Here is a 57671-nt window from a genome sequence, read left to right as displayed (position 1 = left end):
CGGACATGCGCGCCGGTTGCAGGACCCGATCAGCTTCCGGAGTGCGGCATCCATCGCAGGGGCTGCACTAAAAAGTTTGCAACAGGTGCAGCGTGCCGTTGAGCTCGAACTCTCTTCCAGCGATGACAACCCGGCCGTTGTGGCGGAAACAGACAGCATTATCCCGAACGGGAACTTTGACCCGACGCATGTGGCAGTTACGGTTGATGCCCTGCATCTGGCCTTTGCAAGAATGGCGGCTGCAACCGGGGAGCGGGTTATCAAAATGATGTCTCCCTCAGTGTCTGGTCTGCCACGCTTTCTGGCTGAAGCAGAGGGAGATGGTACAGGCTTTGCCCCAGTGCAAAAAACGGTTGCAGCATTGGTGGCAGAGATTGTGCATGATGCAATGCCCCTGTCGCCCGTGGTTATACCTGTGGCTGAGCGGGTGGAGGATTATGCCTCTCTGCTCTTTCCTGCCCTATGTCGTGGGCAGCGCCTGATTGCGCGTATGTATGAGTTAACTGCCATAGAAATCATGGTGGCAGCGCGGGCCATTGCCCTGCGCCCACCTGTGCGTCTGGGGCGCGGCACTCAGGCGTTAATGGACAGGCTGGCCCCCTTATGCCCCCGGTTGCCGCTGGAGCAGCCGGTGGCGGATAACATTGCCCTTCTTGTGCAGGCCATAGAACGCTCGGATTTTTTGGCAGACTTCAGCATTCTGGCTGATGAAGTCTAGGTAATTCTGCTTCCTGTTGGTGCAGGATGGCAAAGAGTTTTTCAGGAAAAGTAAAAACATGACCGATGTCCAGATCAACTATCTTAATGGCGCAGATGTCGCCCGTCTTTCCCTCACGGACCATGAGATCATGGAGGCGGTGTCTGGCGCTCTTGCCGCGCAGTCCCATGGGCAGACAGTGGTTGAACCACGTGTGCATCTTGTGCCCGAGAGTTCGGACAAAGGTCATTTTAATGTCCTGCGTGGTGTTATTCAGCCACTTGGTCTGGCGGGTGTTAAAATTGTTGGTGACTTTGTAGACAATTACAAACAGAATCTGCCGTCCGAGATGGCGGTGCTCAATCTGTTTGACCCTGTGACCGGTATGCTCAAGGCCATTATTGATGCAACACGGATTACAGATATGCGCACAGGAGCGATGACCGCACTGGGCGCGCGCTTTCTTGCTCCCAGAAATAGCCGCATACTTGGTCATATTGGTACACGTGGAACCGCGTATTGGAATATCAGACTCCTTGACCATCTCTTTGATTTTGAGGAAATCCGCGTACATTCCCGTAGGACAGAAAGTCGGCAGGCCTTTGCGCAGCGTCTGGAGCAGGATCTGGGTAAAAAGGTGACCATTACAACAACATGGGAGGCTTGTCTGGATGGGGCGGATATTCTGGTCGAGGCCAGTCGGTTGCCAGAGCCAACACCACTCCTGAAAACCGAATGGGTTCGTAAAGGTGCATTGATTATTCCATACGGCACCATGAGCGCGCTGGAACTCAGCCTAACAGATGTGGTCGATAAAGTGGTGGTGGATGATTGGGGGCAGTGTGGTCCGGGCCGTCCATATGGTGCTTTGCGTCAACACGTGGATCAGGGGAAAATCACGCGTGAAACTCTTTACGCAGAGTTGTGTGATATTGTTGGGGAGAAATTACCGGGGCGGGAAAATGATGACGAGACAATTCTGTTCTGGCACCGCGGGTTGAGTATTACTGATATTGCACTGGGTGCCGCTCTACTGGGCAAGGCAGACAGACTTGGTATTGGCCAGAAGCTGCAGTTTTGAAAACAATTTGAGGGACCTTCCAGATGAGGTAAATGATCTCCCTATCGCATCGATGTGCCATGATGGAGTTACCATGACACTAGGCTCAGGATTCATAACCAGAAGATGACGGTTGTTGCGAGGCAGATGGCCGAGAGGAAGACGGAGGGGCGCCTGTCATAGCGTGTTGCGACCCGTCTCCAGTCCTTGAGCCTGCCGAACATGATCTCGATACGGTTGCATTATTTCCGCTTGTCATATTTTATCAATTCTCCACGGGATTTCCGTTCTGGAATACAGGATTTGATCCTTTTCCTTCAGAGCATCTCTGAACCAGTCAGTATCATAGCCCCGGTCCGCCAGCATCCATTCGGCTGGTGGAAGACTGTCCAGAATGGCAGCTGCGCGGGTGTAATCACTGATCTGGCCTGGTGTCATGAAGAAGTCGAGGGGACGTCTGTTCCGGTCGGTGGCGGCATACCGCTTCGTATTTATCCCGCCTTTGGTGGTGCGTCCAATCAGACGGCCAAGCGTCCTTTTTTAACCGCAGGCTCGAAGGCCTTGCGATGTGCCTTGAGATAGGTCGCATCAATCATGATCATCTGAGGGTCTACCTTTCCGGCAGCGAGTCCATCCATCATGCGAATGAAGGCCCCCATAGTAATCCAGCCCTCCCAGCGGTTCTTGTGGGGGGGCGTTTTCCCGGAGGCATCACTCCAGTGCAGACCGTTCCGATTGACGAAGATGATGCCACTCAGCACGCGATGATCATCAAAGAGTGGCCTGCTGCGGCTTTTTGGGGAAAAAGGGACGCATCGGAAAAAATATGATCTCGTCAAACCCTGTTTAGAATAACGCTCCAATACCATTTTATGCCTTATAAAGATCGTGATGATCTTGAAAGAATTTTACAAAATGCGCCGTCATTGGGTTCTGCATAGTAGTTGCTGTGGTCATGGCTACGCTCCAGCGGGATGCAGGATGATGTATCGGATGTAGTGTTACCGTATCAGCAGGTAATGAGAAGCCATTCAGGCATGAGCGGTGAATGATGGCGCAGGCCAGACCGAGAAAGTCTGTTCTGGGTTCGAACTTGGTCGTGCCCTCATGAAGGAACTGTTCCCACGCCGCGATCACAAACTCAGCGGGGGCGCAGGACTTGGAAAATTGCCGGTTGCTCTTTATCGATAGGGGAAGATGGCTCGTAAAATTTCCGTCTTTCGTCAAAGTAACCAAGGCGTCGTCAAGTAACCACCCATCGACTCGGACTTGAAAATCGAGCCGTTCAACCATACCCAACCTGTCGGAAAGCGGTTCAGCGGCCAACATGTGGGCCAGTAGCCATGCAATGACCTGGTCTTCAAAAGTGAAGCCGCCCCCAGCAGTGTTTTTTGGAGCTGCTACGTTTTTTGCCATCGTTGTTTGAGTCCGCTGCTTTTGAGCCGTGCCCGCTGATTATTATTCTGAGGCGCGTAAGATGTCAGTGAGAGCAGGCAGGTGCCGCACTAGGCACGCGGTGTATAGAATGACACTTTCTGGCCACGTAGCGTAGGCGTTTTTCACTAACGTCTGCTATTCGAAATCCATTCAACCCTTACGACCGGTCAACATGGGCGCCTGGCGGTTCCAAGCACCATGCATGTGAATGGCAACTTCTTGCTTACCTGCTTCCGATAACCGACATTCCGCTTCCCCCCCCCATTGCGGTCAAAGCGCACTATTTTTGCAGCATCATTTCCGCCATTCCATCCAGCCTTGCCTTATGTCGTTCCCACTCTGGCATGACACGTTCCATAAGTCCCCAGAATGCCGGGCCATGATTGTGCTCCTTCAGGTGGCACAGTTCATGCAGGATGACGTAATCAATGCAGTCACGCGGAGCTTTGACCAGATGCGGGTTCAGCGTGACGGTGCCTCCCGGTGAGCAGTTGCCCCACTGGGTCCGCATGACCTGAAGCTTCAGGGCAGTGGGAATACTGACCCACAGCGTTGTGGGGAGAAGGGCAGACAGGCGGTTTCGAAATACCTCCTGTGCCCGCGTAAAATACCAGAGTTCCAGTAGCTTCTGAATCCGCAAGGCGTTGCGTTCCTGCGCGGAAACTTCCAGCCGCCCACGCAACATGCGCACGGTTTCTGGCGCATCAGGCTGATGATGTACTTTCAGCAGATGCCGCCGCCCCAGATAGAAGTGGCTTTCCCCGCTGACATAAGCACGCGGCGTGGCGTGTTCCTGCACCGCCCGGAAGTCCCGCAGCTTCTGCCAGATCCAGCGGGTTTTCTGGTGCAACGCCTTTTCCAGATCAGCCTCTGTTGTGCCATCTGGGACAGAAGCCTCCACACGTAGGTCCGGATGTACCTTGATCCGCAGAGTTGTGCCGGGGCGCGCTCGGGGGACCAGGTTTACGCGGATCTGCTCACCGCCATAGGTCAGAACGCGAGAAGGGGTTTCTTCCATGCTCAGCCACGCAACGGATCAGCAGGTCCGGCCCGCATGATCTGGATGACCTGCTCAATGATCTCCTGCGCCTTGTCCACGCCAAAGCCCGCTTTCTGGCCCGTGCTGAACAGGAGCGGCAGCATTTCTTTCCTGACCGACCTTTCCATATCGGGGCGGCTGAGCGAGTTCTCCCGCACGGCCTTGTCCACGATTTTGTCGATCTCGAACGCCAGATCAATCCAGCGCTGTGTCTCATCATCCGTCTGCTTATGGTTGAAGATGGCAGCAAGTGTTTTGAGGAACACGCCATAATAAGCCTGCGCATGCCGGTGCCCGTCAAAAACAGTCGGAATGTTCTCCAGCTTGCGGTTGGCCACCTGTTCCTCGAACTCCTGAAGCAGCATGAACTGCTTGAGCGGATGATCAAACAGGCTCTCTGCTTCCGCGATCACCTTGCGCAGCAGGGCCGAGAAGGCTTCCTTCGCATAGGGATCATCCTGCATCTCATGATCGATCATTTTCGTCACACGGGTGCGGATCAGATCCGTCTCGTTGCGGGTTTTTTCTTCGCTCCATGTCTCGGGCTCGTTGTATTCGGGTTTCTGCCCCATCTTGCCGACTGCATAGAACCCTTGGGAGTCATGCACCTTCACCCCGGCCACATGCCGGTCCAGCAGCTTCTTTACCTGCTCGGCATACTGGTCGAAATCCACCGTCTCCCCCGTATCCTGCAGCACCATCTGGCGCAGGCTGGTCAGTTGCTTCAGCGTCTCCTTGTAGGTGGCGCGGTCCTTTTCCGTGAAGCCGGTGCTGTCGCAGGCCAGCATGCCCTTGAGGTCCTTGTCGATGTTGTTGTCGAAATGCGTGGCCAGATCCATGGCAATCAGCCGGATGCGGTCATCTGCCTTGTAGACCTGATTGGCGCGGGCAAAACGCTTCTTGAGGTCCGTGACCTGCTCTTCCGTCAGCCCCTGCGTGATGCGTTCAAACCAGGCATCAATGGCCCGGTCGTTCACATCCAGATCGGGCTTGCGTTCCTCATAGAGCAAGGGTGTCACAGTCCCGTCGGAGACAGCCTGCTGCATGGTGTAGGAGTGGATGATCCTGCCAAAGCGGCTGGTGGTTTCACTGCCTTTGAGCAGCGGCGTGCCGGTAAAGGCGATGAAGGCGGCGTTGGGCAAAGCGTGCTTCATGCGGGCATGGTTCTCACCGCCCTGACTGCGATGCCCTTCATCCACCAGCACAATGATGTCCGTGCTGTCATTATGGCATTCCGCATAGCCGGTGGCGGTGTGGAACTTGTTGATGAGCGAGAAGATGATCCGCTCCTGCCCATGCCCGATCTGCTGCGCCAGACGGCGGCCAGAGGTGGCCAGCGCGTCTGCCTTGTCCTTCTTGTCCGCCAGTTCGCCGCCGGTGGAGAAGGTGGTGCTCAACTGGCGTTCCAGATCCTTGCGGTCTGTGACCACCAGAATGCGGCACTGCTTGAGGTCGTCATCCAGAATGAGTGCGCGACTGAGGAACACCATGGTGAAGGACTTGCCAGACCCCGTGGTGTGCCAGACCACGCCGCCTTCTCGCCCGCCGTCACTGCGGCGGGACTTGATGCGTTCCAACAGGCGCTTGATGCCGAAAACCTGCTGATACCGGGCGACGATCTTGCCCGCCTTGCGGTCGACCAGCGTGAAGTATCGGGTCATTTCCAGTAGGCGCTGGGGAGAGAGCAGGCCAATCAGCAGCCGATCCTGATCGGAGACATGCAGCGGGCGGGAGGCCCAGTCCTCGAACCACGCCTGGTCAGAGGGTTTCCGCTCGGCAAACAGCGCGTCTTTTTGCGCACCCGAAAGCGGCGTGTTCTTGAGCGTCTCCATCCGCCACGCCTCGGACCGCCGTTGCCTGGCGATCTTGGTGGGCCGTTGCTCAAGGCTGGCGTGGGTGCTCCCGGCATGGCGACACCGGCCGCACCCGCAGATCCGGAGAAGCAGCGCATCGTTCAGGAGCAGGAAGCGGCGCGGGTCAGCCATCTGTTCACCCAGACGCAGATGGGTCGGGATGTCGCCACGCCCGCGACACCCGGTACGACGGCAGCCCAGCCCAGCGGCGCGCCTGCCGATCGCAAGCAGGCATTCCTCGATGGCCCGGTTGACCACCGCACCGTCAGCGCTGAACGGCTTGCACCGTCCCCCAGCCCCTATGTGCTCCAGGCGGGTGCGATCATACCCGGTGCGCTGATCACCGGTATCCGTTCGGACCTGCCGGGCGAGGTTACAGCGCAGGTGACGGAGAATATCTATGACAGCCCGACCGGACAGATCCTGCTGATCCCGCAGGGGGCGAAACTGATCGGCCGCTATGATTCCCAGATTGCCTATGGCCAGACCCGCGTGCTGCTGGTCTGGACCCGGCTGCTGCGCGGGGCCGGGGATTCGATCGTGCTGGAGAACGAACCGGCCGCCGATACGGCGGGGTTCGCGGGCTTGCAGGACCAGACCGACAACCACTGGGGCGAGGTGTTCAAGGCCGCCCTGATCTCGACCGTCCTCAGTGTCGGCTCCGAAGCCGACATCAGCGGCGGCAATGGCATCGCCCAGGCCCTGCGCACCGGTGGGTCGCAGGGCTTCAACCAGATCGGCGCGCAGATTGTGGGGCGGTCGCTGAATATTCAGCCCACGAACATTATCCGGCCGGGCTTTCCGGTGCGGGTCATGGTGCATCGTGACCTGATACTTACCCCATACCAGCAGGAGGCATCCCGATGACTAAACTCCGGCTCGGGCTGATCGCGGACGACAAACCGGTTCGGCTCACTCTGGAACTTCCTGCCGCCGTGCATCGCGATCTGGTGGATTATGCGCGGCTGCTGGCGCGCGAAGGAGGTCAGTCCGAGGTCGTGCCAGCGAAGCTGATCCCGCCGATGCTTGCGCGCTTCATGGCCGGAGATCGGGCGTTCATCAAAGAAAAGCGTCTGAAGAAGGTTGGCTAATCTCGCCGAGTTAGGTCGCGGACGAAGGCGATAAAACGTCCCGTTAGGGCATCGAGGCACTCGCTATTCCAGCCAAGATGGACAGGCAAAAGTATTTTCCCGCCGCTGAGTTGGCGAAACGCGACACCAGGGAAGCCGCATTCGGCTTGACTCTGCGATGCCAGTGTCAAACCAAACCCTGCGCCGACGAGTGCAAATACAGATTGTTTTCCAGCGGGATGCTTCTCGATTCTCGTGTCGAATCCGAGGATTTTTAGATAATAGTCCTTGATGCTATTATCGTTACCCCAATCCTGAACGAGAAATGTCTCATTACGCAGGTCCTCGTGCGAAACATACGAGCGAGAGCATAATGTATGATTTTCCGGTAACGCCACCACCAGGTTCTCGTTATAGAACGGTAGACACTGAATCCCGTCGTCTTTATCACAAGGAATTGAAAAGACGGCGTCCACTCGACGCTGAAACAATGCCATGCGAAGGTCTTGCGACCCCATTTCATAAATGATTATTCTTATCCTTGGATGTCGCTTTTTCCACGTCGAAAGCGCCAGGCGAAACTTGCTACTGATTGGTGGTAGCAGACTTCCAATCCGAATCGCTTTTCGGTCGCCACTACCCAGACGTTTTCCCGACGTTCTGATATCGTCTACCTGACGAAGAAGTAAGAATATTTTCTCAGACAATATTTCACCGGCAGGTGTTAGACGAATACCATTTCGATTTCGTTCAAATAAAGTGACGCCGAGTTCGTCTTCAAGTTTGTCAACGGCGCGGGTTACGGTCGAGGCTTTTACGCCATGAATGCGCGCGGCATGTGTGAAGATTCCAGCTTCGACCGCAAGTTTGAAATATTTAAGATTGGCGGTTCGCATGATGCGAGCGGATGAAGGAAGATATCGTTGACACGCCAATGGCAGCGACGACCATCACGTAGAAAATGAACGAACCTGCCTTCTGAATTTGCTGGGTTACGAATTCCCTCATGTTGGCCATCCTTCACCTCATGCTTTGAATGACGTCACTACGTCACTACGTCACTACGTCACTACGTCACTACGGCGGCTGGCAGATTCGTGGGGCCGAAGACGCGAACGCTAGCAATCTCCCTCCATTGATGGGGGAAGGGGGCACGGTTGCTTCCCGAGAGTCATGATAACCGCGCCCACGTGCTTCGGACCTGTTCTCCGGCCGAGTCTCGCGGAGCAATCCAATCGTTGCTCCGCACTCTGCGTTGAGAGACGTTGTGGAAAGTCTCTTATGGACGAGTAATCTTCACCATCCCAGTTTGCTCTGTTCATCGACGAATATTCCGGTCGGACCCGCATCATCCAGCAGGGCATATTCGATGGCGACCTTTGCTGCCTGTTCAGGCTTCCGATCTCCGTAATGGTTGGTAGCATCCGTGGCGGTCAGGCCAGGGCAGATCGCGTTGACCTTGATATGTCGATCGGCGAGCAATTTTGCGTAGCTGAGGGTCAGGGCGTTCAGTGCAGCCTTGGAGGCCTGATAGGTCGGCATGGCGACATCTTCATAAATCCATCCTTCCTCACCCCGGCTGGTAAACGAGGCGAGGACGGAAGAGACGTTCACAATTCTGCCGTGCCGGGACTTTTCAAGCAGCGGGATCATGGCGTCGGTCAGCGCGGCGGTACCGACAACGTTCGTTTCAAGTGTTTTCGACAGCTTCTCTCGCACTGACAGGTCGGGATAGAAATCCAGACTGATGCCGGCATTGTTGACGAGAATATCCAGACGACCATATTTCTCACCGATCAGGGCGGCGAGCGCGTCGATAGTTGCCTGACTGGTCGTATCCAGTTCGACGGCTTCCACCTGCGCATCCGGCGTGCTGACCTGTGCTGCGACCTCCCGGCCAGCCTCTAAATTGCGGGCGCCGAGAAGAACTTTCACGCCCTTTTGGGCGAGACCCTGGGCGATCGCCCGGCCGATCCCGCGGGTCGCGCCACTGACGAGCGCAATCGGTTGAACCTGGTTCATGATGGATCTTTCTGATTGTTAGGATAGAACGTGGCGCGATGGCGGCTAAAATTCGAGGCCTGCTTCTGTTCCCAGGAGAGGTAAGCGGACAGGACCAGCAGGCTGAGAACAACAAGTGGCGCGATCGCGTGTGAATATTCGCCATAATAAAAAACGGTGGCAGTGGCTGAGGCCATGATGCCGATGGCAAGAAGGCTTCCCAACAGCCGGGTTGACTGCCTTGCCATGAGAAATGCTGACGTCAGTTCAAGACAGCCCGTCACAAAATGGAACCAGTCTGGATAGCCCCATCTGGCATATTCATCCGCGACGGGCTTTGGAGCGATGAGGTTACCGGTCCCGCCAACGACAAAGAAGGCCACCAGGACATAAGCCAGGATCTGCTTTGCACGTATTTTAGTCACGGTCGGCCTCCGGAGCGGCAGCGGCCAGGAAAAATTTGACGCCCATGGCGACTGTTTTCTTGTCCTGTGCTTCGGTCGTTATTGGCCCACCCGACAGCATCTGCATCTGTGTTTCCGCAGTCACTATATGGATGAAGGCATAAGAGAGGGCTGAGGCATCAAAGTCGCTTCGCAGCCTGCCGAGATCCTGCTGGCGCTGAATCCATGCCTCAAGGATCGACTTTGCATTATGATGACCCGCGGACCAGATGGCCCGCGACAGCGAGGGGAAGCGTTTGCCTTCGGAAATCATCAGCCGGTGCAATTCAAGTGTTCTCGGCTGTTTGATGATGTGCAGGATCTCCGTGCCAAACTTCTCCAGTGTCTGCCGGACGCAGGCATCGGATAGCACGAGCGCTTCAAGCGGGGCGGCGAGCTTTTTGCATTCTTCGGTAATAACCGCCGAGAAAAGTCCTTCTTTGCCGCCAAAGCGCTCGTAGATGTTGCGTCTCGATCCGCCCACTTTCTGAATGAGCATGTCCATTGAGGTGGCTTCATAGCCATGCTCAAGAAAAAGTTCTGTGGCAGACTGCGTGAGTTTTTTAAGCCGCTCGATCCCCTTGGGACGCAGCTCTTTTTCCTGTGGCACAGGAAAGTGAAGATCGGTGGTAATCATGAGCGAGAACAAGTCCTCCATGCTGCTTGGGTGTGGTAACATACCGTACCAAAAATGCAAGCGATTTGCCCATGAGCCAGACGAAAATAACCTCCTGTGCTGCATGGTCCTACTGAAGAGAGTTTTTGATCCTGGCTTTTAATTGCTCAGAGCCTGCTTTTGCCTGCTGACGCCAGTCTTCGATTTTTGCTTTCCACTCAGCCTTGTGCTGCTCGAAAAGAACCTTGCGCGCCGCATCGACCGCTGCGGCTTCTGCCTTCACCGTTGCGTCGACTTCGGCGGCGACGATCTCGGCAGGGCAGCGCAGGATAACGGCGTCAAGCGAGCGTGAGATTGCATCGACTGCATCCGGCGTGGCTTCGTCGATCGTCGCAACCACGGCCGTGATGCCCACGGGAATAAGGTGCGTCATGTGGTCCAGGAGGCTGCCTTGGTCCACCGCGTCATCAAGTGAGACGCTGCTGCCAATGAGGGCTCCGGTCGATGCGCCAAACAGCACGCCAAGTGGCCCGAGCAGCAGGCCGAGCAGGGAGCCGAGCAAGGTGCCTGTGAGAATGTGATCTCCCGAAGAGCCGTCGGCCCAACCATCACGCGATGTAATTTCGCCATTTGCGTTGCGCGCGAGAACGACCGCATTGACGAGCGAGAAAGCGCCATCGGCGGATTTCTGCTTCAGTTCGGAAAATGCTTGGAAAGCTTTACTTTCCTCGGCAAATGACAGAACCACGATATTTCTTGTCATGTGAGCACCTTGATGTTGGCCCATAATGGGCGATAGGCACGACGCGAGGCCATGCCCCGAGAGCCGCATCCCGTGAAGGACTGATGGCCGGATTAGGCGGGTGCTGGAGGCCAGCATGCTGGTCACACAGATCCCGCAAGATACATCCTCTTATTCCGGGCTTGGAGATGTCAATGATGAAAGATGGCGGATAATGCGTCAGTTTTGTTTCCGACAGTCTGCTTGGTCGAACTATTCCATCCGTCATTCTCGTCGGACCGGCCGGGGTGTGACCGCGCAAGAGCAGTTCCCGGTCGAATGTGTTGGGCGGATAGCAATGCCGATACGGTTCTGTTCGTCGGCGTTGGAACTACCGATTTATCTATCCATTGTGCCTGGCGAGCCTATTCTTTTTTCTGCTCAGCATTGTCGGCGATGCCGGGACTCTCGCCGACAATGGAATTCGGTTTCGGATTCCTGACCAGGCGCAGGAGTGCTTCGGGAACGGGTTCATCAAGCACGTTGCCAAACAGTTTGCGCAATCCACTCTTCAGCCAGAGATCGAACGCCTGATTTTCAAAAGGAGGGCGGCGGCCGATCTCCCGAGGGACTCGCCGGGTCAATGGACGGTACCGCTGGTGTTGCGGGATGCCTTCAGTGGCATATCAGCCTGGTTCCTGATCCGGGGCTGGCACCTGGCCTTGCCGATCGGACGTTTCTCCGGACATCGAATGACGTGACGCTGGGCCATCCCGAAAACCTCCCTGGCACAGTCCTGATGAGGGTTGCCACGACAGTGCGGCGGTTATCCTGGCTCTCTCGTCATCTTCCGTCCTTGCACGCCGGACAATCTTTTCCCAAAGCTCCCAACCGCTGCCTGATGTAGACGTTAGGCAGGGTGAGCGCCTCCGGCAGGCGGCAGCTTTTCCCGTGCGTTGGGGTAACAGAATCCATTTCAGCGGAGACTATTCCCACGCCATTTCTTTGGTCTGGTAACATACCGTACCTGATTTTGCAAGTCATGAACTGTGCCCCCGCTCCAGACATGGGATCGTCCCCCACCTGTGAAACGCCTCCGCTGAAACAGCAATGCGGCGAACGCAGCAGCCGTAAGCCTGTGCCACTATCGAGAATTCCATTTTACGAATGCTTGCTGACGACGTGCTGGCAAATGGCGTCCGTTTCCTCGGCGAAGAACGATAGGAGACTGACGAACTGAGGTAATTATATTATTTATATTGTCGAAAGCAGTGCATGTCGCAGATGTCCGTAACACGAGAAGGTGCTCTGAAGTCTATGATTTTGTTAGGAATGGGTATCCAGCCATCTGCTGATCGCATCGATCACCTTGTCCTCAATACGAAAATAACCATGCGGGGTCAGGGAGCCGCAGTTCTTTTTCGATCGCGTGGCGCCTCCCGAGACTGTCAGCACATGCACGTCTCCGCTGGCTGTCATGGCGGCAGCGATCTGTCGCGCTGACTGTGGCGGAGCAACATTGCACAGGTCATCGCGGTTGACGACGACAAGGACAGGAGCGCGCACCTGCTGAGGGGTGGCGCTGAAGACTGTCTCGCCGCTGCCACCCATGACGGATACCGATTCAGTGAGCACGACAGCGGCGATGCTACTGGGGAGGGCATGGGCTGCGGCATTCACGGCCGCGATCGATCCCTGGCTCGTGCCGAGCAGGAAAACAGGACCTGATTCCGGCTGGTGTGCGAATGCGGCAAGTTCCTCGACAAGGCGTGCGTAGGCCGACGAACTGCGGCGACCTCTGAGGTTGGTATGATTGATCGTATCGGGGATGAGGACCGCATAACCGTGCTTGTTCCACAGGTCGCGCGTCCGGACGACAAAATTGTCTCCTTGCCCGATGCGTCCATCCTGTTGAAGGCCGATATCGCCGGTACCCCCGGGCAGCATGATGATCGTTCCCCGAGGTCTGGTCGGAGTGGAAAACAACACCGTCAGACGCTTTCCATCGTTGAGGGGCAGGTTAAAAACCCGCTCGGCATGGGAATGATCGGCGATGAGTGTGGTTATTTCCTGCTGCTGGCGATCATCCGCGAAGGCCATTGTCGGCAGGAATACTAGGGAAAGCAGCGTGGCGATCGTATTCTGCATATCTTTCCTCATGCAGTTTACTGGCGGTGGTATGGGCCGGAAGGCATGGTGGTCGTTCTGAAAATCTCCACCAGCCAGTCGATGAAGACGCGCACGCGCGGAGACATCTGCCGGTTGTGCGGATAAAGGAGTGACACTGGCGAAGGGGCGGGGGGGAACGCGCTCATTACCTCGACCAGTGCTCCGGTCCGGAGATCCTGTTCCGCGTGATAACGCGGGATCTGGATGAGGCCCAGCCCTCCCCGTGCGGCTGAAATATAGCTCTCCGCCGCATTGACGGCCATATGGAGGGGTAGTGCGACGTGGCGAGGTTTCCCGTTGATAACGAACTCCAGTGGCAAGATCCTGCCCCGCAGGCTCGACTGGAAACCGATCATGACATGACCGCCGGATAGATCGTCCGGGTGTGTCGGAACGCCGTGGGCTTCCAGATAGGCTGGCGATGCAAGCGTCACTTCCTCCAGCGTCGCCAGGGGCCTGACCACCATCTCGCTGTCCCGCAATGTGCCCACCCGCAGCACGCAGTCTACGCCTTCACGCACCAGGTCGACCAGACGGTCGCCTTCGCTCATATGCAACTCGATATCGGGATAGGCGGCAAAGAAGGCGGGCAGGGCCGGCAGGATGAAATGACGGGCCAGGGTACCATGGACGTCGATCCGCAGGGTGCCTTTGGGCCGGAGGCTTCCGAAGGCCGTCTCCGCGTCCTCGATCTCCGCGACGATATGACGACAGCGGCGGTAATAGGTTTCACCTTCCGGTGTCGGACTGACCTGGCGCGTCGTACGATGCAGAAGGCGCACACTGAGCCGGGTCTCCAACGCCTTGATGACATCGGTGGCCGTCGAGCGCGGCAGGTTCATGTCTTCTGCGGCCTGGGTGAAACTTTCGCGTTCCACGATGCGCATGAACAGACGCATGACATCCAGCCGATCCATCAACTGTTCCCCTGTTTCGGATAATCTATCCGGATTATGCGGGATTATCGGGCGAGGAAAAAGGGGCACTGTCATCTCAGAGCCAGAACGGCTGAGAGCGATAAGGAAAAGCGGATATGACACAGAACAGGAAAGTCGCGATTGTCACCGGGTCATCGCGTGGGATTGGCGCGGCCATTGCCACGCGGCTGGCGACGGAAGGGCTGGCTGTCGTCGTCAATTACGCTGGCAATGCCGCGCAGGCCGAGGAACTCGCCACGAAGATCCGTCAGGCTGGAGGCGAAGCCCTCCCGGTGAAGGCCGATGTCTCGGACGCGGCGGCCGTGACCGCGCTGTTCGATGCGACGGAAAAGACCTTTGGCGGTGTCGATGTGCTGGTCAACAATGCCGGGATCATGACGCTGGGACGGATCGCCGATGTGGACGATGTGGCCTTCACGCGGCAGGTGGACATCAATTTGCGGGGCACTTTCAACACGCTGCGCGAGGCCGGGAAAAGGCTCCGGGAAGGCGGACGCATCGTCAATCTCTCGACCAGTGTCGTCGGGCTGAAGTTTGAGAATTACGGCGTGTACGCCGCGACCAAGGCGGCGGTGGAAACCCTGACCGCGATCCTGGCCAAGGAACTGCGCGGCCGGAACACGACCGTGAACGCGGTTGCCCCCGGCCCGACCGGGACGGAGCTGTTTCTCGACGGGAAAAGCCCTGAACTGATTGAAAAACTGTCGAAGATGAATCCGCTGGAACGTCTTGGGACGCCGGAAGACATCGCGGCGGCGGTTGCCTTCCTCGTCGGCCCGGATGGTGCGTGGATCAACGGCCAGACCCTGCGCGCCAATGGCGGCATGGTCTGAAAAAATCGTCCGGAAAGGGAGAGGATCATGGGCAGGCAGGTTATCCTGATCACGGGGGCGTCGAGCGGTTTTGGCGCCATGACGGCCCGGGGCCTCGCCACGGCCGGACACTGTGTCTATGCCGGTGTGCGGGACATCCACGGAAAAGGCGCGGCGGCCGTGGCGGATGCGGCCAGATTCGCGAAAGAGTGGAACGTCGATCTGCGTACCGTGGAACTCGATGTTCTCCAGCAGTCACAGGTGGACGCCGCCGTGGCCCGGATCATGGCGGAACAGGGCCAGATTGACGTGGTGATCCATAATGCCGGTCATATGTGTTTCGGACCGGCCGAGGCTTTTGCGCCGGAACAACTGGCGGCGCTGTATGATGTGAATGTCCTCTCCACCCAGCGCCTCAACCGCGCGGCGCTGCCGCATATGCGGGAAAGAGGCCAGGGGCTCGTCGTGTGGGTGTCGTCCTCCAGCACGCGCGGCGGAACGCCGCCTTTCCTCGGGCCCTATTTTGCGGCGAAGGCTGCGATGGATGCCCTGGCCATTTCCTACGCGGGTGAGCTGACACAGTGGGGGATCGAGACGACCATCGTCGTGCCGGGTGCCTTTACCAAGGGGACCAACCACTTTCGCGATGCCGGGGCTCCGGCGGATCAGAGCGTGGCACAGGCCTACATGGATGGCCCTTACAAGGGTGTGGAGGAGAAGGCGCTGGCGGGGTTGGCGTCCCTCGAACCGGCCGATGCCGACCCGGAAAGTGTGGCCAGGGCGATCGAGGCCGTCGTGGATGCGCCGCGTGGCAAGCGGCCGTTCCGGGTCCATGTGGATCCGTCACAGGACGGGGCAGAGGTCGTCAACGGCGTTGCGGACAGGATGAGAGCAGAACTCCTGCGGCGTATCGGCCTTGAGGACCTGCTGCATATTGCCACGCCATCATGATATTTATGGCAAAGGGCTGAAGAGTCCCTAAGCTCATCGGGCCGTAAAGCCCAGGTCATGGAGTGACAGAATTCAGATGACAGCCGACACGATCAGGACGACTTCTGACGATACCTGTCCTCCCTTTGTGCCGGAGACGTTCTGGAAACTGTTCCGCCATGATGCGGTCAGCGTCGGCGGTGTGAGGCTTCATTTTGTCGAAGGCGGCAGCGGCGCACCCGTGCTGCTGATCCCAGGCTGGCCACAAAGCTGGTACGCGTGGCGTTATGTCATGCCATTGCTGCGCGAAAGCGGGCGGCGGGTCATCGCGCTCGACCCGCGCGGCATGGGGGATTCGGACAGACCGGCCGCCGGTTGCGATCTTCGCGCTGTGGCGCGCGATATTCATGCTCTGGTGCAGGCGCTGCACCTGACGGCGGATGGGCCGATTGATGTTGTGGGGCACGATGTCGGGACGTGGATCAGTTATGCCTACGCCGCCGACTGGCCGGAAGACGTGCGGCGTCTCGCGGTATTCGACGCGGCGCTCCCCGGAATTACGAAGGTTCCGGCCATCGGTGTCCTGCCGGAAGCCGTCAATCTGAAGACATGGCATTTCGCGTTCAATCGCCTTGACGATCTTCCTGAGATTCTGCTTGAGGGACGCGAGCGTGAATTCCTGACCTGGCTGTTCCGGGTCAAGGCGAACAGACCGTGGACCATAACCTCCACCGATCTGGATGAGTATGTGCGTGTCAACGCGGCTCCCGGCGCTACAAGAGCCGCGCTGTCTTATTACCGGCACGCCTTCAGCCCGGAAGGCCTGAAAACCAACGAAGAGCGCGCAATCCGTCCGTTGTCGATTCCGGTGCTGGCTTTTGGCGCGGATAACGGTGCGGGAGCAAGCCTGATCGAAACCATGAAAAGTATCGCGACCACTGTATCAGGCGGCGTGTTCGGGGATTGTGGTCACTACATTCCCGAAGAGGCACCGCGCAGGGTCGCGGAAGAACTCCTGCGCTTTTGGTCTTCGACGAACTGATCCCGATAGTCGATCGGGATGCCGCTCCGGTTTGAGGGGTGACGTCAGGCCGGGAACGCCTCGTTCACCAGTTCCTCGCTTCGCGCCCAGAGGGCTTCCGCCCGTTCCGGGTCGATTGCGTAGGGTCTGACCCCTTCGCTGACCATGCTGACAGTCTGTGCCGTGACAACGGGGCTGACGTGGCAATCCTCGCAATAACGGCCGCCGATGTCATCGGCTGAGGCGACAATGCCGGCCCATACGGTCGTTGCCGCACCCTGCGGGATCGTTTTCCATGTATAGGGAGGCTTGCCCTGGGCAGCCAGTTCCGCGTTGATGGTGTCGATCATGCCCTGCAGGACGGCCGGGTTGGTGTAGCGGGCGAGTTCGGTCTGGATGCCGCCCGGATGTACGGCGGCGGCCCGCACGCCCCGGTTGCGATGACGGTGATCGAAGGCCACGGCGAACAGACTATCCGCCGTTTTCGAGCGACCATAGGCCATGAACGGATCGTAGGGCGTGTGTTCGAAATTCGGGTCCTCAAGATCGACATCAGCGAAACGATGTCCTGCCGACGACAGCGTAATCAGCCGCGCGCCCGGTCGCATGAGAGGGGCAAGACGGTTCACGAACACGAAATGGCCCAGATAATTCGTGCCGAAATGCAGTTCAAAGCCATCTTCCGTATGGCTCAGCGGCACCCCCATGATCCCGGCGTTCGCGACAATAAGATCGAACGGCTTGCCCGCGTCACTGATACGCTCCGCACAAGCGCGGACGCTGCGCAGGGATGCAAGGTCGAGTTCTTCCAATTCGAGGGCGGTCGTCCCGGCGGCTTCTGTCCGGATCAAAGCCGTTGCCGCTTCCGCCTTGGCGAGATCCCGGGCCGTACCAATGACCTGCGCTCCGTGGGCGAGCAGGGTGCGCGCCGTCTCGACGCCCAGACCTGCCGAAACACCCGTGACCAGCACACGCTTGCCGGTAAGATCGAAACCGTCCAGCACCTGATCTGTAGTGGAGGTCGCGTTGAAAGATTCTGTCATGACAGCATTTCCTTGAGAAAAGGCCAGTAGAGGTCCTGTTTTGCCATCCATTTTCACGCGCCTTGTTGCGGTCGCATGGGATGGTGACGTATAAAACGGAGGACTCCTCCTCTTTATACGGAGGATTCCTCCGTTTATCAAGGAGTTTTATGATCCATGTCTGCCGCTGCCCCTCGTAAACCCCGCGCCGATGCACAACGAAACCGGATGCATCTGCTAGCGGTGGCGAAGGCCGCTTTCGCCGGGAAGGGGCCGGATGTCAGTCTGGATGAGATCGCACGCATGGCCGGTGTCGGAATCGGGACGCTGTACCGGCATTTTCCCACGCGGGATGCGCTGGTCGAGGGGGTCTATCGCAACGAGATGCTCGGCCTTGCCGAGGCGGCGGACCGGCTGGCCCAGAGCGAGCCGCCCCTTGCCGCCCTGAGAGAATGGCTACTGCTGTTCGTCGAGCATATCGCCACAAAGCAGATTATGGCGACGGCGCTGAATAGTCTGGTCTGTGGGCCGTCCAGCCTTCAGGCCGCCTCAGCCGATCATATGACACGGGCTATCACGGGCCTGACCGACAGGGCCGTTGCCAGTGGGGACATACGGATGGATCTGGACCCGGTCGATCTTCTACGCGCCCTTGTCGGTGTGGCGACGGTCGCAGCCGGGCCAGAGTGGCAGAACAGTGCGCGCCAGCTTGTTGATATCCTGCTTGCAGGTGTCCGAGTTTCGTAGAACAGGCGTCTGCCAACGCCGTTCAGGAACCAATCGTGATGCTTACTTTGCCAAAGGGCCGTTCCGAGACGAAGTGTTCATAGGCGTCGGCGGCGTTTTCAAATGCAAAGCTCCTGTCGATGATCGGTCGGATGCGATTGATCTCGACAAAACGGACAAGATCCTCAAGCATAGTCCTGCTGCCGGCTGTGAGACCGTTCAGGCTTCGACCGCCACCAATCAACGTACCCGCTGACACGGCGATATCGCCGCCGCTCAGTCGGCCGACCACCACTACGCGCCCTCCGAAAGCCGTTGCTTTCAGGGAATGGGGAAGGGTTCGTTCGCCACCGACTTCGACCACAAGATCAACTCCGTTTCCGCTGGTGAGGCGTAGGACCTCATCGTGCCAGTCCGGATTCAGGTGATAATTGACGGTTTCATCGGCCCCCAGATCGCTGGCGCGCTGGAGCCGCCCGTCCTGTGACGATGTTATGATCACGAACAGTCCGGCGGCTTTTGCCAGAACGAGCGCCATAAGGGAGACATTCCCCGTACCGAGGAGCAGGACACGTGCTCCGGGTCGTGCGGCGCCCATGACGAAAAGCGCGTTCCATGCCGTCAGGCCTGCGCAGCAGAGCGTTGCCGCTTCAGAGGCATCGAGATGGGCGGGCGCGCGGACAAAAGCCTCTTCCAGCCCGAGCATCTCCGTTGTGAGTGTTCCGTCTACCTGTGCACCGAATGAGATGGCTGTCTTCTGCGCTGAGATCGTCCCGTCCGTCCAGTTGGGGTAATAGGCGGGAATAACGCGATCACCCGGCCGAAAACGGGAGACCTTTTTACCCGTTTCGACCACCTCGCCGCATCCATCGACCAGGGGTATGAGTGGATGGGACGGCAGGGCGTGAAACTGGCCGCACATGACACTCAGGTCGCGTGCGTTCAGGGACGCGGCGAGCATGCGGATGCGCAGTCCATGGGCGGGTAGGGGCACGGTAGGCCGACTGGTTTTCCGAAGGCCGGACAGACTTCCTCCCGGCATGATTTCGTAGGCGTCCATTATTGTCATCCTTTGAGGAGGCTCGGGAACTGGGCCTTTCACCGGGGATGGCCAGCAGGCATCTGGACGCGCTGGAAAAACGGCTGGGTGTACGTCTGTGTCATCGCAGTACGCGCAGACTCAGCCCGACGGAAGCCGGCCAGCAGTATCTGGAGATGTGCCTGCGCCTTCTTCCGGAACTGGATGAGGTCGAAGCCCGTATTGTCTCGCAGCGCGTTGAAGCATCTGGTGTCCTTCGCTTTAATGTCCCTCTGTCTTTCGGCATTCGCTATATCGCGCCGCTGATCCCGGCGTTTCACCGGAAGCATCCTGCGGTAACAGTTGATCTTGGCCTGAATGACAGGATCGTGGATTTGACAGGCGAAGGATGGGATCTGACCATTCGTATCGGGCGCCTCAGGGACAGCCGGCTCATGTCCCGCAGGCTTGCATCAAGTGAACTCATGGTCTGCGCCGCTCCGGATTATCTGTCCCGGTGCGGCAGGCCACAGTCGTGGACGGATCTGTCCCGGCACGACTGTCTGGGCTTCTCACTGTCCAGTATCGCAAAACCAGGAGAATGGTTCTATGGGCGCTCACGGGAGAGGCGGGTGGCCGTTCATGGCCCTGTGTGTGCGAATAACGGCGATGCTCTGGTTGCCTGTGCCAGCGCGGGGCTGGGCCTCATTTACGAACCCGATTTTATTGTAGCCGACGCTCTCCGCAACGGCGCCCTGGAGATCCTCACGCTTGATGAGCCGCCAGCGGAGCTTGGCGGCATTTACCTTCTGTATTCCCCTGACCGGGCACCGCCCGCGAAAGTGCGGGTCATGATCGACTTTCTCGTCCATGCGTTCGATGGCACGGCGCCATGGGCGACGTAGTAGAGATAATTGCGCGGATGGGGTATCACGGTGTCACTGTTCCACGCGACTGATGTTCCTTCAGGACGTTAATGAAGGCGCGTAATGCCGGCGGGACAAGCCGATGACCGGGGTAATAGAGCGCGTGCCCTGGAAATGTGGGTGTCCAGTCGTCCAGAATGGGCGTGAGCCGGCCCTGTGCAATGGCCTCCTGAGCGGTATCTTCCGAGACAAACGCGATGCCTTGTCCGTCCGCCGCCGCCTCGACCATCAGATCCATGTCGTCCAGCGTAAAGGCGCTGGAAACATCCACATCATGATCCTGGCCGTAACGTGTGAACTCCCATCGGTAAATTTTTCCACTGGGCATGCGAAAGCGGATACAGGCGTGACGGTGCAGGTCGTCCGGTGTTTGCGGCGTGCCACGAGCGGCCAGATAATTGGGAGAGGCAACGGCGACAAAGCGCCCATCCGCACCAAACCGGATGGCGATCATGTCCTGCGGAACGGCTTCGGCCAGCCTGACGCCGGCATCGAAACCCGTCGCCACGATATCGATGAAACGGCCGTTGGTCACCAGATCAAGATGTATGTCGGGGTAGCGGTTCCGAAACGGCAGAACGATGTGCCGGACCAGAAAGAGCGCTGCACTTTTGGAGGCGTTGATCCGAAGCGTGCCGGAAAGCCGCGTCTGCATCATGCCGACCGTGGCGAGTGTCTGGTCCAGGCTTGAGAGAATGGGGGCGAGGCTCGCAAAAAACTCTGTGCCGGCTTCTGTCGTGGCGACACTGCGCGTCGTCCTGTGAAAGAGGCGCAGGCCCAGCCCTTCTTCAAGAGCCCGGATCATATGGCTGAGTGTCGATGCCGACAGGCCGAGTTCATCCGCCGCCGCCCGAAAACTCTGGTGCCGTGCGACAGCCAGGAAGGCCGTCAGTTCCGTCAGGCTGGGTGTTTTATTCATGGTGTTTTTTCAATAGTCCATGCCGCTTTCTGTGCATAGACCCAGCTATCCAGACGATGCACAAGATCCCTGAAGCCTGCGAGGGTGCAGATCAGGAGCGTATGATGTCCAGGAACTGGTTTATCACGGGAACGTCCTCGGGGTTCGGTCGCATCATGACCGAATGTCTTCTGGAGCGCGGCGATACGGTTTTCGCAACTTTGCGCAAACCCGACATGCTCCATGATCTTCAGGCCGGGTCTCAGGGACGTCTGTATCTGGCGGCGCTGGATGTCACCGATACAGACATGGTCCGGCAGGTTGTCGATCAGGCTTTTGCAGTGCTGGGTCGCATCGACGTGATTGTGAGCAACGCCGGGTACGGCCTGTTCGGTGCGGCGGAAGAGGTTTCGGACGCACAGATCCGGCAGCAGCTTGACACCAACATTCTCGGCTCAATCACGGTTGTCCGCGCGGCTCTGCCTCATCTGCGGGCTCAGGGTGGGGGTCGTATCCTTCAGCTTTCGTCCATGGGCGGGCAGATAGCGTTCCCCGGTCTCGGTCTCTATCACGCCAGCAAATGGGCGATCGAAGGGTTTTTTGAAAGCCTCATTCAGGAGGTCGCGTCATTCGGTATCGAGGCGACACTGATTGAACCGGGTGCTGCGAGAACGCAGTTCGGCCGAGGCAGCGTGGTCATGGCTGAGCCGCTTGATGCGTATCAGACCGTGCCTTTCAGTGCGCGCCGCTCGGTTCTGGCGCAGGATTCCTACACGCCCGTCGGAGATCCGGAAAAGATGGTGCGGGAGATGATCGCCAGCGTGGATGTCTCGCCTGCTCCCCTGCGCCTGGCCCTCGGCAGCGATGCTTACCGACTGATTCATGAGGCGCTGACAGAACGACTTGAACAGCTTGAAGCCCAGAAAGCCATCGCACTTTCGACGGATGCCAGCCCGTAAGGGCGGTCCGAGACGGGCACATTTCAATCCTTTACTCATATATCGGCAAGGACAGGGTTCATGAGAAATTCTCTTCAAGGCAAGGTTGTGGCCATTACCGGAGCCAGCAGCGGGATCGGCGAGGCCACGGCCCGGCTGCTTGCGCGATCTGGCGCTTTCGTCGTGCTTGGGGCGCGTCGGATGGACCGGCTTTCCGCCATCGTGGCGGACATCCAGCGCGAGGGCGGCCAGGCCATTTCGTTCGAACTGGACGTTCAGCAGCAGGGACAGGTTCAGGCGTTTGTTGACGGGGCTGTCAAGGAGTTCGGACATCTGGATGTTCTCGTCAACAATGCGGGTGTCATGCTGGTTGCGCCGTTGAGCGACCTGAAGACCGATCAGTGGGACCGCATGATCGACGTCAATATCAAAGGCGTGCTTTACGGCATCGCGGCGGCCTTGCCGGTCATGCAGGCGCAAGGCTCGGGCCATGTCATCAATGTCTCATCAGTGGCCGGGCATAAGGTGGGGCTGGGTTTTGCCGTTTATTGCGGTACCAAGTTCGCCGTTCGTGCGATTTCCGAAGGATTCCGTCAGGAAGCTGGGCCAAACATCCGGAGCACGATCATTTCTCCGGGTGCGGTTGCGACCGAACTGCCGACCCATATCAGCGCAGGCCCATCTAAAGACGCCGTGGACGCCATGTACGCCACGGCGGAGATCAGCGCTGACGCGGTTGCCAGGGCTATCCAGTATGCGATCTCCCAGACGCCCGATGTCGATGTCAACGAGATCGTCATCCGACCCACGGCACAGGAGTTCTGAGCTTCCGGCAAGGATCGGTCGGTGCTCAATGCGCCGCCTGATCCGAAAAAGCGTGTCGTACGCAAATAGCTTCTCCCGATTTTATGGGCTATGGGAATGGACAACTGGCAGGTTCCGTATACGGGGATTGATGGCTGGCCGTATGCGAACTGCTGGTCTGCGCGACTCCAGATTACCTGACAAGGCGGGGTCGGCCCCGATCCTGGGCTGACCTGTCGGAACACGACTGTCTGGGGTTTTCGTTCTCCGGCATCGCAAAACCAGGGGAATGGCTTTATGGGCGATCACGGTATAGGCGCGTTAGCGTGCGTGGTCCCATGTGCGCGAGTAATGGTGATGCGCTGGTTGCCTGCGTCAGTGCTGGCCTCGGGATTATTTATGAGCCGGACTTTATTGTGGCCGATGCCGTCCGCGGGGGCCAGCTGGACGTGCTCACGCTTGACGCACCACCTGCCGAACTGGGCGATATTCACCTGTTGTATGCTCCGGACCGGACGCCGCCTGCGAAGGTGCGTGTCATGATCGATTTTCTGGTGCGCGCATTCGATGGCACGGCCCCGTGGACCATGAAGCCGGTATAGCCTAACAGGTCAGCGGCATTGATCGAATGCGCCCTGTTCCGCCTCCACTTGCTGGATGATATCCGTCACGAAATCCATGAAGGCGCGTGCCCGTGCACTGGTCAGGCGCCCGGCGGGCAGCAGCGCCCACAGATCGACCGCCGGGAGCGTCCAGTCCTGCAGGCACCGCACGACCGCCTGCGTGCGCAGTTCGGTCAGGAACATCCAGTCAGCAGATACCGTCAGCCCCAGATCCGCGAGCACGGCTGCCCGCACGCCTTCCGCCGCACTCAGGCGCAGGCGTGAGCCAGGTGTGACATCAACGCTTTCCGCCCCCCGGCGAAAGCTCTGCCTGAGGGTGCCGCCGCGTGTGTACAGAATGGCCTGATGATGCATCAGGTCTTTCGGGGTTCTGAGGGCGGGCCCTCGGGCGAGGTAACCCGGTGCGGCGATGACGGACCGCCGCCCGCGCGCCAGACGCCGTGCGACCACGGCACTTTCATTCAATGGCCCCACGCGAAGCGCCACGTCGATTCCTTCCGCCACAAGATCGACGCGCCGGTCATCGAGTTCGATATCCACTTCAAGGTGCGGATGGGCCGACAGGAATTGCCCGAGTCTGGGAATGATCTGCAGGCGGCCAAATGTCGTGGGGGCTGCCACCCGCAACCGGCCTCTGAGATCGGCAAGACTGTGACGCGCCAGCGCATCGGCCTCGTTCGCATCCGCGATGACGCGGGCAACCCGTTCAAAATAGCGCTGGCCGGTATCGGTCGGTGTCAGGCCGTGGGTCGAGCGCAGGAGAAGCTGGGTGCCCAACTGCTGCTCAAGCCCTGCCACGATCTTGGAAACCGCTGGCTGGCCCATCCCCATCTGGCGGGCAGCTGCGGTAAAGGAGCCGGTTTCGACAACACGCACGAACACGGTCATGGCCTGAAGGCGGTCCATGGTTATTCCCTTATGGAATGAACATTAGGTCAATACTGGGTCTGCCAGCGCAGGATGGGCATGTCTATCGTTCATTTCAGGGCAGGAAAGTGCCCATACAGTCCGTAAAACGAAAGACCGATTCATGACCGATCTGCTTTTCACCCCGAAATTTGTCGGGTCCATGCTGCTGAAGCACCGCGTTGTCATGGCCCCGCTGACCCGCATGCGCTCAAGCCCAGGCAACCAGCCCAACGGCCTGATGCTGACATACTACACCCAGCGCGCGACCTCCGGCGGGCTTCTGATCTCCGAGGCCTCGCCCGTTGCCCTGTCCGGTTACGGCTTCGAGCGGGCTGCCGGTATTTACGACGACGCGCAGATAGCGGGCTGGAAGCGCATTACCGATGGCGTGCATGCCAAAGGTGGTCGCATGATCCAGCAACTGTGGCATGTGGGGCGTCAGTCGGCCCGCATTCTCCAGCCCGGCGGTGCCGCCCCGCTTGCGCCTTCAGCCATCCGGGCAGATGGTGTGGCATGGACCCTGCAGGGCACCGTGCCCTTCGATACGCCCCGCGCCCTTGAGCGTGACGAGATACCGGTGCTGGTCGCAGCCTATCGCGCGGCTGCGGAACGTGCCCTGAAGGCCGGTTTCGACGGTGTGGAAATCCACGGCGCGAACGGTTACCTGCCCGACCAGTTCCTGCAGGACGGCGTCAACCGGCGGACGGACGATTACGGCGGCTCGATCATGAACCGCGCCCGTTTCCTGCGCGAGGTGACACAGGCGGCCATGGATGTCTGGGGGCCTGCGCGCGTGGGGGTGAGGCTGTCTCCCAGCGGTTCGTACGGGTCGATGTCCGACAGCGACCGTCACGCGACCTTTGGCTATGTGGCGCGCATGCTGGAGGAGATGGGGGCGGGATACCTGCATATCGTCCAGCCCCGCATCGGTCTGGATGCCGAGGAAAACCCCGTGGATGCCGTCGCACTCCGTCCCCTGTTTTCGCGCACGATCATTGCCGCTGGCGGGTTTGCGCATGACAGTGCGGACCGGCTGCTGGCATCGGGGAATGCGGACCTGATTGCCTTCGGGCGCGCATTCATTGCCAATCCGGACCTGGTGGCCCGTCTGAGGCATGACTGGCCGCTCAATGCCTATGATCGCGCGACATTTTATGGTGGTGATGCTCATGGCTATACCGATTATCCTTTTCATGATGTCACGGTGAAGGAAACGCAGGCATGACAGGCAAGATCATCAGAACAACTGCGAACGATACCTGTCCATCATTTGATGCAGGAGCGTTCTGGGCTGTGTTCCGGCATGAAACGATTCGGACGGACGGAACTGATCTTCATTATGTGGCAGGTGGGAACGGGCCACCCGTCCTGCTGGTGCCAGGCTGGCCACAGAGCTGGTACGCATGGCGGCATATCATGGACCTGCTGCGTCAGGCCGGACGGCGGGTCATTGCGCTTGACCCGCGAGGCATGGGCGACTCAGGCCGTCCCGCCAGCGGGTATGACCTCCAGACGGTTGCCGCCGATATTCACGGCCTGGTGCAGGCGTTGGGCCTTGCGGCAGATGGTCCTCTTGATGTGGTGGGGCATGACGTCGGAAGCTGGATCAGCTACGCCTATGCGGCGGATTGGCCGCAGGATGTCGGACGGCTTGCGGTCCTTGATGCGGCCCTGCCTGGCATCACGCAGGTGCCGACCGTTGATGTCCTACCGGATGCGGTCAACCTGAAAACATGGCATTTCGCCTTTAACCGCCTTGATGACCTGCCGGAAATCCTGCTGCAGGGGCGTGAACGTGAATTCCTGACATGGCTGTTCAGGGTCAAGGCAACCCGCCCATGGACCATTACGCCGACGGATCTTGACGAATATGTCCGGGTCAACGCGGCGCCGGGGGCAACACGGGCGGCGCTTTCCTATTACCGGCATGTCTTCAACCCCGATGGCCTGAACGCAAACCGGCACCGCGCCGCGCACCCGCTGTCCATTCCGGTGCTGGCATTGGGTGCGGATAACGGGGTGGGGACCGTCCTGTATGAAACCATGAAATCCGTTGCGGCGGACGTGCGGGGCGGCGTGTTCGAAAATTGCGGTCATTACATGCCCGAGGAAGCACCGCGCCGGATTGTCAGCGAACTTTTACAGTTCTGGGCAGAACGCGGTGAATAATCCGGCTCACGCATGAGATGGCGATGGTGGAGACGGGATGGCGGAGATGCTGCTGCGAGAATAGAGCTATAAGCTGGCCGACCAGAAGCAGACCCTGCTGCCAGTTTCCGCTGATAAACGATGCACCCATACCCCCCATGCGTGATGTCCGCGACATGAGCCTCATGAGCGAGACAACCCGCACCCGCTTCGCCCAAGCCCTGAGGACAGCACGTCTCATGAAAGACAGAAGCCCCGGCACGCCCTCCTGATCACAGGAGATCCCACACCGTAATGAAGATCGTTCAGAAAGAAAAACTGGCCGAGAAATTGGCCGTCGCACCAGACCCGACAAACAGCACCGTATCGGCATTGGACCAATACCGGGTATTGGTAACGTTATTGCCATTTGCCCGAAAAGTTACAGTCTGCCCGGATGGAAGCTGCAAACGGTAATTGGCACCAAGGCTGAGCGTTACATAATCCGGCACATAGGCACGCCCCAGACTGTCCGCAGAACGTCTGCCCACATAATAGACACCTGCATTCAGGCCCAGATCAGGCAGAAAATCCGGTCTGTATTCCGCAAAAGCAGACAAGGCATAATCCGGCACACCGATCACTGATTTCCCGTTCTGCGCGGCATTCCCGGTCTGCGCCTGCACGGCATGCGTCCATGTTCCTGAAACGGAAATGGAGAGTTCATGCGTGACACTCCCCTGTATGGACAATTCCACGCCCTTATGAATGGCTCGGCCGTTGACAACATAGACATTGTCCTGGTTGGCATAGGCAAGCCCACGATCAATATGGAAATAGGCTAGGGAAATCAGGGCCTCCTTGACCTTGTACCGCGCACCGAACTCATACTGGCTGCTCGTCACCGGCGATAGGATGGTCCCTGCGTTGACTGCGCTGTCAGGTGCGGTTCCGGCACTTTCCAGCCCCTGGATATAACTTCCATAAAGGCTGCTCTGCTTTGTGGGCCGAACAACCAGACTCCCGATCGGCGTCACTTTCTTGACGGTATAATCACTGTTGGTGTGCGGCGTATACGTCTCATAAGTTTCGTAACGTACGCCTCCGATCAGAGTAAAATATTTCAGGAATTCGGCCCGGTCCATCATGTAATAGCCGGTATCCGTATTGGTGCTTCCATAGGTTTCGGTAGACCCCGTCGCAGACAATGCGTCAAAATCCATATCGATGGGATTATAAATATTCTGCCTGAACGATTTGTAATTTGTACGGTTCTGATCATCCTGAACCTGTGCATTCCGGTTATAGCCAAAAAGCAGTTCATGCCGGATGAAACCGGTTTTGACAGACCCGGACAGTTCGGTACGAACATTCAGATTATAATAATCCTGGTCACCCGCATAGGTCGTCGTGTTTGTGCCCCATCCTGTCGCCAGATCAACATTGGAAACATTGGAAATGGCACGCTGACGCCGCGTCCGCGCTATTCCGCCCTCGACCCGAAACGCCCAATCTTTCCAGATCGCGTAATCCATGCGTCCGAGAACATTCGTCGCCCAGGCATTGTACGGCGCGTCCTTGGCAGCATACCGGTTATGAATTGACGGGATCCGGGGAAGCGTAATCCGCCCGTCAACAGCAGCCGGTACCGTAATACCGCCAGGTTCGTAAGTTTCTTCCTTGGAATGCTCAATATCCAGCTTGAAAGACAGTCGGTCGGTCGGTCGCCAGTCAAAAGCACCGCTCACAAGCCATCGATTGCCGGTAACACCATTAACAGTTGTGCCGACATTACTGGCATAACCGTTGATCCGTGCGCCAAACTGCTTCCGTGCACCAAACTCCCGCCCGAGATCAACGCCACCACCATAACTCCCCTGGCTGTCCCCCGTCAGACTAACCACCGTAACCGGTCGAGAGCCGGCCCGTTTCGTCACGAAATTCGCAATGGCCGACGGCGTGGTAAAACCATAATACAGAGCGGAAACACCCTTGAGGACTTCAGCACGTTCCTTGTTTTCCAGCATGATCGGCGAAAGCGCGATAATCGGAAGCGTTCCATTGAGCCTGTAATTCGTGCGCGCCTGGATCTGGACACCTCTGGCCATGAAATTCGGGGCAGTAATCGGGCTCGTACTGGATGAAATAACCCCGGCAACATCACGCATCGCATCGGTAACGGTCTGGGCACCCTGAGCATCCAGCAACGCACGGGTCAGGACCGTCACCGTCATGGGCGTGTCCATGATCGACTGGTTCCGGAAAGTACCGATCTGCACGATATCGGCATTGAATTTTCTGCTCGATCCTTTGACCTCAATGGATTCATCAAGCTGCCGTTCGGAAGCACTGGGCACGGAATACTCACTCTTCGCCTGGACCTTGTCCTTCTTTTTATGCACCTGATGTAAGTCGATCCTGTTTCTCTCCGAAACAGGGAGTTCTGCCGCCCGCGCCTGCGAAATAGCAAATGCGCCGAAGACAATGCAAAGCGTAGTTCTCTGAAATCTCAGACAAAAATCCTGGCGCACGGATGGGTATGTCCCTTGAAGCTGATATAGTCGAGCACACATAGTGATAATAATAGTGATTCGCAATATCGTATTTTAACACAATGTTACGCTCTGCATCCCTTAGAACTGACAATTGTGCCAATAGAGGCATAAACCCCTGAAAAACCACGAAAACACGGCACCCGCCTTGCCGAGATCCTGACGGCAAACCCCACCGGAGGAGTTCCGGGTAAGCAACAGATAGCCGCCATCGACTACGAGGTTTTCGCCCTTCACCATCGCTGCAGCATCACTGATAAGGTAGGTGATGGCACAGGCGATCTCATATGACTGAGCAAAGCGACCCGTTAGGATCTGTTCACGGAAGGCATCACCAACGGAGCCGGCCCAGACCTGTTTGCCGAGTTCATGAATGATGCGTCAGAAAGTCGAGCAGGCCATCACATGCTACATCAATGATTTTTATAATCCGAAAAGGCTGCATTCCGCACTCCAATGGAAAAACCCTCTGGATCATGAGCGCAACGCTGCTTAACAGATAACCCAGCCACCGGAATGCATCACGCCCTGCTGGCGTCCGGCCTTCCACCACTCCCGCAGCAGGGGTAGAAGGTCTGCCGGAAGCATGGCGTTACGATATCGTCCCCCTTTGCCCCGTTCGACCCTGAGCAGCATGCGCTCGCTGTCGATATCGCTGATCTTGAGAGCTGCGACCTCGGCCCCCCGCAGGCCTGCCCCATAGGCGATCGACAGGGCCGCCTGATGCGCGGCAAGCGGGCGGCCTGCCTTGGGCCTTGGGGGCATGGCGTCATCTGTTGCCGCTGTTTGGTGCCATCCCGGACGAAGGGCGCGTGTTCACCGGCGGCGGTGTGACGGCGGGCATTCATTCTGCGTTGACCGTGGATTTTGCGTTGACCGTGCTGGTCGAGATCTCGGGCGAGAATGTGGCGCAGACGCTCCAGCTCGGTCTCGAATATGCCCCCGAACCCCCATTCATCGCTGGGAGGCCGGAGACTGCGCCGCCAAACATTCTGGCGGGTTACCGCGATCAGATCGCGCCACTTCTGGCTCAACGCGAGGCACAGGCGCGGGAAGCAGCAGTCCGTCTTTCCTCAATCTGCTGAACCGGAGTCTTGCCATGACCTGTCCGCCATTGCCGCCCTTCGACGCCGAGACCGCCGCGATCAAGACACGTCTGGCTGAAAATGCCTGGAATAGCCGTGATCCGGACAAGGTCGCGCTTGAGTATACCCCCGGCAGCCAGTGGCGTAATCGGGAGACATTTGTGCGGGGGAGAGAAGAGATCGTCGATTTTCTGACCCGCAAATGGGCCCGTGAGCACGAGTATCGGCTGATCAAAGAGGTCTGGGCATTCCGGGAGAACAGGATCTCGGTGGGTTTTGCCTATGAGTGGCATGACGAGGAGGGGCAGTGGTTCCGGTCTTACGGCAACGAGAACTGGGAGTTTGACGAAAACGGCCTGATGCGACGTCGCATCGCTTCGATCAGTGCCTTGCGCATCGATATCGGTGCCCGGCTTTTTGATTGGCCGCAGGGGAGGCGACCGGACCACCATCCGGGCCTTTCGGATCTGGGGTTGTGAAGGGGCACATTGCAGTCGACCAAAAAAGCTTTCCATTTTTCAGTCGTTTGGCTACGCTGCCAGACGTTCAACGAACCCGCTGACAAGCAGCAGTTTTCTTTGGTTGCAGGCCCCCGCAACCAGAAACATCCCAAAAACCCCGCTAAGTCCCTGACTTGGCGGGGTTTTTTGTTGCAACCAACACCACGCGCCTATTAAATTCCCTATCATTTCAAGGGTTTAACGCCGGTAGGTTCAAATCGGGGTGCCTGACACCCGCAACCAACTGCTCCGTACGCGGGCGTAGATGGGCGGGACGCGGCGTACCGGGGCGTAAGCGGGCGCAGGAAAAAGAGCGGGGGAGGGGACACTGCCCTCGGGCATGCAGAAACTCCTGAGACAATGCTCTGTCGGGATGACGGCAATGGGGGGAAAGGAGACTGTCCAGTTTCGGTGGAAAAATTAAAGAAGTGGACGATATACAAGCATTGACCGGTCCGAAGTTGAGAGGATTGACATAACCCCATGTATCCATAAACAAGGATATATGGATACAGAATCCGCCCTCGCTGCCCTGAGCGCCCTGTCGCAGTCCACACGGCTGGAAATCTTCCGCCTGCTGGTGCGCCACGAACCGGACGGCCTGCCTGCGGGCGAGGTCGCGCGGCATCTCGATGTCCCGCAAAACACGATCTCGGCTCATCTCGCCACCCTGACCCGCGCCGGCCTGCTGACCTCGCAGCGCCATAGCCGGCTGGTCGTCTATCGCGCCTGTCTACCGCGCCTGCGGGACCTGATGCTTTTCCTCGTCAGGGACTGCTGTGCGGGCAGCCCGGAACTCTGCGCGCCCCTGGTCGCGACTTTGTCCTCCTGCTGTCCGTCCCCGGAATCCTGCTCATGACCATCACGATCTACCACAATCCGGCCTGCGGCACGTCGCGCAACGTGCTGGCACTGATCCGCAACAGCGGCGAGGAGCCCCGGGTCATCGAATATCTGAAAACCCCACCCAGGCGTGCGGAACTGGTCGATCTGATCGCCCGAATGGGCGTTCCGGTGCGCTCGGTCCTGCGGGAAAAGGGCACGCCCTTTCACGAACTCGGTCTCGATAATCCGGCGCTGACGAACGATGTGCTGATCGACGCCATGATCGCACACCCGATCCTGATCAACCGGCCCATCGTCGCAACGCCGCTTGGTATCGCGCTTTGCCGTCCATCCGAGAGAGTTCTGGACCTGCTTCCTGCACCGCAGCGTGGCGCGTTCACCAAGGAAGGCGGTGAGAAGATCGAGGATGAGACGGGAAAGCGGACCGTCTGATGCTGGCTCTTGCCATTTTCGTTGTCACGCTGGTTTTTGTCATCTGGCAGCCTCGGGGGCTGGGCATCGGCTGGAGCGCCATGGCGGGTGCCGCCGTGGCCCTGGTGGCTGGAGTAATTCACTGGCACGACATTCCTGTCGTCTGGCACATCGTCTGGGACGCGACCTTCACCTTTATCGCGCTGATCGTCATCTCGCTGTTGCTGGATGAGGCCGGGTTCTTCCATTGGGCCGCCCTGCATGTCGTGCGCTGGGGCAAAGGACGAGGCCGGACGCTATTCCCGCTGATCGTGGTGCTGGGAGCGGCCATTGCAGCGGTTTTCGCCAATGACGGCGCGGCCCTGCTGCTCACGCCCATCGTCATCGCCATCCTCACTCAACTCCGCCTGAGCCATACCGCAGCCCTGGCCTTCATCATTGCGACCGGCTTCGTCGCAGACACCACAAGCCTGCCGCTGGTGATTTCCAATCTGGTGAACATCGTCAGCGCCAATTTCTTCGGCATTGCGTTCGATCGCTATGCCGCGATCATGGTCCCTGTCGATCTGGTAGCACTTGGTGCAACGCTTGCCGTCCTGTGGCTATGGTATCGGCGGCAGGTGCCTGCGACCTATCTTGTCGCCGAACTGCATGCACCCGCCACGGCCATTCGTGACCACCAGGTATTCCGGGCGGCATTTCCGCTGCTGGCCCTGGTTCTGGCGGCCTATTTCCTGACAGCGCCGTTTCATATCCCGGTCTGTGTCGTAGCCTGCCTGGCCGCCGGAATCCTCTTGCTCGTCGCCGGATATGGTCGGGTCATCCCTGTTCGCAAGGCGCTGCGAGGTGCCCCATGGCAGATCGTGATCTTCTCGCTGGGCATGTATCTGGTGGTCTATGGGCTGCGCAATGCCGGGTTGACCGACTACCTTGCAACCGCGCTGGTCTGGCTTGGCCATCAGGGGCCGTTCATCGCCACCATCGGCACAGGCTTTCTGGCGGCTGTTCTGTCGTCCATCCTGAACAATATGCCGAGTGTGCTGGTCGGGGCGCTGGCGATCCAGCAGGCGCACGACATCACGCCGCTGACCCGTGAACTGATGGTCTATGCCAACGTCATCGGCTGCGACCTCGGGCCGAAATTCACGCCGATTGGTAGTCTTGCGACACTGCTGTGGCTGCATGTGCTGGCATCCAGGAACCATCGGGTCACATGGGGGCAGTATATGAAGGTCGGACTGGCGATCACCCCGCCCGTCCTGCTGGCAACACTCGCGGCGCTGGCGCTGTGGCTGCCCTGGATCAGCCACCCGTAATGCACGAATGGACCAATATCACAATGACCGAACCTGAGCTGCCGGCCCTCCACCCCGAATATCTCGAACGGGTCGATCTCGCGCGGCTGGAACCGCGACCGCGTGTGGACCATCCGCCGCGTATCCTTCTGCTCTACGGTTCTTTGCGTCCCCGCTCGTTCAGCCGTCTGTTGGTTCTTGAGGCGGAACGCATCCTGAAGGTGTTGGGCGCCGAGACACGGGTGTTCGACCCGACCGACCTGCCGGTAGCGGATTCCGTGCCCGCGACCCATCCGAAAGTGCAGGAACTGCGGGAACTCTCGATCTGGTCGGAAGGCCAGGTCTGGTGCAGCCCCGAACGGCACGGCAACATCACTGCCGTGTTCAAGAACCAGATCGACTGGCTGCCATTGTCCGAAGGCTCGATCCGCCCGACGCAAGGCCGCACGCTGGCGGTCATGCAGGTCTCGGGCGGATCGCAGAGCTTCAATTCCGTCAATGCTCTGCGGGTTCTGGGCCGGTGGATGCGGATGTTCACCATCCCCAACCAGTCCAGCGTGCCAATGGCCTATACGCAGTTCGGTGACGATGACCGCATGAAGCCATCCCCCCTTTATGACCGGATGGTGGATGTCATGGAGGAACTGATGAAGTTCACATGGCTGCTACGCGACCCGGCCGACTACCTCGTGGACCGCTACAGCGAACGGAAGACGGAATGTCGTCTACCGGAAAGCATGTGATACGACGCGTCCTCTTCCCCCTGCTGGGGGCGGGACGTGTCGCGCGATCCATGGTCCGGCAACGGACGGACCGGCTCGCATCGTCAGCACAAGACGTCCGTTCAAACAGACCATCTTCCACTCAATAGAAAACGCAATAATAACCAACAAGAACTTGCCGGTATGAATGGGTTGGCGCACGAAGATTAAGCCGGACTGAGCTTCTCTTCGCGAGTGTAAGGACGGCAGCCATCGTGTTGGAGAAAAGACGACCCGCTTCATAGGTCAAATATCATAGCGTGCATCTAACGCAGCACAATTCCTCCCATTGCGCTGATACCGACCACCACTAGCGGGGGCGTCCGCCAGACCGTCAGCAGAACGAAACCGACGAGCACGATTCCAAAATCCCCCACCGATCTGACAGCGCTCGTCCAGACAGGCGTGTAAAGCGCAGCCCCCAAAAGACCGACAACACTCGCGTTGACACCGGACATAATAGCCTGCACCGTAGGTCGCCTGCGGCACGCGTCCCAGAAAGGCAATGCACCAATCAAAATCAGAATACCCGGCAGAAAGATACCGAACAAACCCACGATGGCACCAGGCACGCCATTGGGCGACTGTTTGACGATCGCGCCGAGATAGGCCGCAAACGTGAAGAGTGGCCCTGGAACTGCCTGTGCCGCGCCATAACCAGCCAGAAAGGAATCGTCGCTCACCCAACCCGGGGTCACAAAGGCCTCATGCAGCAATGGCAGCACCACGTGGCCACCGCCGAATACAAACGCACCCGACTGGTAGTCCGACAAGATCCGCATAGGCGTGCTCATTGAGCCATCGACGTCGGACGACAAATTCGTCACGGAAATATCCGATATGCGCGACAGGCCCACCGAAGCAGGTGACACCCAGCCTGAGGAAAACAAGAAAAACTTCGCGGGGCGAGCCTGTGCGCTGTTCTTCTGGCGCCAGGCCGCGTGGCACGATGGTCATCGGGTAGAGCTCCTTATCTTCCGGGCACGCGCACGACGCCCATCATGCGTGGTCGAACAGTGCCATGAACCCGAAATCCATATGAAGCTGCTGATGGTAATGAAAGGGCATCGTCCCTTGTTGCTGGCGATCCGGCATCACGCTGTTGCCCGGTCACGCAAAAGAGTGAGTCTCCGCCAGCCTCACGAGCGGCACGAGAAAGCCCACGGCAGCATGCGTCCCAGAACTTTGTCCTGAAGGACAAACTGGTGAAAAAGAGCTGCTACGCCATGACCTGTCGCCAGGCCGACAATCAGCCAGGCGTTCCAGTGATGCAGCGCCTGAATCCAGGCGAGCACTGGTGTCGGAAAATGGCCGAACGGGGCAGAAATCAGGAGGCCGAAAAAACTCATCGTCTGTCCGGCGCCCCAACGCCAGAGATAGCCCAGTACGATTTCAGCCATCAGTATTGCGTAAAGCGTATATTCCACGCTGAGGGCGAATATCCGGTCCGCAGGCTGGAGGAGGTCTGACAGGTGCCTGCCTTTCGTGAGGCGCCAGACGATACGGAACGCCATGATTGCGGTCAGCAGGATACCGGCGGTCAGATGCGCCACGACCATAAGATGATGGACGGGCTTTGCCGGCCAGTTCCAGGTCTCGCCAAGCGCGAACTGAAACAGCACCAGAAAGGCGGTCGTCCAGTGAAGGATGATTGTCGGTCTGTCGTAGCGCAGGGTAGCGGAGATGTCCGATGCTGGATAAGGCATGTGGATTCCGGAAAAAATGAAGCCTGACTCCCCTTCATATCATGCTTTCCTGACAGGAAACTGAACAGAACAGATTTTTCGAAAATGCAAATAATATTGAAAATAACTCGCAATATCAGAATAAAATTCCTGTTGTCGCGATGCGCATTACTGCCTAATTCAGAACTGTATTTATAAGGAGCACAGCCGTCTTATGTCGCGTCTTCACCCTCAGTCCGAACGCCATGCCGTCGAGAAACTGGGATGGCTGCGTGCGGCTGTTCTCGGGGCCAATGACGGAACCCTGTCGACCGGAAGCCTTATTGTCGGGGTCGCCAGTTCCAATGCGGCGCATAGTAGCATTCTCATCGCGGGTCTGTCGGCGCTTGTTGCCGGTGCCCTGTCGATGGCGGCCGGCGAATATGTTTCGGTCAGTTCCCAGGCGGATTCAGAACATGCCGATATCGCCCGCGAAAAACAGGAACTGGCTACGGACTGGGACGGGGAAGTCACCGAACTGGCCGGGATCTATCAGAAAAAAGGTCTGGATGAAGACCTCTCGCGCAAGGTCGCCGTCTCTCTCATGAAGCATGATGCACTAGGCGCGCATGCACGAGATGAACTGGGCCTTTCAGAGGCCACCGCCGCACGCCCTGTACAGGCGGCGTTCGCCTCGGCAACAGCGTTTTCGTCAGGCGCTATGTTGCCCGTCATGGCTGCTGTTCTGGCACCTGCGACCTGGGTTTCATGGAGCGTCTCTCTCACCTCCGTCGTCACTCTCGCCATTCTGGGTGCTGTCGGCGCCGCGGCTGGCGGCGCACGGCCCTTGCGTCCCGCATTGCGGGTAACGTTCTGGGGCGTCATCGCCATGATCGTTACGAGCGGGGTCGGTCATCTGTTCGGTGTGTGATCCAGCCCCAGACACTTCGATGTTCAATCAGTTCAGTCTGGGACAGAAAAATCTGTCAGTGGTCGGTTGGAGGCAAGGAGTAAAATAATTTTATTGTATAAAATATCTGTGAATATCGTATATTTTCAAAGGGTATTTCTTCTGAAGGCTATTGCAGGTCACATGAGTGATCCCCGCTGAGGTTGCGACATTCATTAACACGCGGCACCGCCAGCGCCGGTGGGAAATGCAGCTTAATTCACTTCACCAGGCATTCCAGTCTCACTCAGAATATAGAGTCTGACGTCAGTCCGGTATGGCGTTCAGGAACCTGTCAGCTTCGTCTGGTATGCTGAAAATCCTGCAGCGGTTCTTCAATGCAACAATACAGAAAGCCGACAGAATTTCATGTGTGCTCGTCATGTTGATTATCTGGTTGTGGCTTGTAATTCGGAATGGGAAATTATTCACTTCCCTGAAATCCGCTCTTTCTATGCCGTTCTTATCCTGATTTTCATCTGCTTTTCTTCGGGAATTATTTCAAAGGCTAAAGCTCAGAGCATCTCATTCTCTCAGGGAATTGAGGCGGCCTGGTCCATTGATCCGGGCCGGACTGAACTGAATACAAACTATCGTTCGGCGACGGCACGGGCCGACGCCGCCGGGTCCTGGTTCGCTGGCGGTCCGACTGTGTCCGGGCAGTATTTCGACGATCATGCCATAGGCAGCAATGAAGGTTACACAACCTACGAAGGCAGCGTTTCCGTTCCGCTCTGGTTGCCCGGACAGGGGAGCGCCACCTCGAAAGTCGCGAGAGCCGAAGCACTGACCGTACAGCAAAAGCTGCATGTCGAACGGATGGTAGTCGCCATGAAGGTCCTAGATACTTCTGCCAGTGTGCTGCTGGCCCGACGGCGTCTCGGTATTGCTCGCGCACAGCAGGAGACGCTGGAAAAAATCAAATCGTCTGTTCACCAGGGAGTTCGGTCTGGTGAGATGACGCTGGTTGATGAGCAGGCCATTTCAGCCGAACTGGCGAATGCATCCAGTGAATATTCCCAGGCGACCGAACAGATTGAAACGGCGACATCGGCGCTTGGTATCGTGCTGGGTCGTCCCGGGATCCCGGAAATCCTTTCCTATGATGAGCCGACTGTAGCGCGTGCAAGGCTGACTTCCGCCCGAGCTCTCGAAGACAACGATCCGCGTGTGAAGGCTGCACAGCAGGCTGTTCGCACGGCGGAAGAGGGCAGTGGCCGGGATCTTCTGCGCGAGATCCGATGCGATCATTCCTCGCTGGCGATTCTGATCACGACAGCTCAGGATCAGGTCAGCGACAGGATCGCTGGGCTATCAGATGGTGCGGACGATTATATCGTCAAACCCTATGATCTGGACGAACTCGTGGCCCGTATCGAGGCCGTTGCCCGACGTTATGTGGCGTTACCCGACAATGTCGTGACGATCGGTCATATCGAAATCGATCTTTCCCGACGACAGCTCAGACGCGATGGACAGGATGTCGATCTTTCCGCACGGGAATGGGCTATCGTCGAGCTTCTCGCCCGTCGTCCGGGCGCGCTCTGCAGCCGTGAGCAGATCGAAGACGCTCTTTATGGCCTCAGCGACGATGTGGAAAGCAACGCCATCGAGGTTTTCATCAGCAGAATACGCAAAAAAACGGAAGCCGGTCTGATCGTGACTGTCCGCGGCAGGGGCTACAGCCTCGCAGGAACGGCGTCCCGATGAAACGCTGGAGTCTGGCGTCCCGCATCGTATCCGGGACTCTGATCATTGTGCTTGGAGCGCTGATGCTCCTCAGTGTCCTCGTCGCGGCCTTTACCCGTTACGAAGTCACGGAGCGTCTCGATAATTCCTTGCAGGAGGTGGCCGAGCGTCTGGAATTTGTCATTGGTGAACTAGATAAACACGGCGAGGGAGCCACTCCGCCGGGCGGACAGGCGGCTCGCCTGCCCGGTGTAAACCGACGCACTCTGGCTTATCAGATCGCCTCGACGGACGGTCGGCTTGAAGTCCGGTCGCAGAATGCGCCGGAGACACTGTTTGTTCCGCATCTGGCAACGGGATTTTATAATATTCCGGAATTTCGGGTGTATATCGTGCCTTCCGTCTCCGGTCATCATTACATTCTGGTGGGTGAGCCGACTTTTCACAGAAACGAAGCGGTCAGGCGGGCCATACTGATCTCGGTACTGCCTATGGTGATTTTCTTCCCGGCGATCTGGATTCTGGTCCGGTGGCGCGTGCGTCGCGCCATGCAGCCTCTCACAAGTCTTCAGCAGGAAATCAGAAGCCGAGGCGGGGCAAATCTGGCTCCAATCCCGCCGCTGGACCTGCCCGAAGAACTTGTTGCGATTCATTCCGCCGTCAACCTTCTGCTGGAACGCCTGAAAATGGCGCTCTCGACCGAGCGTGCGTTCGCAGCCAACGCCGCCCATGAACTTCGGAATCCGATTGGAGCTCTTCTGGCGCAGGTGCAGATTCTGAGAGGTTTCCTTCAGCACTCGGAACATGAAGAGCGAGCAACGACCATTATGCATCAGGCCCGCAGGATTGGCCGGATGATGGAAAAACTGCTTCAACTGTCACGCGTAACGTCGGGGATCGCCCTTACAGAAGAACGATTTGATCTGGTGCCTGTCATCCGGTTTCTGGCGCAGGAACTTGAGCGGGAAAAAGATCAGATTATCAAACTTTCAGGAGCGTCTCATCTCACGATTCGGGGGGACATGGACATCGCTGGAATCCTGTTTCGCAATCTTCTGGAAAATGCGGTTCTTCATGGCTCTTCACTACAGCCGGTGCGTCTGCTTGTCACAGACGACTCAAGGATTCTGATCTCCAATGACTGCGATCCACTCACGCCGGAAATTTTGCAGGATATGGAAAAGCCTTTCGTGAGAGGAAAAACAGACGCCGAGGGGAGTGGTCTCGGGCTCGCGATAGTTCGACAGGTCTCTCCTCAACTTCAGGCTGACATCACGATAACCTCCCCTGTTCCGGGAAAAACAAGGGGTATTGTCATTACAGTTCATTTCCCGCCCAGCGATACCGACGCCGACGCAAGATCTGATGAAAACAAAGCAATATGATCCACCGCCTGTTCATGGATCCGTGTTGAGGAACACCAGGCCGTCACCGAATTGCACCCTCAGGCTACTGAATTATGATTTCCGGTGAAGCTGTACATCGGGACTTCTGCCGGGAACGGGGCGGGTTGCGCGATCCATAATCCACGAACTGGCGCGCTGGTATACCTCGCCTCACCGGACTGTCTGCTTGTGGAAAGCTTGAAACCATCATTCTGTGACCGCGATGAGGGCGAAACCGGTAAGTCCGCTTAGCGCGTGACAAGCAGACATGCTGCTTTCGCCTCATGTGAGACGCCAGAGGCGCATGTGGACACTTCAGAAAGCAGACATTAATCCGTTACAATCGCGGGTAGATCATAAACTGCGTTCCTGCGTGCTCAGAACCACGCATGTATGAGGCCACCGATATCTTCCGTGGCTCCAGACGCTCCTATTGGGCGGCCCACACCAGAAATTTCAGTCTTGGCTGGTTCAACGTCATGACGGCCATTGAAATGCCGCACCACTGTGACGAGCGGTCACACCGAGACCCGCGATGGCTGCGAGCACTGGAGGATCGCCTATAATCCTACCCGAGGCTATCAAAAATCCTGGCATGCACCTGCCTGAGCCCGCGGGCAGTCGTCTGCAGTGGGTATCGCTGGCATATCTACTGCAAACATATGCAAAATAGATTATATTTAGCCACTTTACCCTTCAGGTGCATATTATAAATTGACTTACCCAAAAAAACCATCAAGTGTGTATCTAGGGCCGCAGGAGAGAAACTCGGTCGCCTTTGGAGTCTATGAGAACGGAGTGGCCTAAGTGACCGCATTTGAATCCTACGACCTCGCCAGGATGCGAGCCGACGCCAAGATATCCCAGGAAGGAATGGCGACTCATCTCGGCATCTCTCAGAGCCAAGTTTCCCGCTATGAGCAAGATCCGGACAACACCCCCCTTGGTGTCGTGAAAGCCTGGGTGAAGTATTGCGGCGACATTTCCACGAAGCAGGGTCTGGAATACGGTGCCCCCTACCGGGACATCGCCACCCAGATCAAGCTGATGAGCGACTACGCCGAGACGGCCCCTGCTCCTCTGGATGACGCACTGTTCAAGGGCGCTCCGACCGCCGCCAGTTTCATGCGTGAGGTCCGCAATCTGGGTCGCAAGCCTCGGGTGGCTGCCTGCGGACGTTTCGACCAAGGCAAGAGCCGGTTGGCTAACACCCTGATGGGCAGCGATGCCCTGCCGACCGCCTTCCAGCCCGCTACGGCAATCATCAGCCTGGTTCGCCATGTCAGCGACCGCCCTTCCTGGATCAAGGAGGACGTCTGGATCATGCGCAAGGGCTTCGACATGAATCATGCCAGCGACGAGCAGTACTGCAACGACTATAAGATCGTGGCCGGTTCGTTCGACACCCTGAAGAAGTATGGCACCCACAACGACAATCAGCCCGCCGACGCCGATCAATGCTTCGCCGCCCTAGTGTATGTGGACTCTCCATTCCTGCTCGGCTGCGACCTCTTGGACCTGCCCGGCTATGGCCACTCCCACGACGACCACACTAAAGCCGAACTGGCGCACAGTCTGGCCGACGTCCTTATCTATGCATCGGCGGCTCAGGGGTTCATGGATCAGCAGGATCTGCAGTTCGCCAACGCACTGCTGAAACAATTGCCGACCATTGAAACCAATGACGACACCCTTCCAGTTCTGCGGAACGTCTATTTTGTGGCGACCATGGCCCGCCAAGATCATGCCGACCTCGAGGACATCATCACCAAGGCGTCCTCGCGTGCCTACGCGCACTTGCTCGAAGGTCTCCAGGCTCGTGGTGAACTGATCGGCCGACCTATTTCCCAGACCGACTTCCGCGCCCGCTTCTTCACCTACCTCGTTGACGACCCGAGCCGTCGGAAGGCATTCGAAGAGGATCTCGCCGATCTGCTGAGTAAGGTCTGCCCGGTTCAAGTGCGTGGCCGTCTGGATGGTTGGGTCGTCGAGCTGAAGAACTCCACCAAGGCGTATTGTGATGGATGGACTGCCCGCCTCGTCGAATTACTGGAGAGTCGGGACCGTGCTCAGGGCTCGCTGGAGATGCTGGAGCGTGCTGAACCGCTGCGTCATCGCCGGATCGGCAGCAAGACCGAGCGTATCCTGAGCACCATCGCGGTGAACAAGTCGGCGTCCACCGAATACGTCAAGGCCGACCTGAGCAACCTAGTCACGCTGGATTATGTCGAGAAGCGCATCCGCGAGCGTTACGAGGACAAGAAGGACGCCCAACAGCTCGCTGGCTCATACCTGATAGACCACGTCCAGAACACGCTGAACAGCTTCCTAGCCGAACGTGCGCAGGAGTTGGTGCCCGACATCAACGACATCTTGGCCGACTATCAGGCCGCGGGGACGTCAGTGGGTGACGTGGAGCTTGGCACCATCTTCAATGTGAAAGGGGTGTTCCTCGGAGCGCTGGCTGCGACAGGAGCGGGTGGAGCCATGGCTGCCTGGGCTGCGGCGACTGCCGCCAGCGAAGAAGTCGGTCCCGCCATGCTGTTGCCAGGTGTGGCTAGCTATCTGGCGGGCATCGGCGCAACCGCGGGCATGGTGAGTGCGACCAGCCTGATCGCCGCTCTTGCCGGTCCCATTGCGCTCGCAATCGGATTGGCGGCGCTTCTCGGCGTGGCCACTTACTCCCTGTTCGGCCCGTCCTGGCAGAGCAGGCTGGCGAAGAAGATCTGCGAAGCCCTGAAGGAACAGCACTTCCTCGAAACGCTTACCAAGTACTCCGAGAAATACTGGGACGACACCCGCCACAGCTTCCAGAAGGGCCTAGCTGCGACCGAAGCCGCCTTCCAGGAAAACCTGACCAATCTCCGCAAGCTGGTGAATGCCACCAGCCATGAGGAAATGACCGCCATGATCTCCAAAGTGGAAGCCACTCGGGATTTTTTCGGCGGCATTCCGTGGAGACAGAGGAATTAATGTACGCCACTTGGAACTAGGTTCGCTGCCGCCGTCGAATGGTGGCACCTCCTAGCACCTCAACAAAAGACGATTTCAATATTACAGCCGTCGGGAGCCTGCGCAAACATTGGAGCGCGGAATGCCGGACGTGCGCCTTGATTAAGGGGAGTAACGAAGATGTTCAACAGTGCGATGAAAGAAGAAGCCATCACAGCCCTGAAGGCAGCCCAAGCCAAGCATGAATCCGCCGCAAATGTTGTCGGTGAAGCCTCGGCCAGACTGTTCGAACTGCGCCGGTCCAGCAGTGAGCAGATCATCACCAGGGTTGAAAACTACATTAACACCCTAGCCAATAGCCCCAAGGAATTCGACAAGACGTTCTCCGAATACCGGGCCGAGTTCAAGACCTTCAACGAGATCATCGCCGCCATCGAGGCGGAGGCCGCCAAGGTCAACACCCGGGCTGGCACCGGCGCGGCGGCGGGTGTTGCCACCGGCGTCGGCGTCGCAGCTTTCGCTCCGAGCGCGGCCATGGCCATCGCCACCACGTTCGGCACTGCCAGCACCGGCACCGCGATCTCCACCCTGTCAGGCGCCGCTGCGACCAATGCTGCGCTGGCTTGGTTGGGCGGCGGGGCCTTGGCGACGGGTGGCGGTGGCGTGGCCGCCGGTGAAGCATTCCTGGCGTTGGCTGGCCCCGTCGGTTGGGCCATCGGCGGCACTGCCCTGGTGGCGGCCGGATTGTTCGTCCGCAGCCGCAACCGGTCGATTGCCGAAGATGCCGCCACTGAGACCAAGAAGATTCAGACGCATATCGCTGAGCTCACCGCGGCCAAGCTGGAAATCAATCGCCTGTTCAATCTGACCGAACGCCACGTGGACGGTGTCACCGTACTGCTGGCTCAGCTCAAGGAACGGGCCCCGGGGAATTACCTCGAGTTCAGCACCATCCAGAAGGAATGGCTGGGCGCACTCATCAACCACGTCCACTCCCTATCCGGACTCCTGAACAAGAAGGTGCAAGCATGACCATAGAAACCTCCGAAACCCGCGGTCGCCGCCTCTTTCAGGATCAGGCCGCCGGTGTCGTCGTCCAGACTATCAACGAGTTCCGGTTTCACGACGAAATCAGCAAGTTGGCTGCGCAGGAGGCTGCGCTCGAGACCGCGATGGACCAGATCGATAAGGTGCGCGACTTCCTATCCCGCCCCCAAAATATCCTGGGCAGTGAGTTGACGAAGCACGGCGAGATCGCCGAACAGGTCGAGGTCGGTATCCGCAACGCCCGCCAAGCCCTGGCCCAGGAAACCATGACAGCGACCTTCGATAATGTTCATCGTACTGGTCCGGTCGACTATGTAATTAACGGAACCGGAGTTCAGTCCAAGTTCATCAACGGTATCTCCGCAAATCTGAACCATGTCCTGAACCACCTCAACACCTACTCGGGCTTCACTGCGGACGGCTCCTATTACATCATCCCCAAGGATACCTACGACGCCATCCAGGTCCTGCTGAACGGGGGGCATATCGAGGGTCTGAAGGCATCGACCGAGGAAGCCATCAAGGCGCTTGTGAAGCAGATTGAGGCGCAGACGGGCAAGCCCTTCTCCGAGGCAGTCCAGTCATCGGTCGTGAATTATCACGACGTCCAAGTATACAAGGCGCCCACGACGCTGGACAACGAGCAGCAGGACCTCGCCAACAAGAATGAGGAACTGAAGGACAAGATTGTCGACGACCACAAGCCATCGCTCCAAGGGGGTGCCCAAGCCGCTCTCGTGGGTGGGGCTGTCGGCGGCACTCTCTCCCTGGCGACGGGCCTCTACGCCAAGTACAAGGCGGGCAAGAACGTCTTCAAAGGCGACTTCACCGCAGCTGACTGGCAGGAGGTCGGCCTCGACACGGCTAAGGGCGCGGCCGGGGGGGCTGTGGCCGCCGGGTCCATCTACCTGATGACCAACTATGCGGGGATGGCCGCCCCGTTCGCTGCCTCCGTCGTAAGCGCGGCCAAGGGCATGGCCTCGCTGGTCGAGGATTATCGCAAGGGCGACATCAGCTTCGATGAATTCTTCGACTTGGGCATGATCGTCTGTGCGGAATCCGCCATCGTCGGCGTGTCCACGGCTGTCGGCCAAGCACTGATCCCGATCCCCATTCTGGGTGCCGTCATCGGCAGCCTGGCGGGCAAGATGGTGGCTGAGTTCACCACCGGCCAGAACGACAAGGTCGCCCAGCGCCTGCGGGACGACATGAAAGCGTTCAAGTCCAAGCTGGACGGCAAGATGAAGGAAGTCCTCGCCACCATCACGGCCGAGTTCGACCGCCTGAACAAGTTGACCGATGCCGCTTTCGACTTCCGCCTGAATACAAACCTGATCGACCGTAGCGTGGATTTGGCGGTGGCCTACGGTGTGAAGGCGGACAAAATCATCATCAATGAAGCCGCCTTAGACACGTTTATGTTGGAGTAAAGTGGTCAATCCCGGTGCGTTCGAAGATCGCGATCTCATCAGGTTGTTGCAAACCCATGAATCACAGCCTTCTGAAATCACTCAACTCATTTTGGTTCAGACAGTAAGTTGACCCCCTGTCACAGCGGCAGTCGGTCCTGGCGTCAGTTGCTTTCAAACGTCGCGAACGCGTCTTTTTCAGACAGCACAGCGTTGGCCGGACGGTTCCAGAAGATTGCCTGCAACTCGCCGTATTCCTTTATCCTGATCACCATCGCCGCGTCTCGTAATCCCTGCCGTTATTATACTGAATTGCCCCGGGATTGGCGGAGGTGTCCGCTTCCAAGAGTTTGTGCTGCAAAGCCGACATACCGTTCGCCCCCCAAAGCGGACCATGATTTTTATATGCGACTCAGGCAGAATTTCTCCCACTCTTTCATCATCTCCTGCCGTTTATTGAGCAGATCGCCCCGTCGATAGGCTGCTTCGACCTTGTCTCCAATGGCGTGGGCCAACGCCATTTCTGCGACTTCACGCGGGAAGTCCGTTTCCTCTGCCGCCCAGTCACGAAAGCTGGAGCGCAATCCATGGATGGTCACGTCTTTAGTGCCAGCGGCACGATGGAGTGCCTTGGAGACCGCAACGTCACTGAGTGGTGATCCGATTTTACCGCCCGGGAAAATCAGACCATCTGGGGAGGGGAGGGCGCGCAGTATTTCCATTCGTCGAAGCACGTTTATGGCGCTGGTCGTCAAGGGTACGCGATGTTCTCGCTTCGCTTTCATGCGTTCGGCTGGAATTACCCAGATTTGCTTTTCAAGGTTAATTTCAGACCACCTTGCGTGACGTACTTCACCAGAACGCGCAGCCGTTAGGCAGAGGAAGCGGGCGGCAAGAGCAGCAGAGCCATCTTGTCGACCAAGTTGGGCAAAAACAGGAGGAAGGTCACGATAAGGAATGGCCGCATGGTGGGAGACCTTCGCTACGGCTGTTGGCTTAGGAAGAATGTTGGCAAGATGGCCGCGCCATCGTGCCGGGTTGTCGCCTTCCCGCCAATGATGACTATGCGCATAGTCAAGAATACGTTCAATCCGTCCGCGCAGGCGGCTGGCTGTCTCTGTGGTAGTTTCCCAGATCGGACGTAGTAAGGCCAGAACATCCTCAGTCTGGACCCGGTCAATTGGAAGATTTCCTATGAGGGCATAAGCATGCCGAGCGAGAGAACTACGCCACATGGGCGCGGAACGCGGATCTTTCCAAGCTGGTGTCTGTTCCTTGATATAGTGTTCGGCAACCTCCTTGAAGGTCCGCTTCTTGGTAGCACTCTGCTTTCTTTTGGCCTGTTCTTCCAGAGGGTCACGTCCCTCCAACAAAAGACGGCGAGCCTCGGCAGCCTTGCTGCGGGCTTCAGAGAGGGACACATCACGGGCAGGACCCAGTCCCATTTCCCGGCGCTTGCCGGTCAGAGGGCTTTTATAACGAAAGGTCCAGGCGCGAGTCTCACCCCGAATCGTGATCCATAAATTTCCGCCATCGCCATAGACGCCATCTTTCAGGCTGGCGATCTTGCGGACGGTCAACTGGTTCGGCGGAAGCTTGCTCATGGATTTACAGTCCCATCTTCAATCCCACCTTACATCATACGGTTCGACGCGTCTATCTGCGGCGTCAGGTGGCGACAGTGTGAGTTAATGGACTGTTTTCAAATAGAAAATATATCTTCAGGCGTCGTGTGGTCTCTTCGTGTTGGCGGACACCCCTTCCGCCATCAGTAAAATCCCCCAAATTGCCAAATAGTCCCAAAAAGTGCAGAAAACTGCTGTTTGAAGCGGTTTTGATTGTGCCACAAAGTGCCACCTCATACCGCTAAATCGCAGGTGTGTTGGGGGTATATGTCGGGGTATAATTTTCGGGGTCGGGGTATCGTATGCTGACCGATAGGTAGATCAAAAGACAGCTTCCCATCCGGAAACCTTACAAAGCGTCCGATTCCGGAGGTCTGTATTTTCAGGTCTTCCCACCGGCTTCAGGCTTTGGTGTCTGGCTTGTGAAGCGATGCCATGAAAGCGGCAGTATTTCCTGAAAATTTCTCTGCATGCATGAACGGGTGGGGCATCCTTTAGTGGCGTGGCCCCCATGATTTATCCGTCTAAATAAATGGAAAAAACGGACGCTTGTTGTCAGGTTTCATTTTGAAAAAGCCTGAAAAGATCGTGCTGAATTCTCAGTCAAAGCCTCACGAAGCAGATTTGGGAATAAGGGATATATCAAATCTTTATAAGCGGTTAATGTTTGTTAATAACTAATGTTTTTCTTGCGCTAACTTTTTTAGAGACCTAACTGTTTTTTAGTTACTAACAAACCCGTTGAGAGTGTCGTGCGGGTTTATTTGAAAAATCGAGAGAGGCTTCCATGGTCGCATCTGTACATCTTACAAACAACGACACCGGCGATGATATTCTGCTGAAGGCGAATAGTGACGGAATAATCGAAATCACCGCAGATTATGACGGCTGGACCATTGATGGCGCCACTGCAAGCGGTGGTTCAACAACCGGGGCGAGCGTCATTATCGATGAAGGCGTGTCCGTAGATGGCGATGGCTGGCGTATTGGTACGGCCACCTCTCCTTCAACCGTGACGGTTAAAGGGTCCCTGACGCTCCGTAACTCTGACATTATTAATAACGGCTCTAAAGTCATTGTCGGGGATGGCGGCACTCTGGTGCTGGGTGGTTACGCTACCACGACGTCTGATCTGATTGAGTTCTCCGGATCTGCCAATACACCTGCTGGTGGCGGTGGGACCATTGAAATTGCTGCTGGTACTACCCCCAGCATCATCGGCTATATTACCAACATTACAGACAACGATACCATCATTATTGATGGTATGACTGCTGATAATTATACCTATTCTGATGGTGTTTATACGCTAACCAGCAATGGGACGCCTATTAACGGAACGTCTTCTTTCCAGTTGCCTGCGGCAAATGAAGGAACGAAGTTCACGGTTACAACGAAAGACGGTAAAACTTACCTGAACGCTGTCGATGTTGTTTGCTTCCTTGCAGGTAGCATGATCCGTACAGTCGACGGTGACGTTGCTGTTGAAAATATCCAGATCGGTGATGAAGTTGTCACGTTTGACTGGAAAACGGGTGTGGAAAACGTTCGTCCGGTTGTCTGGGCTGGCACTGCACGTGCGACCGTTCACGCCAATCTGCAGGATGATGAGGCTGGTTACCCCGTCCGCATTCTGAAGGATGCTGTTGCTGACGGTGTGCCTTACCAGGATCTGCTGGTTACATCAGAACATTGCCTGTTCTTTGATGGCAAGTTTGTTCCTGTGCGTATGCTGGTCAATGGATCTTCCATCTTCTACGACAAATCCATCACCGCTTATGATTACTACCATATCGAAACGGCAGAGCACTCTGTTGTTGCGGCTAACGGTATGCTGACGGAAAGCTATCTGGATACAGGTAACCGTCGTTCTTTCCGTCAGGAAGGTAAGGTTGCGAGCATTGGTGGCCGTGCCAAGACATGGGAAGCTGATGCCGGTGCAGAGCTGTGTGTTGACCGCGCATTTGTGGAACCGCTGTTCCGCAAGCTGGAAGCCCGCAAAAGCTGCATTACGGAAGGTCTGCGTCATGCTGAGACCGTAGCGCTGACGGATGATGCAAATCTGCATCTGGTTACGGAAACGGGAGCAGTTATCCGCCCGGTCCGTCGTGATGGCCAGCGTTACAACTTTATGCTTCCTGCCAATGTGGCATCTGTGCGCATTGTCTCTCGCGCCAGCCGCCCGGCTGATGTGATTGGCCCGTTTGTTGATGACCGTCGTCAGATGGGTGTTGCCGTGGGCAACGTTACGTTTGTAACGGCTGCACGTCAGGAAAACATTGTGGCGCATCTGGCAGAAACCAAGCCGAAAGGCTGGCATGCTGACATGAGCCGCGCTGATGTTGCCTGGACCACCGGCAATGCAGTTCTGCCTCTGGCAGGCCTTACGGAAGGGAACATGGGGCTGCTGAGCCTGAATATCCTGTCCGCAGGTCCGTATGTTGAAGAAGTCCAGAAGGAAGATGCTCAGGTACTGAGCGCCTAATCTCTCCTTCACTTTGAAGACCATGATGCAGGCCCTGTTCCGAAAGGAACAGGGCCTGTTTTTATTTGGATGCTATGGATTGACAGCGTTTGGTGCTCAATTCCGAATGGGGGATTTTTGTCCGTAATCGCCGTTACTGCTGAGATGGTGTAGATGAAATTTCCAGAGGCAAATTCATCAGCGGATGAGCCTTGATGCGATACAGCGAGCCGTCTACTTCAATGTATGGGGCCTTGCGACACTCGAAACTTTCGTGTCGATAAACTGGATTTGTTCTGTATTTTTTTATTGGCGTCTACGCTTTCTGGTGGGGAAGGGTATGTAAGAGCCCCTATTTATGGAAGGCTGAGAATGAAACGCATCGCAGTAATTGGCGCTGGGGCCTGGGGTACGGCGCTGGCGCTGCATGCGGCCCGAACGGGGGCGGAGGTTCATCTCTGGGCGCGTAATCCAGGTGCGCAGCTTGCGAATGGTGCCATGCCGCGTCTGAGCGCATTTCCGCTGCCGGCAACCATAAAAGTGACAGACGAATTTTTGCCGCAGGCAGACATGACGCTTGTGGCCGTGCCTATGAAGCATCTGGTTTCCGTGTTGGCGCAGTTGGAAACGACGTCTCCTCTCGTTCTGTGCTGCAAAGGGGTTGAGCCGGACAGTCTGCATTTTCCGCTGGATATTCTGGCTGCCATCAAACCGGGGCATAGGGGTGCCGTTCTTTCTGGGCCTAACTTTGCCCATGAAGTGGCCGCCGGGCTGCCAGCCGCCGCCGTTATTGCGGCCCAAGAGGACGGGTTAGCCCGCTCTCTGGCCGATATGCTCGGGACACCAGCTTTTCGGCTTTATGACAGCACGGACACCATCGGGGTGCAGCTTGGTGGCGCGGCCAAGAATGTCATCGCCATTGCTGCGGGCGTGACGATTGGTGCAGGGCTCGGAGAAAATGCGCGGGCCGCTCTGGTAACGCGGGGGCTGGCGGAAATCAGTCGCCTTGCGTTGGCGCTTGGGGGCGAGGCGGCCACTGTCTCTGGCCTGTCCGGGATGGGCGACCTTCTTTTAACATGCACCGGCACGTCCTCGCGCAATTTTCGCGTGGGGCGGGCGTTGGGTGAAGGTTTGTCACCCGCGGAAGCGGAAGCCGCTGCGGGGGGCGTGGCAGAAGGTATGGCGACATCACAGGCGCTGACTGAACTGGCGCGGCGCTCTCAGGTGAGTGTGCCTATCATGGATGCTGTGGCCGCAATCGTGACAGGGCGTGCGCTTTTAAAAGATGTCATTGAGCAACTTCTGGCGCGGCCTTTGGGGCCGGAAATTAAAGTGCCAGAAGCTTTTTCTCGTTAGTATGAATTTTTAAAAATTACTGGAAGGAAAAGCATTTTTAATGACGTGTCATGAGCTTGATTGCGCCAGCATAAACCGCCATGCGGGTATGCTGGTGTGAGGCTGACGCCCTGCGGTCAAAGCGTCAGCGTTCCGTTTATTTTGAGATCTGCACGTCAGCCAGCGCTGTGTTGAGCAGATAAGCCAGACGGACGCCTGCCTTCATCAACTGCTGTGTGACAACGGTCTGTGCAGCGGCATCATAACCGGCAGGGAGTTCAACCGGAGCGCTGTCCGGATCGCAACCCGCTTTTACGGTCGTCAGGTGGTAGGCGTAGTCCCGGGCCAGACCGAAGCTTTCCTGTGCCCAGTCAGACGGTGTGCCTTGTTGCCATGCCTGCTTGTCATCGTAGGTAATGTGCATGAACAGCGTGTCGGACAGGCTTTTGGGATTGGGGTCGATTTCAGAGACCACAGCCGTATCCCAATAGGAATGGAGGTTAGTTGTGCGGGGGCCGCCCAGTGCAAGCCGCACGCAGTTGCCGCCTTTGTCATGGTTGTCCGCAGCATGGAGCGGCTGATGCAGATCCCCGACAAAATGCACCAGATATTTCAGAGCCAGAACGCGCTCAGCCGGGGTCGTGTCCGGTGCGCCCAGTTCCTTTGCAAATTGAGGAATTTTGTTAACAGCACAGTCTTTTGCCGGTCCTGCACTTGCAGGCCCGTTCTGCGCGGGGAAGTTGTAACAGGCCTGAGGAAGGTCGGGGTGATCCAGTTCAATATCAACAAAGTGCCACTCGCCCGTTTCTTTGTGCCCGGCACTACGCCAGGTATCTGCCCAGGTGGAACGAGAGAGAAAATCAGGCTGCGTCAGCGTGTCTTTGTCCTGCTTTAAAAGGAGGTCGACCTTCTGCCGTACGTCTGGCGTCAGATAATCCCACGCCAGAGCGGCCACAACCTGATGCCCTTCACGCCCCCATGCCAGAGCCTGTGAACTTGTAGTGGCTAAACCGAGCACCATGCAGCCAGCGGCAGCGAAAATATTAAAACGTGATCTCATGAAGAATACTCTCAAAAAGTCTCATTGTTTTTGAGATTATAGTTTTTTCAGAAAAATATATCTATTCGGGATTGTAATATTTTTTTACTGTGCTGCCACTACGTGTTTTTGTTGCAAGCGATCTCGCCCTCAACCTGTGTCAGTATATGACATTATGATGAAATGTGGTGTTGCGGTTGTTGAGGGCGCTGTTTCTGTTTAGGGCAACTGTCGCTCGCCCTCTGCTGTTTGGAACGACCTTTAAAGAGGCGAGTGGGGCAGTCTTAAAAGACTTGTGGGCGCATTTGAAATTGAGAGGGTATGGATGTCGGTGATCGGACGCAGAGGACTTCTGAGGGGCGGGGGTGGACTTGTTACAGCGGGTCTTCTGTCCTCCATCAACCGTGCATTGGCTATTCCGGCCGAGCGCCGGAGTGGGACGCTGGAAGATGTCGAGCACGTTGTGGTGCTGATGCAGGAAAACCGGTCCTTTGATCACTATTTTGGTCATCTGAATGGTGTGCGCGGGGTCGGGGATCGTCATCCGGTCCGCTCGCCGGACGGCACGCCTGTCTGGTCACAGTGGCGCGCAAAGCCTGAGGAGGGGAGGGTTCTGCCGTTCCAGCTCCGCACGCATGTTACAAGTGCGCAATGTGTTCTGGATCTCGACCACAACTGGGCGCCCACACACGCGGCCATCAATGCCGGATGGAACGACCAGTGGCCCCGGCACAAGACCGACATGACGATGGGGTACTATACGCGGGAGGATATTCCCTACCATTACGCACTGGCTGATGCGTTTACGGTGTGTGACCATTACTTCTGCTCCACCCCAACGCAGACCCACCCGAACCGCTTTTATCTGATGACCGGAACCGTAGATGGGGAAGGCGTGGGTGGCGGCCCGGTTCTGGATAATGTGGACTGGGTAGACCGCGCTTTTTATCCGGAAGTGCCGGGGCCGTTTAACTGGACCACCTATCCGGAGCGGCTGGAAGCAGCCGGGGTGAGCTGGCAGGTTTACCAGCAGGGCCTTTCACCGTCCGATGTGGAAAACGGAAATTTTGGCACGAACGTGCTGCTGAACTTCCGCAATTATGTCGAGGCTCCGGAAGGCTCTCCGCTGTTCCAGCGGGCGATGACCAAGCGCACGCTGGATACGTTGAAGCAGGACGTTCTGGCGGATCGTCTGCCTCAGGTGTCCTGGTTGCTGCCGCCTGCTGCATATTCCGAGCATCCGCGCTGGACCCCGGGTTATGGGGCGACCTATATCGCCCGGGTGCTGAATGCTCTGACGGCCAACCCGGAGGTCTGGGCAAAAACCGTTCTGCTGGTCATGTATGACGAAAATGACGGCTATTTTGACCATATGCCCCCACCGCAGCCCCCCACGCCCGTTTTACCCGGCAAGAGCACGGTGGACACGCGTGGCGAGATTCATGACCGTCTCACGCCTTATGAGCCGAAGCGGTATAAGGCTGATCTGCTGCCCTATGGACTAGGCCCTCGCGTTCCCATGCTGGCTTTGTCACCTTGGAGCACAGGTGGGTTTGTCTGTTCGGAAGTGTTCGACCACACGTCTGTCTTGCGGTTTATTGAGGCGCGCTTTGGGGTGCGTGAAACCAATATTACTCCCTGGCGGCGTTCCGTGTGTGGGGATCTGACCAGTGCGTTCGATTTCTCGCGCAAGCAGGGTTTGAAGGGTAATTTTCCGGATACGGCTGATTACAGGAGCAAGACTGACCTCTCCTGTAAATTGCCTAACCCGGCTGTTCCGGCTCAAAGCAGTGTGTCTGACATTGGCGAACAGGAAAAAGGCCATCGCCCCGCGCGGCCTCTCCCTTACGTTCTGACTGTGAACGAAGTGGACGGGCCTGCTGGCTTCTGCACGCTTCAGTTCCTGAATGAAGGCACAACGGGTGCCTGTTTCTATGTGTATCAGGAGCTGTCAGAGGAAAAGCCACGGCGCTACACAGTGGGGGCTGGCGCATCTTTGCAGGACCAGTGGCCTGTGCCTGCGGGCGAGATGCTGCGGCTGATGGTGATTGGCCCCAACGGCTTTGCGCGATATTTTCATCGCAAGGGTCGTTCGGCCGTGGGGATTTCTGTTGTTGATCAGGCAGAGACCGGGGCCATTGTCGTGAAACTCACAAACCGCACCAACCGACCGCAAACTGTCCAGATGCATGACAATGCGTATGGGCTTGCAAAGCGGACGGTCGTTCTGCCAGCGCAAGGCGTTCGGCAGGAGCAGGTTGGGCTGGCAAAGAGTGACCACTGGTATGATCTGACGGTGTCTGTTGACGCAGAGCCGAACATAACAAGCCGTTTTGCAGGGCATGTTGAAACAGGGCGGCCCAGCATTACAGACCCGGCTTTGGGGAAGCCTGTTCTCCACGTATGAGCCTTCATCCTCCCGGTACGCCGGGAGGATGTGCCTGTTCCGTTTCAGCAGACACAGAGATGTATAAAAATTAAAGAATGACCATTTTTTATGGAGAAAATTAAGGTCTGCCAGTGAGTCTGATAAAATAGAGAATGAGAAAATAGGCTATATAATCTCTGTTTTTTGGAGAAATTCTCGAAAAAATTTATCGTTGTGATTTCGAATTGTTGCAAAAAAGCATCATGCTTTCATTTTTGTATGCGTGTCATAAAAATTTAAAATAAAACCTATTTTACAGATGTTAAAGGAGGGCGGCGCTTAACGATATTTTGAATGGAACTGTTGACCACTATGCAGAAACTTTTGGCCACTTCCGCGCTGATTGGCTTTACAACGCTCCCGTTCTCAGCGGCCTTTGCCGCGGCAGAACCTGACACGACGGAAAAGAACAGCGGGCATGTGCGCGCTGCGTCATCGTCAAAAGTTTCCTCCAATGAGCCTTCAATGATGGGTTCAACCGCACCGACTGATCAGGGACCTGAAAGGGTCGAAGTGAAGGGTGGGCGTCACCGGCAGGTGGGCGGCGGTCTGATGATTAAGGAAGACGCGCCTAAGTCGCGCTCCACCATCACAGCGGAATATATTGAAAAACAGGCCAGTGGCCTTAACCCGATGCAGCTTATTGAAATGCTGCCGGGCATTAACACCACGTCTACCGACCCGATGGGCCTTTCCGGCGGCCATATGACCATGCATGGTCTGAGCGAAAGCCAGATTGGCTTTACGCTTGAAGGTTTCCCCATCAACGATATCGGCAGCTACGCTGTTTATCCGCAGGAAATTGTGGACCCTGAAAACCTGCGCACCATTAATGTGGAACAGGGCTCAGCGGATCTGGATAGCCCGCATATCAGTGCCACCGGCGGTGCCGTCAGCATGTATCTGATGAACCCCAAGGACCGTCTGGGCGGCAAGATTGTCGGCTCTTACGGCAATTATAATGCACGCCGTATTTTTGGGCGTCTGGACACCGGTTATGTTGGGAATACCAACGTAAAGGGCTTTGTGTCCTTCTCCGATGCGGCTGAGCAGTCCTGGCGCGGCCCGGGTGGGCAGGGCAAGCTGCATGGTGAAACCAAATGGGTGAGCGCCTGGGGTAAAGGCAACGTTGTGTCTTTCTCTCTGGTGGGGAACCAGTCAAAAGGCGTGACGTTCCCGACAACCCGTATGTCAACCTGGCAGCAAAAGGGCATTCACAACAGTTACGAAAGCAACTGGGACCCGAAAAAGCCAAGCGGGAACTACTACCAGTTACATCGCAACCCGTTCACCAATATTTATGCCAGTGCGCCGTCAACCTTTACGCTGACAAAGAACCTGACCCTGACGGAAACACCCTATTTCTGGTACGGGAACGGAAATGCTGGTGGCGCGTATAACGAAGACCTCACCAACCAGCAGTATGGTGAGCAAACCGTGACGGGCTCTATCGGGCCGTATAATCCGTCCAATACAAAATCTATCCTTTTGTATAACCCGTCTAATACGCAGACCTATCGTCCCGGTGCCGTGACAAAGCTGTCCCTGCATACAGGGATCAACCGTCTGTCTGTCGGGTACTGGTTTGAATATTCAAAGCAGATCCAGACAGGGCCTTACAGCCTGATAGATAATGCGACCGGCAAACCTTATGATCTGCTGGCGAGTGGCCCGAACATGGTGCTTTCAAACGGTGAGACGGCACAGTATCGCGATACTCTGACGCAGACCCGTATTCATACGATGTTCATCGCAGACAGCCTGTCTCTGCTGAATAACCGGCTTACTCTTGAAGCTGGCCTGAAGTATGCCGTGGTCAATCGTGAGGGGCATAACTTCCTCCCCAACACGTCCACCGGCCCTTACATCAATGGCTCATGGCAGGAGCCGCTGCCGGCGGCCTCCATCCGCTTCAAGATTAATAACGAAAACCAGCTCTTCGCGTCCTCAACAACAAACTTCCGTATTCCGATGAATACATCACTGTATGATTCCGGGGCATACAGCACAAAGACGAAGGGCTACACGACGCAAGCTAACGCGGACATGCGGCCGGAAATTTCCATTTCCGAAGAGTTCGGCTGGCGTTATCAGGGCCCGACTATCATGAGCTCGATAACGTATTTCCATTACAACTTTACCAACCGCCTGTATCAGCAGACGGTGACCATGCCGACCGGAGATACCTATAGCCGGAGCATCAACGGCGGGAATTCCCATGCCGATGGTGTGGATGTGGAAGTGGGCACGCGCCCCATTCTGTATCACCTGCGTCCGTATTTCTCAGCGGAATACATCAATGCCCGCACGGATAGTAATGTTGCGGCTGGTGGCACCAGTGACTTTGTATTCAGCAAAGGCAAATTTGCTCCGCAGACCCCCAAGTATCAGCTTGGCTTTAATCTTGATTACGATGATGGCCACCTGTTTGGCGGATACAGCCTGAAATACGTCGCCAAGCAGTATGCAACCTTCGTGAATGACCAGCATATTCCTGGTTATCTGACGATGAACATCAGTGCCGGATATCGTTTCAAGGACTGGGGGATTATGAAATCTCCGACCCTGCGCCTGAACCTGCGTAATATTACAGACCGTCACTATCTGGGGTTTGTAAGCGGCACAGCCGCCAATGCTCTGGCAGCGACGGGGATGTATGGGTCCAAGATCAAGGGTGGCAGCACGTCCTACTCCATCGCAGCACCCTTCATGGTGATGGGGACGGCCAGCGTCGATCTCTAAAACTCTGAAAAACGGAGGGGCTGTGTGCTCCTCCGTCCTTTAGCATCAAACTGTTTAGTGGCTGGATTTTGCGGGGGCTTTACCGTTATCCGGCATTGCAGTTGCAGCAAAATCTTCTGAGACAAACACCAGACCGTTGAGGATCTGGTCGAGGGCAGCGACGGCTTCCGGCGCCTGCTTGCCTTCAGTAAAGACCGTTGCGCGGTTCAGAGCACCCTGTGTCTGAGCCAGCGGGGTCAGCGCGATAATGAAATCGGCATTTTCTCCCACAACCTGCATGGTCTGCGCAGCCTGATCCGGCTGACCGGCTTTAAGCTGACCATTGGCTGTCGCAACGGCTGCTTTCTTTTCCGGAGCCAGCGTTTCCGTTGCAATGAATTCGCCACCAACCGGGATCCATGTGGTCGGGGTCGTCACCGGCATATGGGACGGAGAAACCGGGCGCTGCGGCGCAGGCTGGAGCTGGCTTTCTGCGGCATCAAATTTCGTTTCCGCTTTGCTGGCTGCTGTCAGACGCTTCTGCGCATCGTAAAGGGCCGGGATTGCGGCATCAGTGTTGCCAGCGGCAAGCGTTTCACGCGCCTGCACAATATCGGCCATGGCACGCTGGCCGTCCGCGGACAGATGATGGAAGGCACGGCCAGCCTTGAAGTTTTCCCACTTGGTATGGAGGCTCTCTGCATGGGCCATCATGG

General features: G+C 57.3%; 51 protein-coding genes and 6 pseudogenes (2 of these 57 running past the window's edge). 32 read left to right on the top strand and 25 right to left on the bottom strand.

Annotated features, from left to right (window positions below; all coding sequences use genetic code 11):
- Positions 1 to 718: the final stretch of an HAL/PAL/TAL family ammonia-lyase gene (locus tag AD930_RS12805; protein WP_061506543.1), read on the top strand. 824 nt of this gene lie to the left of the window's left edge; the window shows 718 of its 1542 coding nt (coding positions 825-1542); the start codon falls outside the window, past its left edge; it ends in the stop codon at positions 716 to 718.
- Positions 719 to 776: 58 nt separating this feature from the next.
- Complete coding sequence (locus AD930_RS12800) at positions 777 to 1778, top strand: ornithine cyclodeaminase family protein (RefSeq protein WP_061506542.1); 1002 nt, start codon at positions 777 to 779, stop codon at positions 1776 to 1778.
- Between the two features lie 92 nt (positions 1779 to 1870).
- On the opposite strand, the pseudogene AD930_RS17485 reads toward AD930_RS12800, so the two are convergent.
- From AD930_RS17485 to AD930_RS12775, 4 genes and pseudogenes are all read right to left on the bottom strand, one after another.
- A pseudogene (locus tag AD930_RS17485) lies at positions 1871 to 2626 on the bottom strand (IS5 family transposase).
- A 1-nt stretch (position 2627) separates the two neighbouring features.
- On the bottom strand, positions 2628 to 3173 hold the full coding sequence (locus AD930_RS12785) for a hypothetical protein (protein ID WP_061506540.1): 546 nt from the start codon (positions 3171 to 3173) through the stop codon (positions 2628 to 2630).
- A gap of 301 nt (positions 3174 to 3474) precedes the next feature.
- Entirely contained in the window at positions 3475 to 4212 is a 738-nt protein-coding gene (locus tag AD930_RS12780; protein WP_061506539.1) for a M48 family metallopeptidase, read from the bottom strand.
- Positions 4213 to 4505: 293 nt separating this feature from the next.
- A pseudogene (locus AD930_RS12775) lies at positions 4506 to 6068 on the bottom strand (DEAD/DEAH box helicase family protein); the annotation flags it as partial.
- Between AD930_RS12775 and AD930_RS12770 the strand changes: the two are divergent.
- Positions 6063 to 6953: pseudogene (locus AD930_RS12770) on the top strand (TrbI/VirB10 family protein); the annotation flags it as partial. The pseudogenes AD930_RS12775 and AD930_RS12770 sit on opposite strands and share 6 nt — an antisense overlap.
- Positions 6950 to 7177, top strand: a complete 228-nt coding sequence (locus AD930_RS12765; protein ID WP_061506537.1) for a DUF2274 domain-containing protein — start codon at positions 6950 to 6952, stop codon at positions 7175 to 7177. The pseudogene AD930_RS12770 and the gene AD930_RS12765, both read left to right, overlap by 4 nt.
- Here the strand turns inward: AD930_RS12765 and AD930_RS12760 are convergent.
- From AD930_RS12760 to AD930_RS12720, 8 genes are all read right to left on the bottom strand, one after another.
- Positions 7174 to 8052: a LysR family transcriptional regulator gene (locus AD930_RS12760; RefSeq protein WP_061506536.1), complete on the bottom strand. Its 879-nt coding sequence runs from the start codon at positions 8050 to 8052 to the stop codon at positions 7174 to 7176. The two genes, AD930_RS12765 and AD930_RS12760, sit on opposite strands and share 4 nt — an antisense overlap.
- Positions 8053 to 8452: 400 nt before the next feature.
- Positions 8453 to 9178, bottom strand: a complete 726-nt coding sequence (locus AD930_RS12755) for an SDR family NAD(P)-dependent oxidoreductase (protein ID WP_061506535.1) — start codon at positions 9176 to 9178, stop codon at positions 8453 to 8455.
- Complete coding sequence (locus tag AD930_RS12750) at positions 9175 to 9582, bottom strand: DoxX family protein (protein ID WP_061506534.1); 408 nt, start codon at positions 9580 to 9582, stop codon at positions 9175 to 9177. The genes AD930_RS12755 and AD930_RS12750 overlap by 4 nt, the downstream gene beginning before the upstream one ends.
- Positions 9575 to 10237 (bottom strand): TetR/AcrR family transcriptional regulator, encoded by a 663-nt coding sequence (locus tag AD930_RS12745; protein WP_061506533.1) that lies wholly within the window; start codon positions 10235 to 10237, stop codon positions 9575 to 9577. The genes AD930_RS12750 and AD930_RS12745 overlap by 8 nt, the downstream gene beginning before the upstream one ends.
- Before the next feature lie 109 nt (positions 10238 to 10346).
- Positions 10347 to 10979 carry a DUF1269 domain-containing protein gene (locus AD930_RS12740; RefSeq protein ID WP_061506532.1) on the bottom strand — a complete coding sequence of 211 codons (633 nt, stop codon included), beginning with the start codon at positions 10977 to 10979 and terminating at the stop codon, positions 10347 to 10349.
- Positions 10980 to 11362: 383 nt separating this feature from the next.
- The gene (locus tag AD930_RS12735) at positions 11363 to 11581 is read right to left on the bottom strand and encodes a hypothetical protein (RefSeq protein ID WP_061506531.1); all 219 of its coding nucleotides are present in this window, start codon (positions 11579 to 11581) and stop codon (positions 11363 to 11365) included.
- 682 nt (positions 11582 to 12263) lie between these two features.
- Entirely contained in the window at positions 12264 to 13085 is an 822-nt protein-coding gene (locus AD930_RS12725) for an alpha/beta hydrolase (protein WP_244150577.1), read from the bottom strand.
- A 17-nt stretch (positions 13086 to 13102) separates the two neighbouring features.
- Positions 13103 to 14023, bottom strand: a complete 921-nt coding sequence (locus AD930_RS12720) for a LysR family transcriptional regulator (RefSeq protein ID WP_061506528.1) — start codon at positions 14021 to 14023, stop codon at positions 13103 to 13105.
- 116 nt (positions 14024 to 14139) lie between these two features.
- On the opposite strand from AD930_RS12720, the gene AD930_RS12715 reads away from it, so the two are divergent.
- From AD930_RS12715 to AD930_RS12705, 3 genes are all read left to right on the top strand, one after another.
- Complete coding sequence (locus AD930_RS12715; RefSeq protein WP_061506527.1) at positions 14140 to 14877, top strand: SDR family oxidoreductase; 738 nt, start codon at positions 14140 to 14142, stop codon at positions 14875 to 14877.
- A gap of 27 nt (positions 14878 to 14904) precedes the next feature.
- A complete protein-coding gene (locus AD930_RS12710; protein WP_061506526.1) occupies positions 14905 to 15807 on the top strand; it encodes an SDR family oxidoreductase in 903 nt (300 codons plus the stop codon).
- Between the two features lie 76 nt (positions 15808 to 15883).
- Positions 15884 to 16828, top strand: a complete 945-nt coding sequence (locus AD930_RS12705; RefSeq protein WP_061506525.1) for an alpha/beta fold hydrolase — start codon at positions 15884 to 15886, stop codon at positions 16826 to 16828.
- Positions 16829 to 16872: 44 nt separating this feature from the next.
- On the opposite strand, the gene AD930_RS12700 is transcribed toward AD930_RS12705, so the two are convergent.
- Positions 16873 to 17850, bottom strand: a complete 978-nt coding sequence (locus AD930_RS12700) for an SDR family NAD(P)-dependent oxidoreductase (protein WP_061506576.1) — start codon at positions 17848 to 17850, stop codon at positions 16873 to 16875.
- A 156-nt stretch (positions 17851 to 18006) separates the two neighbouring features.
- Here AD930_RS12700 and AD930_RS12695 point away from each other — a divergent pair, with 156 nt between their 5' ends.
- Positions 18007 to 18576 carry a TetR/AcrR family transcriptional regulator gene (locus AD930_RS12695; RefSeq protein WP_061506524.1) on the top strand — a complete coding sequence of 190 codons (570 nt, stop codon included), beginning with the start codon at positions 18007 to 18009 and terminating at the stop codon, positions 18574 to 18576.
- Positions 18577 to 18598: 22 nt separating this feature from the next.
- Here the strand turns inward: AD930_RS12695 and AD930_RS12690 are convergent, their stop codons facing one another.
- Positions 18599 to 19597, bottom strand: coding sequence for a zinc-dependent alcohol dehydrogenase family protein (locus AD930_RS12690; protein WP_208598609.1), 999 nt, complete (start codon positions 19595 to 19597; stop codon positions 18599 to 18601).
- Positions 19598 to 19617: 20 nt separating this feature from the next.
- Between AD930_RS12690 and AD930_RS12685 the strand changes: the two genes are divergently transcribed.
- The gene (locus tag AD930_RS12685) at positions 19618 to 20478 is read left to right on the top strand and encodes a LysR family transcriptional regulator (RefSeq protein WP_061506522.1); all 861 of its coding nucleotides are present in this window, start codon (positions 19618 to 19620) and stop codon (positions 20476 to 20478) included.
- A 25-nt stretch (positions 20479 to 20503) separates the two neighbouring features.
- On the opposite strand, the gene AD930_RS12680 is transcribed toward AD930_RS12685, so the two are convergent.
- Positions 20504 to 21418 (bottom strand): LysR family transcriptional regulator, encoded by a 915-nt coding sequence (locus AD930_RS12680; RefSeq protein ID WP_061506521.1) that lies wholly within the window; start codon positions 21416 to 21418, stop codon positions 20504 to 20506.
- Between the two features lie 56 nt (positions 21419 to 21474).
- Here AD930_RS12680 and AD930_RS12675 point away from each other — a divergent pair, with 56 nt between their 5' ends.
- From AD930_RS12675 to AD930_RS12665, 3 genes are all read left to right on the top strand, one after another.
- Entirely contained in the window at positions 21475 to 22356 is an 882-nt protein-coding gene (locus AD930_RS12675) for an SDR family oxidoreductase (protein ID WP_341843834.1), read from the top strand.
- A 60-nt stretch (positions 22357 to 22416) separates the two neighbouring features.
- The gene (locus AD930_RS12670) at positions 22417 to 23160 is read left to right on the top strand and encodes an SDR family oxidoreductase (protein ID WP_061506519.1); all 744 of its coding nucleotides are present in this window, start codon (positions 22417 to 22419) and stop codon (positions 23158 to 23160) included.
- A gap of 134 nt (positions 23161 to 23294) precedes the next feature.
- Complete coding sequence (locus AD930_RS12665) at positions 23295 to 23741, top strand: LysR substrate-binding domain-containing protein (RefSeq protein ID WP_341843835.1); 447 nt, start codon at positions 23295 to 23297, stop codon at positions 23739 to 23741.
- A gap of 9 nt (positions 23742 to 23750) precedes the next feature.
- Here the strand turns inward: AD930_RS12665 and AD930_RS12660 are convergent, their stop codons facing one another.
- A complete protein-coding gene (locus AD930_RS12660; RefSeq protein WP_061506518.1) occupies positions 23751 to 24668 on the bottom strand; it encodes a LysR family transcriptional regulator in 918 nt (305 codons plus the stop codon).
- A gap of 124 nt (positions 24669 to 24792) precedes the next feature.
- On the opposite strand from AD930_RS12660, the gene AD930_RS12655 reads away from it, so the two are divergent.
- A complete protein-coding gene (locus AD930_RS12655) occupies positions 24793 to 25896 on the top strand; it encodes an alkene reductase (RefSeq protein WP_061506517.1) in 1104 nt (367 codons plus the stop codon).
- Positions 25893 to 26840, top strand: a complete 948-nt coding sequence (locus AD930_RS12650) for an alpha/beta fold hydrolase (protein WP_061506516.1) — start codon at positions 25893 to 25895, stop codon at positions 26838 to 26840. Before AD930_RS12655 ends, AD930_RS12650 begins: the two co-directional genes overlap by 4 nt.
- A gap of 284 nt (positions 26841 to 27124) precedes the next feature.
- Here AD930_RS12650 and AD930_RS12645 read toward each other — a convergent pair whose 3' ends face one another.
- Complete coding sequence (locus AD930_RS12645; RefSeq protein WP_061506515.1) at positions 27125 to 29200, bottom strand: TonB-dependent siderophore receptor; 2076 nt, start codon at positions 29198 to 29200, stop codon at positions 27125 to 27127.
- 231 nt (positions 29201 to 29431) lie between these two features.
- On the bottom strand, positions 29432 to 29725 hold the full coding sequence (locus AD930_RS17480) for an SDR family oxidoreductase (RefSeq protein ID WP_264820942.1): 294 nt from the start codon (positions 29723 to 29725) through the stop codon (positions 29432 to 29434).
- Between the two features lie 4 nt (positions 29726 to 29729).
- Between AD930_RS17480 and AD930_RS18325 the strand changes: the two are divergent.
- A pseudogene (locus tag AD930_RS18325) lies at positions 29730 to 29846 on the top strand (IS3 family transposase); the annotation flags it as partial.
- Here the strand turns inward: AD930_RS18325 and AD930_RS17475 are convergent.
- Positions 29843 to 30115 carry a tyrosine-type recombinase/integrase gene (locus AD930_RS17475; protein ID WP_373320466.1) on the bottom strand — a complete coding sequence of 91 codons (273 nt, stop codon included), beginning with the start codon at positions 30113 to 30115 and terminating at the stop codon, positions 29843 to 29845. The pseudogene AD930_RS18325 and the gene AD930_RS17475 overlap by 4 nt on opposite strands.
- Positions 30116 to 30126: 11 nt before the next feature.
- Here AD930_RS17475 and AD930_RS12640 point away from each other — a divergent pair, with 11 nt between their 5' ends.
- The 6 genes from AD930_RS12640 to arsH all read left to right on the top strand — a co-directional run bounded on the left by AD930_RS12640 (position 30127) and on the right by arsH (position 34230).
- On the top strand, positions 30127 to 30435 hold the full coding sequence (locus AD930_RS12640; RefSeq protein WP_373320467.1) for a type 1 glutamine amidotransferase family protein: 309 nt from the start codon (positions 30127 to 30129) through the stop codon (positions 30433 to 30435).
- A gap of 14 nt (positions 30436 to 30449) precedes the next feature.
- Entirely contained in the window at positions 30450 to 30914 is a 465-nt protein-coding gene (locus AD930_RS12635) for a nuclear transport factor 2 family protein (RefSeq protein ID WP_061506514.1), read from the top strand.
- Positions 30915 to 31440: 526 nt separating this feature from the next.
- Positions 31441 to 31794, top strand: coding sequence for an ArsR/SmtB family transcription factor (locus AD930_RS12630; protein WP_061506513.1), 354 nt, complete (start codon positions 31441 to 31443; stop codon positions 31792 to 31794).
- Complete coding sequence (gene arsC / locus AD930_RS12625; protein ID WP_061506512.1) at positions 31791 to 32213, top strand: arsenate reductase (glutaredoxin); 423 nt, start codon at positions 31791 to 31793, stop codon at positions 32211 to 32213. The genes AD930_RS12630 and arsC overlap by 4 nt, the downstream gene beginning before the upstream one ends.
- Entirely contained in the window at positions 32213 to 33508 is a 1296-nt protein-coding gene (locus AD930_RS12620) for an arsenic transporter (protein WP_061506511.1), read from the top strand. Before arsC ends, AD930_RS12620 begins: the two co-directional genes overlap by 1 nt.
- Before the next feature lie 23 nt (positions 33509 to 33531).
- On the top strand, positions 33532 to 34230 hold the full coding sequence (gene arsH, locus AD930_RS12615) for an arsenical resistance protein ArsH (protein ID WP_061506575.1): 699 nt from the start codon (positions 33532 to 33534) through the stop codon (positions 34228 to 34230).
- A 284-nt stretch (positions 34231 to 34514) separates the two neighbouring features.
- Here the strand turns inward: arsH and AD930_RS12610 are convergent, their stop codons facing one another.
- From AD930_RS12610 to AD930_RS12605, 3 genes are all read right to left on the bottom strand, one after another.
- Positions 34515 to 35066: a chromate transporter gene (locus tag AD930_RS12610; RefSeq protein ID WP_373320477.1), complete on the bottom strand. Its 552-nt coding sequence runs from the start codon at positions 35064 to 35066 to the stop codon at positions 34515 to 34517.
- Positions 34954 to 35205: a chromate transporter gene (locus AD930_RS18525; protein WP_373320469.1), complete on the bottom strand. Its 252-nt coding sequence runs from the start codon at positions 35203 to 35205 to the stop codon at positions 34954 to 34956. The genes AD930_RS12610 and AD930_RS18525 overlap by 113 nt, the downstream gene beginning before the upstream one ends.
- 182 nt (positions 35206 to 35387) lie before the next feature.
- Positions 35388 to 35954: a cytochrome b gene (locus AD930_RS12605; protein ID WP_061506509.1), complete on the bottom strand. Its 567-nt coding sequence runs from the start codon at positions 35952 to 35954 to the stop codon at positions 35388 to 35390.
- Between the two features lie 193 nt (positions 35955 to 36147).
- Here AD930_RS12605 and AD930_RS12600 point away from each other — a divergent pair, with 193 nt between their 5' ends.
- From AD930_RS12600 to AD930_RS12575, 7 genes and pseudogenes are all read left to right on the top strand, one after another.
- On the top strand, positions 36148 to 36843 hold the full coding sequence (locus tag AD930_RS12600; protein ID WP_061506508.1) for a VIT1/CCC1 transporter family protein: 696 nt from the start codon (positions 36148 to 36150) through the stop codon (positions 36841 to 36843).
- Positions 36844 to 37230: 387 nt separating this feature from the next.
- A pseudogene (locus tag AD930_RS18205) lies at positions 37231 to 37917 on the top strand (TolC family protein); the annotation flags it as partial.
- A gap of 150 nt (positions 37918 to 38067) precedes the next feature.
- A pseudogene (locus tag AD930_RS18200) lies at positions 38068 to 38571 on the top strand (response regulator transcription factor); the annotation flags it as partial.
- Positions 38568 to 39935: a sensor histidine kinase gene (locus AD930_RS12590; protein WP_061506506.1), complete on the top strand. Its 1368-nt coding sequence runs from the start codon at positions 38568 to 38570 to the stop codon at positions 39933 to 39935. The pseudogene AD930_RS18200 and the gene AD930_RS12590, both read left to right, overlap by 4 nt.
- Positions 39936 to 40742: 807 nt before the next feature.
- Positions 40743 to 42908 (top strand): dynamin family protein, encoded by a 2166-nt coding sequence (locus AD930_RS12585; protein ID WP_061506505.1) that lies wholly within the window; start codon positions 40743 to 40745, stop codon positions 42906 to 42908.
- A 159-nt stretch (positions 42909 to 43067) separates the two neighbouring features.
- Entirely contained in the window at positions 43068 to 43919 is an 852-nt protein-coding gene (locus tag AD930_RS12580; protein ID WP_061506504.1) for a hypothetical protein, read from the top strand.
- The gene (locus AD930_RS12575) at positions 43916 to 45364 is read left to right on the top strand and encodes a hypothetical protein (protein WP_061506503.1); all 1449 of its coding nucleotides are present in this window, start codon (positions 43916 to 43918) and stop codon (positions 45362 to 45364) included. Before AD930_RS12580 ends, AD930_RS12575 begins: the two co-directional genes overlap by 4 nt.
- 380 nt (positions 45365 to 45744) lie before the next feature.
- On the opposite strand, the gene AD930_RS12570 is transcribed toward AD930_RS12575, so the two are convergent.
- Positions 45745 to 46947 (bottom strand): tyrosine-type recombinase/integrase, encoded by a 1203-nt coding sequence (locus AD930_RS12570; protein ID WP_061506502.1) that lies wholly within the window; start codon positions 46945 to 46947, stop codon positions 45745 to 45747.
- A gap of 808 nt (positions 46948 to 47755) precedes the next feature.
- On the opposite strand from AD930_RS12570, the gene AD930_RS12565 reads away from it, so the two are divergent.
- Both AD930_RS12565 and AD930_RS12560 read left to right on the top strand, forming a co-directional pair.
- On the top strand, positions 47756 to 49453 hold the full coding sequence (locus tag AD930_RS12565) for a Hint domain-containing protein (RefSeq protein WP_061506501.1): 1698 nt from the start codon (positions 47756 to 47758) through the stop codon (positions 49451 to 49453).
- Between the two features lie 351 nt (positions 49454 to 49804).
- A complete protein-coding gene (locus AD930_RS12560) occupies positions 49805 to 50788 on the top strand; it encodes an NAD(P)H-dependent glycerol-3-phosphate dehydrogenase (protein WP_061506500.1) in 984 nt (327 codons plus the stop codon).
- A 136-nt stretch (positions 50789 to 50924) separates the two neighbouring features.
- On the opposite strand, the gene AD930_RS12555 is transcribed toward AD930_RS12560, so the two are convergent.
- Positions 50925 to 51827 (bottom strand): S1/P1 nuclease, encoded by a 903-nt coding sequence (locus tag AD930_RS12555; RefSeq protein WP_061506499.1) that lies wholly within the window; start codon positions 51825 to 51827, stop codon positions 50925 to 50927.
- Positions 51828 to 52131: 304 nt separating this feature from the next.
- Between AD930_RS12555 and AD930_RS12550 the strand changes: the two genes are divergently transcribed.
- Positions 52132 to 54213, top strand: coding sequence for a phosphocholine-specific phospholipase C (locus AD930_RS12550; protein WP_061506498.1), 2082 nt, complete (start codon positions 52132 to 52134; stop codon positions 54211 to 54213).
- 333 nt (positions 54214 to 54546) lie between these two features.
- A complete protein-coding gene (locus tag AD930_RS12545; RefSeq protein WP_156477068.1) occupies positions 54547 to 56976 on the top strand; it encodes a TonB-dependent receptor in 2430 nt (809 codons plus the stop codon).
- Between the two features lie 54 nt (positions 56977 to 57030).
- Here the strand turns inward: AD930_RS12545 and AD930_RS12540 are convergent, their stop codons facing one another.
- On the bottom strand, positions 57031 to 57671 hold the 3' portion of the coding sequence (locus AD930_RS12540) for a YfdX family protein (RefSeq protein ID WP_061506497.1). Its footprint extends 55 nt past the window's final position; the window shows 641 of its 696 coding nt (coding positions 56-696); its start codon lies beyond the right edge, outside the window; its stop codon occupies positions 57031 to 57033.

It is taken from the genome of Acetobacter malorum, from assembly GCF_001580615.1.
Taxonomy (GTDB): Bacteria; Pseudomonadota; Alphaproteobacteria; order Acetobacterales; family Acetobacteraceae; genus Acetobacter; species Acetobacter malorum.
The sequence above is the reverse complement of the archived record's forward strand: the minus strand, read 5'-3'. Positions and strand labels throughout refer to the sequence as shown.

Coding starts and splice junctions, on each gene's coding strand:
- AD930_RS12800 (WP_061506542.1), top strand. CDS start 777: ATGACCGATGTCCAGATCAACTATCTTAATGGCGCAGATGTCGCCCGT.
- AD930_RS12785 (WP_061506540.1), bottom strand. CDS start 3,173: ATGGCAAAAAACGTAGCAGCTCCAAAAAACACTGCTGGGGGCGGCTTC.
- AD930_RS12780 (WP_061506539.1), bottom strand. CDS start 4,212: ATGGAAGAAACCCCTTCTCGCGTTCTGACCTATGGCGGTGAGCAGATC.
- AD930_RS12765 (WP_061506537.1), top strand. CDS start 6,950: ATGACTAAACTCCGGCTCGGGCTGATCGCGGACGACAAACCGGTTCGG.
- AD930_RS12760 (WP_061506536.1), bottom strand. CDS start 8,052: ATGCGAACCGCCAATCTTAAATATTTCAAACTTGCGGTCGAAGCTGGA.
- AD930_RS12755 (WP_061506535.1), bottom strand. CDS start 9,178: ATGAACCAGGTTCAACCGATTGCGCTCGTCAGTGGCGCGACCCGCGGG.
- AD930_RS12745 (WP_061506533.1), bottom strand. CDS start 10,237: ATGATTACCACCGATCTTCACTTTCCTGTGCCACAGGAAAAAGAGCTG.
- AD930_RS12740 (WP_061506532.1), bottom strand. CDS start 10,979: ATGACAAGAAATATCGTGGTTCTGTCATTTGCCGAGGAAAGTAAAGCT.
- AD930_RS12725 (WP_244150577.1), bottom strand. CDS start 13,085: ATGCAGAATACGATCGCCACGCTGCTTTCCCTAGTATTCCTGCCGACA.
- AD930_RS12720 (WP_061506528.1), bottom strand. CDS start 14,023: ATGGATCGGCTGGATGTCATGCGTCTGTTCATGCGCATCGTGGAACGC.
- AD930_RS12715 (WP_061506527.1), top strand. CDS start 14,140: ATGACACAGAACAGGAAAGTCGCGATTGTCACCGGGTCATCGCGTGGG.
- AD930_RS12710 (WP_061506526.1), top strand. CDS start 14,905: ATGGGCAGGCAGGTTATCCTGATCACGGGGGCGTCGAGCGGTTTTGGC.
- AD930_RS12705 (WP_061506525.1), top strand. CDS start 15,884: ATGACAGCCGACACGATCAGGACGACTTCTGACGATACCTGTCCTCCC.
- AD930_RS12700 (WP_061506576.1), bottom strand. CDS start 17,850: ATGACAGAATCTTTCAACGCGACCTCCACTACAGATCAGGTGCTGGAC.
- AD930_RS12695 (WP_061506524.1), top strand. CDS start 18,007: ATGTCTGCCGCTGCCCCTCGTAAACCCCGCGCCGATGCACAACGAAAC.
- AD930_RS12690 (WP_208598609.1), bottom strand. CDS start 19,597: ATGCCGGGAGGAAGTCTGTCCGGCCTTCGGAAAACCAGTCGGCCTACC.
- AD930_RS12680 (WP_061506521.1), bottom strand. CDS start 21,418: ATGAATAAAACACCCAGCCTGACGGAACTGACGGCCTTCCTGGCTGTC.
- AD930_RS12675 (WP_341843834.1), top strand. CDS start 21,475: ATGCACAAGATCCCTGAAGCCTGCGAGGGTGCAGATCAGGAGCGTATG.
- AD930_RS12670 (WP_061506519.1), top strand. CDS start 22,417: ATGAGAAATTCTCTTCAAGGCAAGGTTGTGGCCATTACCGGAGCCAGC.
- AD930_RS12660 (WP_061506518.1), bottom strand. CDS start 24,668: ATGGACCGCCTTCAGGCCATGACCGTGTTCGTGCGTGTTGTCGAAACC.
- AD930_RS12655 (WP_061506517.1), top strand. CDS start 24,793: ATGACCGATCTGCTTTTCACCCCGAAATTTGTCGGGTCCATGCTGCTG.
- AD930_RS12650 (WP_061506516.1), top strand. CDS start 25,893: ATGACAGGCAAGATCATCAGAACAACTGCGAACGATACCTGTCCATCA.
- AD930_RS17475 (WP_373320466.1), bottom strand. CDS start 30,115: ATGCCCCCAAGGCCCAAGGCAGGCCGCCCGCTTGCCGCGCATCAGGCG.
- AD930_RS12635 (WP_061506514.1), top strand. CDS start 30,450: ATGACCTGTCCGCCATTGCCGCCCTTCGACGCCGAGACCGCCGCGATC.
- AD930_RS12630 (WP_061506513.1), top strand. CDS start 31,441: ATGGATACAGAATCCGCCCTCGCTGCCCTGAGCGCCCTGTCGCAGTCC.
- arsC (WP_061506512.1), top strand. CDS start 31,791: ATGACCATCACGATCTACCACAATCCGGCCTGCGGCACGTCGCGCAAC.
- AD930_RS12620 (WP_061506511.1), top strand. CDS start 32,213: ATGCTGGCTCTTGCCATTTTCGTTGTCACGCTGGTTTTTGTCATCTGG.
- arsH (WP_061506575.1), top strand. CDS start 33,532: ATGACCGAACCTGAGCTGCCGGCCCTCCACCCCGAATATCTCGAACGG.
- AD930_RS18525 (WP_373320469.1), bottom strand. CDS start 35,205: ATGACCATCGTGCCACGCGGCCTGGCGCCAGAAGAACAGCGCACAGGC.
- AD930_RS12605 (WP_061506509.1), bottom strand. CDS start 35,954: ATGCCTTATCCAGCATCGGACATCTCCGCTACCCTGCGCTACGACAGA.
- AD930_RS12600 (WP_061506508.1), top strand. CDS start 36,148: ATGTCGCGTCTTCACCCTCAGTCCGAACGCCATGCCGTCGAGAAACTG.
- AD930_RS12590 (WP_061506506.1), top strand. CDS start 38,568: ATGAAACGCTGGAGTCTGGCGTCCCGCATCGTATCCGGGACTCTGATC.
- AD930_RS12580 (WP_061506504.1), top strand. CDS start 43,068: ATGTTCAACAGTGCGATGAAAGAAGAAGCCATCACAGCCCTGAAGGCA.
- AD930_RS12575 (WP_061506503.1), top strand. CDS start 43,916: ATGACCATAGAAACCTCCGAAACCCGCGGTCGCCGCCTCTTTCAGGAT.
- AD930_RS12570 (WP_061506502.1), bottom strand. CDS start 46,947: ATGAGCAAGCTTCCGCCGAACCAGTTGACCGTCCGCAAGATCGCCAGC.
- AD930_RS12565 (WP_061506501.1), top strand. CDS start 47,756: ATGGTCGCATCTGTACATCTTACAAACAACGACACCGGCGATGATATT.
- AD930_RS12560 (WP_061506500.1), top strand. CDS start 49,805: ATGAAACGCATCGCAGTAATTGGCGCTGGGGCCTGGGGTACGGCGCTG.
- AD930_RS12555 (WP_061506499.1), bottom strand. CDS start 51,827: ATGAGATCACGTTTTAATATTTTCGCTGCCGCTGGCTGCATGGTGCTC.
- AD930_RS12550 (WP_061506498.1), top strand. CDS start 52,132: ATGTCGGTGATCGGACGCAGAGGACTTCTGAGGGGCGGGGGTGGACTT.
- AD930_RS12545 (WP_156477068.1), top strand. CDS start 54,547: ATGCAGAAACTTTTGGCCACTTCCGCGCTGATTGGCTTTACAACGCTC.